At 71.0% G+C, this 49119-nt stretch carries 48 protein-coding genes and 1 tRNA gene (1 of these 49 cut by a window edge); 19 read left to right on the plus strand and 30 right to left on the minus strand.

Annotated elements, in window-relative coordinates:
- Window positions 1-276, plus strand: the final stretch of a protein-coding gene (locus AB0H21_RS17175) for an HD domain-containing protein (RefSeq protein ID WP_358517213.1). It extends 336 nt beyond the left edge of the window; 276 of the gene's 612 nt are visible here — the last part of the coding sequence; the start codon falls outside the window, past its left edge; it ends in the stop codon at window positions 274-276.
- 148 nt (window positions 277-424) lie between these two features.
- Window positions 425-1285 (plus strand): Rieske 2Fe-2S domain-containing protein, encoded by an 861-nt coding sequence (locus AB0H21_RS17180; protein ID WP_358517215.1) that lies wholly within the window; start codon window positions 425-427, stop codon window positions 1283-1285.
- Window positions 1286-1294: 9 nt separating this feature from the next.
- Here the strand turns inward: AB0H21_RS17180 and AB0H21_RS17185 are convergent, their stop codons facing one another.
- The 3 genes from AB0H21_RS17185 to AB0H21_RS17195 form a co-directional block, all read right to left on the minus strand.
- Window positions 1295-1555, minus strand: a complete 261-nt coding sequence (locus tag AB0H21_RS17185; protein ID WP_358517217.1) for a hypothetical protein — start codon at window positions 1553-1555, stop codon at window positions 1295-1297.
- 30 nt (window positions 1556-1585) lie between these two features.
- Window positions 1586-2341: a sulfite exporter TauE/SafE family protein gene (locus tag AB0H21_RS17190; RefSeq protein WP_358517219.1), complete on the minus strand. Its 756-nt coding sequence runs from the start codon at window positions 2339-2341 to the stop codon at window positions 1586-1588.
- 281 nt (window positions 2342-2622) lie between these two features.
- Entirely contained in the window at window positions 2623-3417 is a 795-nt protein-coding gene (locus AB0H21_RS17195) for an ABC transporter ATP-binding protein (protein WP_358517221.1), read from the minus strand.
- Between the two features lie 133 nt (window positions 3418-3550).
- On the opposite strand from AB0H21_RS17195, the gene AB0H21_RS17200 reads away from it, so the two are divergent.
- The gene (locus tag AB0H21_RS17200) at window positions 3551-4306 is read left to right on the plus strand and encodes a hypothetical protein (protein WP_358517223.1); all 756 of its coding nucleotides are present in this window, start codon (window positions 3551-3553) and stop codon (window positions 4304-4306) included.
- A 62-nt stretch (window positions 4307-4368) separates the two neighbouring features.
- Here the strand turns inward: AB0H21_RS17200 and AB0H21_RS17205 are convergent, their stop codons facing one another.
- On the minus strand, window positions 4369-5004 hold the full coding sequence (locus tag AB0H21_RS17205) for a response regulator transcription factor (protein WP_358517313.1): 636 nt from the start codon (window positions 5002-5004) through the stop codon (window positions 4369-4371).
- Between the two features lie 46 nt (window positions 5005-5050).
- The gene (locus tag AB0H21_RS17210) at window positions 5051-6211 is read right to left on the minus strand and encodes a GAF domain-containing sensor histidine kinase (protein WP_358517225.1); all 1161 of its coding nucleotides are present in this window, start codon (window positions 6209-6211) and stop codon (window positions 5051-5053) included.
- 77 nt (window positions 6212-6288) lie between these two features.
- Here AB0H21_RS17210 and AB0H21_RS17215 point away from each other — a divergent pair, with 77 nt between their 5' ends.
- The 3 genes from AB0H21_RS17215 (at window position 6289) to AB0H21_RS17225 (ending at window position 8283) form a co-directional block, all read left to right on the plus strand.
- Window positions 6289-6504 (plus strand): S-adenosylmethionine:tRNA ribosyltransferase-isomerase, encoded by a 216-nt coding sequence (locus AB0H21_RS17215; RefSeq protein ID WP_358517315.1) that lies wholly within the window; start codon window positions 6289-6291, stop codon window positions 6502-6504.
- Window positions 6505-6612: 108 nt separating this feature from the next.
- Entirely contained in the window at window positions 6613-7170 is a 558-nt protein-coding gene (locus AB0H21_RS17220; protein WP_358517227.1) for a hypothetical protein, read from the plus strand.
- A gap of 489 nt (window positions 7171-7659) precedes the next feature.
- Window positions 7660-8283: a hypothetical protein gene (locus AB0H21_RS17225; protein ID WP_358517229.1), complete on the plus strand. Its 624-nt coding sequence runs from the start codon at window positions 7660-7662 to the stop codon at window positions 8281-8283.
- Window positions 8284-8433: 150 nt separating this feature from the next.
- Here AB0H21_RS17225 and AB0H21_RS17230 read toward each other — a convergent pair whose 3' ends face one another.
- On the minus strand, window positions 8434-9300 hold the full coding sequence (locus AB0H21_RS17230; protein ID WP_358517231.1) for a lysophospholipid acyltransferase family protein: 867 nt from the start codon (window positions 9298-9300) through the stop codon (window positions 8434-8436).
- A complete protein-coding gene (locus AB0H21_RS17235; protein ID WP_358517233.1) occupies window positions 9297-10184 on the minus strand; it encodes a GNAT family N-acyltransferase in 888 nt (295 codons plus the stop codon). The genes AB0H21_RS17230 and AB0H21_RS17235 overlap by 4 nt, the downstream gene beginning before the upstream one ends.
- Window positions 10185-10296: 112 nt before the next feature.
- Between AB0H21_RS17235 and serB the strand changes: the two genes are divergently transcribed.
- Window positions 10297-11535 (plus strand): phosphoserine phosphatase SerB, encoded by a 1239-nt coding sequence (serB, locus tag AB0H21_RS17240; RefSeq protein WP_358517235.1) that lies wholly within the window; start codon window positions 10297-10299, stop codon window positions 11533-11535.
- 134 nt (window positions 11536-11669) lie between these two features.
- Here serB and AB0H21_RS17245 read toward each other — a convergent pair whose 3' ends face one another.
- The 4 genes from AB0H21_RS17245 to AB0H21_RS17260 form a co-directional block, all read right to left on the minus strand.
- Complete coding sequence (locus tag AB0H21_RS17245) at window positions 11670-12152, minus strand: histidine phosphatase family protein (protein ID WP_358517237.1); 483 nt, start codon at window positions 12150-12152, stop codon at window positions 11670-11672.
- A gap of 113 nt (window positions 12153-12265) precedes the next feature.
- Entirely contained in the window at window positions 12266-14602 is a 2337-nt protein-coding gene (locus AB0H21_RS17250; RefSeq protein WP_358517239.1) for a sodium-translocating pyrophosphatase, read from the minus strand.
- Window positions 14603-15820: 1218 nt separating this feature from the next.
- Entirely contained in the window at window positions 15821-16294 is a 474-nt protein-coding gene (locus AB0H21_RS17255; protein WP_358517241.1) for an ATP-binding protein, read from the minus strand.
- 2 nt (window positions 16295-16296) lie between these two features.
- Window positions 16297-16647: an STAS domain-containing protein gene (locus AB0H21_RS17260; protein ID WP_114029683.1), complete on the minus strand. Its 351-nt coding sequence runs from the start codon at window positions 16645-16647 to the stop codon at window positions 16297-16299.
- Between the two features lie 263 nt (window positions 16648-16910).
- Between AB0H21_RS17260 and AB0H21_RS17265 the strand changes: the two genes are divergently transcribed.
- A complete protein-coding gene (locus AB0H21_RS17265) occupies window positions 16911-19133 on the plus strand; it encodes a DEAD/DEAH box helicase (RefSeq protein ID WP_358517244.1) in 2223 nt (740 codons plus the stop codon).
- A 179-nt stretch (window positions 19134-19312) separates the two neighbouring features.
- Here the strand turns inward: AB0H21_RS17265 and AB0H21_RS17270 are convergent, their stop codons facing one another.
- The 9 genes from AB0H21_RS17270 to AB0H21_RS17310 form a co-directional block, all read right to left on the minus strand.
- Complete coding sequence (locus tag AB0H21_RS17270) at window positions 19313-19738, minus strand: Rv3654c family TadE-like protein (protein WP_358517246.1); 426 nt, start codon at window positions 19736-19738, stop codon at window positions 19313-19315.
- A gap of 29 nt (window positions 19739-19767) precedes the next feature.
- On the minus strand, window positions 19768-20142 hold the full coding sequence (locus AB0H21_RS17275) for a TadE family type IV pilus minor pilin (protein ID WP_358517248.1): 375 nt from the start codon (window positions 20140-20142) through the stop codon (window positions 19768-19770).
- A 316-nt stretch (window positions 20143-20458) separates the two neighbouring features.
- Window positions 20459-20755: a DUF4244 domain-containing protein gene (locus AB0H21_RS17280; protein WP_358517250.1), complete on the minus strand. Its 297-nt coding sequence runs from the start codon at window positions 20753-20755 to the stop codon at window positions 20459-20461.
- A 322-nt stretch (window positions 20756-21077) separates the two neighbouring features.
- On the minus strand, window positions 21078-21827 hold the full coding sequence (locus AB0H21_RS17285; protein ID WP_358517252.1) for a type II secretion system F family protein: 750 nt from the start codon (window positions 21825-21827) through the stop codon (window positions 21078-21080).
- Between the two features lie 378 nt (window positions 21828-22205).
- Window positions 22206-22922: a type II secretion system F family protein gene (locus AB0H21_RS17290; protein WP_358517254.1), complete on the minus strand. Its 717-nt coding sequence runs from the start codon at window positions 22920-22922 to the stop codon at window positions 22206-22208.
- A 172-nt stretch (window positions 22923-23094) separates the two neighbouring features.
- Window positions 23095-24255 (minus strand): TadA family conjugal transfer-associated ATPase, encoded by a 1161-nt coding sequence (locus AB0H21_RS17295; protein WP_358517256.1) that lies wholly within the window; start codon window positions 24253-24255, stop codon window positions 23095-23097.
- A 4-nt stretch (window positions 24256-24259) separates the two neighbouring features.
- Window positions 24260-24508 carry a hypothetical protein gene (locus AB0H21_RS17300; protein ID WP_358517258.1) on the minus strand — a complete coding sequence of 83 codons (249 nt, stop codon included), beginning with the start codon at window positions 24506-24508 and terminating at the stop codon, window positions 24260-24262.
- Window positions 24505-25545: a septum site-determining protein Ssd gene (ssd, locus tag AB0H21_RS17305; RefSeq protein ID WP_358517260.1), complete on the minus strand. Its 1041-nt coding sequence runs from the start codon at window positions 25543-25545 to the stop codon at window positions 24505-24507. Before ssd ends, AB0H21_RS17300 begins: the two co-directional genes overlap by 4 nt.
- Before the next feature lie 1241 nt (window positions 25546-26786).
- Window positions 26787-27629: an oxidoreductase gene (locus AB0H21_RS17310; protein WP_358517262.1), complete on the minus strand. Its 843-nt coding sequence runs from the start codon at window positions 27627-27629 to the stop codon at window positions 26787-26789.
- Window positions 27630-28406: 777 nt separating this feature from the next.
- On the opposite strand from AB0H21_RS17310, the gene acs reads away from it, so the two are divergent.
- The 4 genes from acs (at window position 28407) to AB0H21_RS17330 (ending at window position 32743) form a co-directional block, all read left to right on the plus strand.
- On the plus strand, window positions 28407-30383 hold the full coding sequence (gene acs, locus AB0H21_RS17315; protein WP_358517263.1) for an acetate--CoA ligase: 1977 nt from the start codon (window positions 28407-28409) through the stop codon (window positions 30381-30383).
- 415 nt (window positions 30384-30798) lie between these two features.
- Complete coding sequence (locus AB0H21_RS17320) at window positions 30799-31293, plus strand: phage holin family protein (protein ID WP_358517265.1); 495 nt, start codon at window positions 30799-30801, stop codon at window positions 31291-31293.
- Between the two features lie 5 nt (window positions 31294-31298).
- Entirely contained in the window at window positions 31299-32225 is a 927-nt protein-coding gene (locus AB0H21_RS17325) for an alpha/beta hydrolase (RefSeq protein WP_358517267.1), read from the plus strand.
- Window positions 32222-32743, plus strand: a complete 522-nt coding sequence (locus tag AB0H21_RS17330; protein WP_358517269.1) for a DUF309 domain-containing protein — start codon at window positions 32222-32224, stop codon at window positions 32741-32743. The genes AB0H21_RS17325 and AB0H21_RS17330 overlap by 4 nt, the downstream gene beginning before the upstream one ends.
- A gap of 117 nt (window positions 32744-32860) precedes the next feature.
- On the opposite strand, the gene AB0H21_RS17335 is transcribed toward AB0H21_RS17330, so the two are convergent.
- Window positions 32861-34051 (minus strand): MarP family serine protease, encoded by a 1191-nt coding sequence (locus AB0H21_RS17335; RefSeq protein ID WP_358517271.1) that lies wholly within the window; start codon window positions 34049-34051, stop codon window positions 32861-32863.
- A gap of 62 nt (window positions 34052-34113) precedes the next feature.
- On the opposite strand from AB0H21_RS17335, the gene AB0H21_RS17340 reads away from it, so the two are divergent.
- Entirely contained in the window at window positions 34114-34752 is a 639-nt protein-coding gene (locus tag AB0H21_RS17340) for a HEAT repeat domain-containing protein (protein ID WP_358517273.1), read from the plus strand.
- 65 nt (window positions 34753-34817) lie between these two features.
- Here the strand turns inward: AB0H21_RS17340 and AB0H21_RS17345 are convergent, their stop codons facing one another.
- Window positions 34818-35465 carry a CoA pyrophosphatase gene (locus tag AB0H21_RS17345; protein WP_358517275.1) on the minus strand — a complete coding sequence of 216 codons (648 nt, stop codon included), beginning with the start codon at window positions 35463-35465 and terminating at the stop codon, window positions 34818-34820.
- A 110-nt stretch (window positions 35466-35575) separates the two neighbouring features.
- A complete protein-coding gene (gene nth / locus AB0H21_RS17350) occupies window positions 35576-36232 on the minus strand; it encodes an endonuclease III (RefSeq protein WP_358517317.1) in 657 nt (218 codons plus the stop codon).
- 225 nt (window positions 36233-36457) lie between these two features.
- Between nth and AB0H21_RS17355 the strand changes: the two genes are divergently transcribed.
- Window positions 36458-37105, plus strand: a complete 648-nt coding sequence (locus AB0H21_RS17355) for a Crp/Fnr family transcriptional regulator (protein WP_358517319.1) — start codon at window positions 36458-36460, stop codon at window positions 37103-37105.
- A gap of 17 nt (window positions 37106-37122) precedes the next feature.
- Here the strand turns inward: AB0H21_RS17355 and AB0H21_RS17360 are convergent, their stop codons facing one another.
- From AB0H21_RS17360 to AB0H21_RS17375, 4 genes are all read right to left on the minus strand, one after another.
- Window positions 37123-37920, minus strand: a complete 798-nt coding sequence (locus tag AB0H21_RS17360) for an MBL fold metallo-hydrolase (RefSeq protein WP_358517277.1) — start codon at window positions 37918-37920, stop codon at window positions 37123-37125.
- A complete protein-coding gene (locus tag AB0H21_RS17365; protein ID WP_358517278.1) occupies window positions 37917-38735 on the minus strand; it encodes an NUDIX hydrolase in 819 nt (272 codons plus the stop codon). The genes AB0H21_RS17360 and AB0H21_RS17365 overlap by 4 nt, the downstream gene beginning before the upstream one ends.
- 70 nt (window positions 38736-38805) lie before the next feature.
- On the minus strand, window positions 38806-39267 hold the full coding sequence (locus tag AB0H21_RS17370) for a RidA family protein (protein WP_358517280.1): 462 nt from the start codon (window positions 39265-39267) through the stop codon (window positions 38806-38808).
- Window positions 39264-39419 (minus strand): DUF4177 domain-containing protein, encoded by a 156-nt coding sequence (locus tag AB0H21_RS17375; protein ID WP_358517282.1) that lies wholly within the window; start codon window positions 39417-39419, stop codon window positions 39264-39266. Before AB0H21_RS17375 ends, AB0H21_RS17370 begins: the two co-directional genes overlap by 4 nt.
- A 223-nt stretch (window positions 39420-39642) precedes the next feature.
- Here AB0H21_RS17375 and AB0H21_RS17380 point away from each other — a divergent pair, with 223 nt between their 5' ends.
- Together AB0H21_RS17380 and AB0H21_RS17385 are read left to right on the plus strand one after the other, a co-directional pair.
- The gene (locus AB0H21_RS17380) at window positions 39643-40647 is read left to right on the plus strand and encodes an ArsA-related P-loop ATPase (protein WP_358517284.1); all 1005 of its coding nucleotides are present in this window, start codon (window positions 39643-39645) and stop codon (window positions 40645-40647) included.
- A gap of 181 nt (window positions 40648-40828) precedes the next feature.
- Entirely contained in the window at window positions 40829-41929 is a 1101-nt protein-coding gene (locus AB0H21_RS17385; RefSeq protein WP_358517321.1) for an ArsA family ATPase, read from the plus strand.
- A gap of 154 nt (window positions 41930-42083) precedes the next feature.
- On the opposite strand, the gene AB0H21_RS17390 is transcribed toward AB0H21_RS17385, so the two are convergent.
- Window positions 42084-42380: a WhiB family transcriptional regulator gene (locus tag AB0H21_RS17390; protein WP_358517286.1), complete on the minus strand. Its 297-nt coding sequence runs from the start codon at window positions 42378-42380 to the stop codon at window positions 42084-42086.
- A 269-nt stretch (window positions 42381-42649) separates the two neighbouring features.
- On the opposite strand from AB0H21_RS17390, the gene AB0H21_RS17395 reads away from it, so the two are divergent.
- A complete protein-coding gene (locus tag AB0H21_RS17395) occupies window positions 42650-44956 on the plus strand; it encodes a transglycosylase domain-containing protein (RefSeq protein WP_358517288.1) in 2307 nt (768 codons plus the stop codon).
- Window positions 44957-45182: 226 nt separating this feature from the next.
- Here the strand turns inward: AB0H21_RS17395 and AB0H21_RS17400 are convergent, their stop codons facing one another.
- A complete protein-coding gene (locus tag AB0H21_RS17400) occupies window positions 45183-45638 on the minus strand; it encodes a GatB/YqeY domain-containing protein (protein ID WP_358517289.1) in 456 nt (151 codons plus the stop codon).
- A 265-nt stretch (window positions 45639-45903) separates the two neighbouring features.
- Between AB0H21_RS17400 and AB0H21_RS17405 the strand changes: the two genes are divergently transcribed.
- Together AB0H21_RS17405 and AB0H21_RS17410 are read left to right on the plus strand one after the other, a co-directional pair.
- Complete coding sequence (locus AB0H21_RS17405) at window positions 45904-46809, plus strand: metallophosphoesterase (protein WP_358517291.1); 906 nt, start codon at window positions 45904-45906, stop codon at window positions 46807-46809.
- A 100-nt stretch (window positions 46810-46909) separates the two neighbouring features.
- Window positions 46910-46986, plus strand: a tRNA-Pro gene (locus AB0H21_RS17410).
- Window positions 46987-47124: 138 nt separating this feature from the next.
- On the opposite strand, the gene AB0H21_RS17415 is transcribed toward AB0H21_RS17410, so the two are convergent.
- Window positions 47125-48663 (minus strand): alpha/beta fold hydrolase, encoded by a 1539-nt coding sequence (locus AB0H21_RS17415; protein WP_358517293.1) that lies wholly within the window; start codon window positions 48661-48663, stop codon window positions 47125-47127.
- Between the last annotated feature and the right edge of the window lie 456 nt (window positions 48664-49119).

The following is a 49119-nucleotide window of genomic DNA, read 5'->3' on the forward strand; positions in this document are numbered from 1 at the left end:
GCGGACCAGACGGCCACGCTGCGCGGTCTGTGGGACGAGTTCGAGGAGCGCGTGACGCCCGAGGCGAGGTTCGCCAAGGCCCTCGACCGGCTGGCGCCGATGCTGGCCAACCACTACAACGAGGGCGGGAGCTGGGCGCGTCACGGGGTAACGGTCGAACAGGTGATGGAGAAAGTGGAGATCATCCGGGAGGGATCGCCGACGTTGGGCGACTACGCGACGGAGATCGTCGAGCTTTCGGCGGCCCGTGGCCACCTGGCTCGCAGCCGCGCGTAGCAGCCTTCGCGGTGTTCCCTTCGGGCCTTAGGGGTACGTCCCCTAGGGCGAGAGGGGGGCGAAAGTGGAGGAAACTTCGAAGTCCATCAACTCGCGACGCCGCCGTACGATCCGGGAGTCTTTGGGACTTGGAACCCTATCGTTGCCGGTGAAGGCCACCGAGCGCCTGGAGCACGTCAAGGCGGGCGACCAGCTGATCGTGCGGCTGGCGAGAACCATTCGTAAACGGCTCCCCCTGGGCAGCCCGGCCAGAGACCTGCTCCACGGCGTTCCCACCGGTCACCCCCTGCATCCCCCGCTCGCGATCGTCAGCCTGGGCTGCTTCACGGCGACGGCCGTGCTGGACGCGATCGACGCCGACCCCCGCGCCTCGCAGGCCGTGCTCGCCACCGGCGTCGCCGGGGCCATCCCCGCCGCGGCGGCCGGGATCACCGACTGGTCGGTCCTGCATCTGGAACAGCAGCGCGTGGGGTTCGTCCACGCGCTGGTCAACCTGACGGCCCTCGGCCTGTACTCGGGTTCGCTCATGCTGCGGCTGGCGGGCAGGCAGCGCGCCGGGAAGGCGCTCGCGTTCGCCGGGCTCACCGCGGCCGGCGTGGGCGGGTACCTCGGCGGGCACCTCGCCTACCGGATGGCCGCCGGGCCCACGCACGCCGAGCCCACGACGCACCTCGTCCCCCTCGGCTGGCACGACCTGTGCCGCCTGTGGGACCTGCCGGACGGACGGCCGGTGCCCCGGCGGCTCGGCTACATCCAGCTCTTCGTGCTGCGGCACGGTTCCACGGTGAAGGTCCTCGCCGACCGGTGCTCGCACCTGGCGGGGCCGCTGCACCAGGGGCGGCTCAAGCTGGAGGGCGACGAGGTGTGCGTGGTGTGCCCGTGGCACGGCAGCACCTTCCGGCTGGAGGACGGCGCGGTCGTCCACGGCCCGGCGACCTCTCCGCAGCCCTCGTTCGAGGTCAACGTGCGCGGGGACGGGCTCGTCCAGGTCCGCCCGCGGCCGTTCTGAGAGCTGTGTTCATGGCCTCGCTCCGCTCGGCTCGTCCAGGGCGTCCAGTTCGGGCCGGTCGGAGGCGGGGTGCTCCACGAGGGCCAGGATGCGGCTCGCCATGAACCGCGCCGTGCGGACGGGCGTGCCGCTCCTGGTGACCTCGCTGACCTCGACGAGGCCACGGCGGGTATCGACCTCGACGCGGCGACCGGCCTTCGTCGCCACGACCTCGTACGTGCGGGGCGTACCGCCCGCGTCTATGACGATCTCAACCCGGTCACCCTTCATGTCCGGGTAGATACCCACTTGTCGGTGCGGCTATCCGTACACCAGTTTGACAATCGCGACGACTCCGACGCACACGATCACGGCCCTCAGCACCCGCGGCGGCAGCCTGCGCCCCACCCGGGCCCCGACGAAGCCGCCGACGAGCGAGCCGAGGGCGATCAGCAGGGCGGCCCACCAGTCGACGTGCGCGATGAACGAGAAGAGCACGGCCGCCGTGAAGTTGACCACCAGCGACAGCAGGTTCTTGGCGGCGTTGACGCGCTGGAGGTGGTCCTCCAGGAACGTGCCGAGCAGCCCGATCAGCACCACCCCCTGCGCCGCGCCGAAGTATCCGCCGTACACGGCCGCCGCGAACACCCCGAACCACAGCCACGGCCCGCCGTGCGGGTGCGGCCGGTCCTGGCGGGCGGACAGCCATGCCTGCAGCCTGGGCTGGAGGACCACCATCACACAGGCGAGCGCGATCAGGACCGGGACGATCACCTGGAACGCCTTGGCGGGCAGGGACAGGAGCAGGAGGCCGCCCACCAGGGAGCCGAGCAGCGAGCCCGCGCCGAGCTTCAGCAGCCGCTCCCGCTGGCCCTTCAACTCCTCGCGGTAGCCGAGCACTCCCGTCACACCGCCCGCCACCAGGCCGACGCTGTTGGACACGTTCGCGACGATCGGCTGGTATCCCAGCGCGAGCAGCGTCGGAAACGTGATCAACGATCCCGAGCCGACGACCGCGTTGATCGCTCCCGCCGCGAGCCCGGCCGCGAGGATCGCGACGACCTCCAACGGTGTCAAAGCCCCACCTTTCGTACGACTTCGCCCGATGGTAGGCGGCCACCGATGCCCGGCACGCGCGAGGGTGCCCCGAGCGGGCCTTGATCGGCGGACCGGATGCCAGGTACGGAGGCGGGGACGCGCGGGTCAGACGATGTACGCCTGCGCCCGCGGGACGATGCGGATGGTTCGGTATAAGGCGAAACCGGCAACGGCCACCACGACCATGGCCACGACGAGCTGCGTCATGAGCGCTCCTTGTCGTGCCTGTGGCGCTAGGGGGCCGGGTTGGTCAGGCCGGGTCAGCCGGGAAGGGCTCGGGCGTACCAGCGGCCGTCGGAGCTTCTCTCCAGGCTCAGGGGGACGCCGAACGTGCGACTGAGGTTGTCGGCCGTCATGACGTATTCGATCGGGCCCTGGGCCACGACGGAGCCGTGGCGCAGCAGCAGCACGTGCGTGAACCCGCTCGGAACCTCCTCGACGTGGTGGGTGACCAGCACCATCGTGGGCGCCGCGGCGTCGTACGCGAGCGCGGACAGCCGCCGCACGAGATCTTCACGACCGCCGAGGTCGAGCCCGGCGGCCGGCTCGTCGAGGAGCAGCAGCTCGGGGTCGGGCATGAGGGCGCGCGCGATCTGGACGCGCTTGCGCTCGCCCTCCGACAGCGTGCCGAACTTCCGCCGGATCAGATGCGCGCACCCGAGCTGGTCGATGAGCTCGACCGCGCGGGTCACGTCCCCCGAGTCGTACTCCTCGTTCCACCGGCCGAGGATCGCGTACGAGGCGGTGAGGACGAGGTCGATGACCTTCTCCTCGGGGGGGACCTTCTCGGCGATCGCCACGCTGGCGAGGCCGATGCGGGGCCGCAGGTCGAAGACGTCCGTCTGGCCGAGCCGCTCGCCGAGGATCTCGACCGAGCCTTCGCTGGGGTACAGGAGCGCCGCCGTCACCTGGAGCAGCGTCGTCTTCCCCGCCCCGTTGGGGCCGATGACGACCCAGCGCTCGTCCTCCTCGACGGTCCAGTCGATGCCCCGCAGCAGGGCCGCGCCATCTCTGCGGACGGCGACGTCCTGGAGCCGAAGCACCTGACCACCCATCGCCAATACCTCCTGACATGTGATCCGGACCGGTCCGGGCAACCCCGGGACGACCCGGCTTCACCGTGCGAGTAGCCCCCGCCCGATGCCTCCGGACCAAACCTATTGCAGCATCAACGCATATCGTGGATCGGTGCACCCCGATTCACCGATCTCCGCCACCTTGGTCGCATGGGGCAACGCCTGGCTTGCCGGACATGTCGGTCTTGATGAAGCCGTGGACCGGCTGGAGCGCGCCGCGGGTCCCCACGTCGTCGCCGCCGACGGTGACGAGACCCCCCTGCGCGTCTTCCTCGCCGAGCGACGCGTCGACGGCCTGACCGGTCTGCGCCTCTCGCTGCCCGCCGCGGGCGACCCGCTCGGTCTCACCGGGCCTTCCTCCTACACCATGGCCGCCGTCGACGCCGGTGAGGCCGTCACGGCCGTGCTGTCCGGCCGCTGCCTCGGCCTGGTCCCGTCCCTCGACCGCCGTGGCTCGTCCTACACCGGGATCCGCTGGACGGCCATGGACGCCTCCGCCACCCCGCCCGACGTCCCGAGCCTCGCCGAGGCCGAGAACGCGCTCACGATGGCGATGCGCTCCGCCACGGACGCGCTGCTCACGGTCGAAGGCCCCGAGATGGGCCAGCCCACGCTCGCCCACGCCGACGACGGCCTCGCCCCCGGGTACGCCGCCCGGGCCCACCGCGTCGCCGCCCTCACCGCGCGGCTCGCCTCGGTGCTGCGCGTCGCCGACGAGCGCGGGCTCACGTCCGGGCAGATCGCGGTGCGCGGCCAGGCCCTGCGCGACCTGGACCACGCGGTGCGGCGGGCGCGGGTGGCCGCGCACAACTCGATCATCGAGGGACGGCAGGCTCCGGGCGGGCTGCGGCCGGGCTCGCGTCCCTGAACCCCACCCCAGGCCCCGTGACGCACGACGCGCGGCCCCGGCCCTGGCGCGGCGGAACCGCCTCAGGCGAGCCCGTGACGCACGGCGTACAGCGCCGCCTGGGTGCGGTCCTGGACGCCGAGCTTCATCAGCACGTTCGAGACGTGGGTCTTGACGGTCTTCTCGGCGACGACGAGCTCACGGGCGATCTCGCGGTTCGACCGCCCTGACGCGATCAGCGCCAGCACCTCGCGCTCGCGCTCGGTCAGCACGGCGAGCGGCCCAGGACCGTCCTGCGCCTCCGCGTCCGGCCCGGCGAGCATGGCCTCGGCCGCCTCGGGCGCGAGCAGCACCTGGCCGCCGTGCACCGCGCGGATCGCCCGCACCAGCGCGCCCGGGTCGACGTCCTTGTAGATGAAGCCCGAGGCCCCCGAACGCATGGCCGGCGCGACGTCCCCCGGGTCGCTCACGGACGTCAGCACGATGACCCGGACGCCGAGGCCGCGCTCGGCCAGCAGCCGCAGGGCGCCCAGGCCGTCCAGCACGGGCATCTTCAGGTCGAGCAGCAGCACGTCCGGGGCGAGCGAGGCGGCCAGCTCCACGGCCTCGGCCCCGTCGCACGCCTCGCCGACGACGTCGAGGTCGTCCTGCAGGTCCAGGAACGTGCGCAGGCCCTGGCGCACCACCGGGTGGTCGTCGGCGATGAGGACGCGGACCACGGCGCTCACGCGGCACCTCCGGGAACGCGGGCGGCCTCACGAGTGGTCACGCGGGCACCTCCAGGTAGACCGTCGTGCCCGCGCCCGGCTCCGAGGCCACGCGCAGCGACCCGCCCACGCCCTCCGCCCGGCCGTGCATCGAGACCAGGCCGAGTCCCCGGGACGTCGGGCCGTCCACCTCGAAACCGCCCCCGTCGTCGCTGATTTCGAGCGTGAGGCGTGATCCGGGCAGCCGCAGGCGTACCGCTATGGACGAGGCGCGCGCGTGTCTGAGGGCGTTGTGGACGGCTTCCTGGGCCACGCGCAGCACCGTGACCTCGGTCGCGGGAGGCAGGCCGCACGCGTGCCCGTCCTCCGGGGCGTCGAAGGTGATCTTCTCCGAGTAGAGGCGGTCGAGCAGGGCGACGTGCTTGCGCAACGTCTCGACCAGCCCGTGCCGGTCCAGCGCGGCCGGGCGCAGCTCGACGATCACGGCCCTGAGCTCGGCCAGCGCCTCCCCCGCCAGCCGTTGCACGCGGTCGATCTCGGCCAGGGCCCGCTCGGGGTCGTCCCGGATCAGCGACGCCGCCGCCTGGGCCGTGAGCCGCAGCGAGAACAGCTTCTGCGTCACCGCGTCGTGGAGCTCGCGCGCCATGCGGGTGCGCTCCTCCACGACGGTCAGCTCGCGGCCCCGCTCGTACAGGCGGGCGTTGGTCAGGGCGATCGCGGCGTGCGCGGCGAAGAGCGTCAGCAGGTCCTGGTCGGCCGGGCTGAACCCGCCGGGCGTGCGCTTGTTGGACAGGAAGATGATGCCGAGCACCTGGTCGGCGTCGCGGATGGGCACGCCGATGAAGTCCTTGAGCACCGGGTGGGCGCTCGGCCACCACTCGAAGCGCGGGTCCTCGCGGATGTCGGGCAGGCGCACCGGCTCCGCGTCCCTGAGCATCGCGGCGAGCATGCCGTGCTGGCGGGGCAGCGGGCCGATCGCGTCCCACTGCTTGTCGCTGACGCCCTCGGCGACGAACTCGGCGAACGAGCCGTCGTCGTCGGGCACGCCCAGGGCGGCGTAGCGGGCCTTCAGCAGGGTGCGGGCCGAGCGGACGATGACCTGCAGCACCTCGCGGACCGACAGGTGCCGGGTCACGGCCAGCACCGCGGAGCTGACGGCGTGCAGCACGGCGTCCCGGTCGCCGCCCGTCAGGCCCCGCTCGCCGCTGTCGGATTCCACGCCCACACTGTAGGCGCGGCGGCTATGCGTACGTGGACCACGACTGGCCGCCGTCGGCGTACCAGACGGTGTTCGGGGTGCGGCCCGGGTCCGCCGAGATGCCGAGCGCCGGGCGGCCGTTCAGCCACGAGCTGGTGACCGCGCTGGTCACCCGGGGGATCCTGATCGCGCCGATCACCCTGCGCACCGGGGTCGCCTCGCCGGAGAAGGACGCGCGGGCGAGGAACTGGTCGCGCGGTCGTACGAGGAGGCGTTGCGCGAAAGATACCTTTGGCATGAATTCGGAGACCTAAACCTGATCGTGCCCGTGTAAATATCCAATAAAGTGACATACAAGGACGTTCCAAGTCTGATGTTCGATGCTTGACACGTCGTTCAGTCACTCAACGGGAGAACACTCCATGCGACGGCACCTCTCCGCTCTCGCCGCACTCACCATTGCCGGATCCCTCGCGGGCGCCTCGCTCGCCGCCCCGGCCACGGCGGCGACCACGGCCGCGTCGGCCTCCGCGAGCGCCGCCCACGTGGCCGCCGCTCCGCAGTCCCCGCTGACCACCAAGGTGGTCTGGGACAAGGCCGTCCGCGCCGGCGGCACGATCACCTACACGCTGAAGAGCACCAACAAGGGCGAGTGGGCGACCGACCTCGCCGGGCTCTTCGGCACCCTTCCCAAGGGCGCGAGCAAGGTCCGCGTCGTGAGCAAGTCGAAGGCGTACTGCGAGCTTTCCGGCCGCAGCCTGTTCTGCATCTACGACACCCTCGAGCCGGGCAAGTCCGCCGGGCTCAAGGTGAAGGTGTGGCTGAAGAAGAGCACCCGTGGCACGGCGGTCGCGGAGTTCGGCCACTTCTCCATCGACGTCCCCTCCGGCGTCGACATCACCAACGAGGAGGAGCTCAACAAGCTCGACATCCAGGACGAGATCCTCTGGAAGAACTTCAAGACCAAGATCGTGCGCTGATCACAGGGCTCACGCCCTGGACGAGCGCGTGTACGCGGCAGGCGTGCGCCCTTCATGGGGGCGGTGACGCCCGCGGGTCCTGACGAGGCGGCCACCGGACACACCGGTGGCCGCCTCGTCGTTATTCTGTTCCGTTACTCAGAGATATCTCGTCCGCTTCTGAGTAATCATTTGTGGATAAACTGTAAAAAAGTCGTACCCCATCGTGGATCATGATAAAAAAGGTGCCGCTTACCGTGGGTTTCCCCCGAGGCACCCGTTCCGGGGTCTTCGGCGACTCCCGCACCCGGGCTTCTCACGTCCCAGGCGGCCTCCCTTACCACCGCCGGGGAACGGTTCCCCTCCCGCCCGGGAACCCACGCTCCACCGCGCCGGGAACCTTCGCGTCCCCCCCGGCGTACGGGACCGCGCGGCCTCGCGTCACGGGAACGTTCCCACGACGCGCGAGCCCGTGGCCCCCGTCCGTCCCCCACAATCTGGAGATCCTGCATGCGCCACCCGATCGCCAAGATCGCGACCGCGGCCGTGGCCGTCCCGATGACGGGCGCCCTGCTCCTGGCCGCCACCCCGGCCTCAGCGGAGCCGGTCACCCGCGCGTCCCGCGCGACCAGCGCGACGCCCCACTCGTTCCTCTCGGCCGCCTCGACGGGCACCGCCACGACCACGGCGAAGACGGCCGACGACGCGTACTCGAGCTTCTCCGTCCAGGTCACCGGGCCGAAGAAGGCCAAGCGGGGCGGGGAGATCACCTACCGCATCAAGGGCCTCAACAAGGGCCCGTGGACGGCCGACGACTTCTACCTCGGCGGCACCCTCCCCAAGGGCATCCGCGGCACGGTGTACTTCGACGGGCCGAAGGGCACCAAGTGCGGCTTCTACTACGACGGCTTCTGGTGCTGGCCGCCCCACGTCCTGGAGAAGGGCGAGGACAGCTGGCTGACCATCACCGTCCGGCTCAAGAAGTCCACCAAGGGCACGGTGGCCGCGAAGCTCGGCGTCAACAGCTGGGACTGGCCGACCGGCTCGGAGAACCTCAGCCGCGAGGAACTGAAGAAGATCGGCATCAAGAGCTGGTACTTCACCAAGTCCGTGAAGACCAAGATCGCCGACTGACCGCGCCGAGGGTCGTCCGCCCGCGAACGGCCGGGCGACCCTCCGCCGCGGCGGATCCCGCGCGACCGCGCCGCGCGCCGCTCGCGCCGTGGCGCCTCCCGGGCGTCACGCCGGAGCCCCACGCTCCGGCCTTGAGCGCCGCCTGGAACCTCAGGCCGCCATGAGCGCGTCGTGCCGCCGCGGGGAGTCACCGGAGACCGTGGCGTGCGCGATGCCCGCCAGCGACCGCCGGGAGACGCCGCTGTCCGGCGCGTAGGCGATCACCGGGAACATCGTCACCTCGATCACCAGACCGCGCGCAGCGATCACCCGTCCGAGCGACGCCAGCAGCGTGTCGTCGCCCACGAACGCCGGCCCCGTCGCCGGGTTCTGGTCGCCGTCGCGGAAACGCAGCCGGATCGGCCGGATCGGCGCGCCCGCGTCGATCGCCGCCTGGAACATCGCCGGACGGAACGGGCCCATGCCCCGGCCGCACGTCGTCGTGCCCTCGGGGAAGACGGCGACGTCGTGTCCCGCGGCGAGCGCGTCCGCGACGTCCCGCACGGTGCCGGGCAGCGTCGAGAGCCGCTCCCGGTCGATGAAGATCGCGCCGCCGCCCGCGACCAGCGAGCCGATCACCGGCCACCCGGCGATGTCGCTCTTGGCCAGGGGCTTGCACGGCATGATCGCCGCCACCACCAGCGGGTCCAGCCACGAGACGTGGTTGGCCACCAGCAGCGTGCCTCCCCGCGCCGGTTCCTGCACCGGGAGCACGGCCGAACCGCCCAGCACCGAGAACCCCTGCACGACCTCCAGGCGGATGCCCAGCACCCGCAGCAGCGCCCGGGCCCAGCTCATGCTCATCTCACTGCGCCGCTTCTCGTCGAACCAGCGGGCGGCGAACGACCACGGGACGCCCGCGACCACCACCGCGAGGGCGCCCAGCACGCGGAGCACCCGCCGGACCGGGCCCACGGTCCGCGCCGGGGCCGTCACGCACGAGGCGACCGTGCACGACGCCACAGGAAGCCAGCTCATTCGGTCGCCCCGAGGAAGTGCCGCAGGTAGCGGACGTCGACATTGGCCAGCGACAGCAGGACGAAGAAATCCGCCGTACCGAACTCCGGGTCGTGGGCCGGGGCGCCGCCGATCCACGCGCCCAGCCGCAGGTAGCCGCGCAGCAGCGGCGGGATCACGAACCGGTCCGGACGCATCACGCCCTCACCGGACCACTGCCGGTGCGGCGTCACGCGGTACTCCTCCGGCCCGAGCGGGATCTTGTCCAGCACGCCCGCGGCCGCCGCCCCGCCGTCGTCCAGCGGGATCGAGCAGCAGCCGCCCAGCCAGCTGAAGCCGCCGCTGACCATGTAGTGGGCGATTCCCGCCCACATCAGGCCGATCACCGCGCCGCCGCGATGCGCGGGGTGGACGCACGTACGCCCGACCTCGACCATGCCGCCCCGGATGCCGGAAAGCGCCGACAGATCGAACTCGCCGTCGGAGTAGAGCCGGTCCGACCGCCCCGGCGCCAGCATCCGATACGTGCCGACCACCGTGTCGCCCTCGCGCACCAGCAGGTGGTCGCAATAGGCGTCGAACCTGTCCACGTCCAGCCCGGAGACCGGCGAGTCCAGCCGGGCTCCCATCTCCTCGGCGAACACCTCGTAGCGGAGCCGCTGCGCCGCGCGCAGATCGGCGGGCGTCCTGGCCAACCCCACCGTGTATCGTCCGCGCGCGTCGGTCAGACCTCGTTCCGGAAGCCTCGGGGCTCCGGCGAGTCCGTTCGGTCCGTTCAGTCCATTCAGTCTGGAGAGATCGGGAAGACCGGCGGGGGCGGCGGCTGTGGGGGGACCAGCGGGCACGGCGGCCTGAGCGACGGAGTCGCTCGCGCCGTGGACACGGTCGGTGAAGACCTGGGTCATGGCATGCCTCCTCGTGTGGCATACCCATGAAGACATGGGGAGATGACCATCTCCCGTCCGTATGGTGAACCGCTTACGCGTTCACTCTGAGCGGTCGGTAGCGTTATGCCCGATGAAGCAGCGCACGCTTTTGATCACACTCACCGGCCCCGACCGGCCCGGGGTGACGTCCCGCTTGTTCAGCACGCTGGCGTCCTTCCCGGTGAACGTCGTCGACGTCGAACAGGTCGTCATCCGCGGCCGCCTGGTCCTCGGCGTGCTCGTCATGTACGCCGGGGGCCCACCCACGGGAACCGGTGGCACCATCGGCGCCATGTGGGCGGCCATCGAGCGCGTGGCCGAAGACCTCGGCATGGAGGTCGAGCTCGCCACCGGCACCGATACCAAGGAGAAGCGCCGCAGAGGGCGCCTCCACGTCACCGTCCTCGGCAACCCGCTGCACCCCGCCGCCCTCGCCGGCATCGCGGGCCGCATCGCCGCCGCCGGGGCCAACATCGACCGCATCGAGCGGCTGGCGCACCTGCCGGTCACGTGCATCGAGCTGGAGGTCTCCGGGGCCGACCCGGCAGCCCTGCGCACCGCGCTGGCGGCCGAGGCCGTCCTCCAGCAGGTCGACGTCGCCGTCCAGCGCTCCGGGCTCCACCGTCGCACCAAACGGCTGATCGTCATGGACGTCGACTCCACGCTCATCCAGGGCGAGGTCATCGAGCTGCTCGCCAACCACGCCGGCTGCATGGACGAGGTCGAGAAGATCACCTCGGCGGCGATGCGCGGCGAGCTCGACTTCGCCGCCTCCCTGCGCGAGCGGGTGGCGCTGCTCGAAGGGCTGTCCGCCGACGTCTTCGAGCGCGTCCGCAAGGAGGTCGTCCTCACCCCCGGCGCCCGCACCCTGGTACGCACGCTCAAGCGCCTGGACTACCGCTTCGCCATCGTCAGCGGAGGCTTCACCCAGATCACCGACGCTCTGGTGGAGGACCTCGGCATCGACTACTCCGCCGCCAACACCCTGGAAGTCGTGGACGGCAAGCTCACCGGCCGCGTCGTCGGCGAGATCGTCGACCGTCCGGGCAAGGCCCGCGCCCTGGAGCGGTTCGCGCGGGAGGCCGGCATCCCGATCAACCAGACGGTCGCCATCGGCGACGGCGCCAACGACCTCGACATGATCGGCGCCGCCGGGCTCGGCATCGCCTTCAACGCCAAGCCCGTGCTGCGGCAGGCCGCCGACGCCGCGGTCAACGTCCCCTACCTGGACACGATCCTTTACCTGCTCGGCATCTCCCGCGAGGAGGTCGAGGCCGCCGACGCCGAGGACGGCCTGACGCCGCCCGCGGCGGGAAGCCCGCACCACTGACGCGTTCCCGGGCGCGCCACCGCGCCCGGACGCGTCGGCGCCCCTACCGGTCTCTGTTTCAGTCGCCCATCAGCGCCTCAGCCGCCCTGCGGCGCCTCAGCCGCCCTGCGGCGCCTCAGCCGCCCTGCGGCGCCTCAGTCGTGCTTCGGCGTCCAGCGGCTGATCACCCGCGCGTCGCCCGGGCCGAGCCCGGCCCAGCCGCCCGTCTCCAGCACCGCGAACGCCCCCGGCGGGAAGCCCTCGTCGTCGCGCGACAGGCTCAGGTTGACGACCAGCTCATGCACGCCCGGATTGTGACCGACCAGCAGCAGCGTCGAGACGTCGTCGTCGGTGCGCCCGATCAGTTCGAGCAGCTCGTCCGGATACGCCTCGTAGATCTCGCTCTCCAGGTGCAGCGGAGCGGCGGGCGCGAGGTCCGCCAGGGCCAGCTCGGCGGTCTGCCGCGTCCGCAGGGACGGCGAGCACAGCACAAGATCCGGAGACAGGCCCATCGCCTTCAAGGTCTGCCCGGCACGCGCGGCGTCGCGCTCGCCGCGATGCGTCAGCGGACGTTCCCGGTCGGCCAGCCCGGGGACGTGCGCGGCCTTGGCGTGTCTCAGGACGATCAGCGTGTTCATCCCCTCAACTATCCCATTACACGCGTACGGCTACCGCCCAGCCTCGGGCGGTAGCCGCAGGTTTCGCGTCCCCGGACCTCACCGCGCGCTCGGCGCGGCGGCCAGGAAGCGGACTAGCTGGAGACCTTCGCGGGCTCGGCCCGCGCGCTCGGGTCCTCGTTCGCCGGGGCGATGCCCGTCGAGCGCCGCTTGGAGACGACCACCGCGCCGACCACGATCACCACCGCGACCAGCGTGACGCCGACGCGCAGCACCGCGTTGTCGGCGTAGGTCACGACGGCCGGGGCGATCAGCAGGGCCACCAGGTTCATGACCTTGATCAGCGGGTTGATGGCCGGACCCGCGGTGTCCTTGAACGGGTCGCCGACGGTGTCGCCGATGACCGTGGCCGAGTGCGCCTCTGAGCCCTTGCCGCCGTGGTGGCCGTCCTCGACCAGCTTCTTGGCGTTGTCCCACGCGCCACCGGAGTTGGCCAGGAACACCGCCATCAGCGTGCCCGCGGCGATCGCGCCCGCCAGGTAGGCGCCGAGCGGCGCGTACCCGAGGGCGAAACCGACCGCGATCGGCGTCATGACGGCGAGCAGACCCGGCGTCGCCAGCTCACGCAGCGAGTCGCGGGTGCAGATGTCGACCACGCGGCCGTAGTCGGGCAATTCGGCGCCGGACATGATGCCCGGCTTGGTGCGGAACTGCTCGCGGACCTCGTACACCACGCGCCCGGCCGCCCTGCCCACCGCGCTGATCGCCAGCCCGGAGAAGAAGAACACGACCGCCGCGCCGATGACCAGGCCGACGAGCACGTTCGGCGCGTCCACGCTCAGGCTGAACGAGCTGAACGAACCGAGAGCCTCCTTCACCCCGGCGGACGCGCTCGCCAGCTTCAGCTCGACCGCCGTACGGAACGACCCGAACAGCGCCGTCGCGGCGAGCACCGCCGTCGCGATCGCGATGCCCTTGGTGATGGCCTTGGTGGTGTTGCCGACCGCGTCCAGGGAGGTGAGGATCCGCGCGCCCTCGCCCTCGACGTCGCCCGACATCTCGGCGATGCCCTGGGCGTTGTCGGAGACCGGGCCGAAGGTGTCCATCGACACGATGACGCCGACCGTGGTCAGCAGTCCCGTACCGGCCAGGGCGACGGCGAACAGCGCCACCGTCACGTTGCCGAAGCCCAGCAGGAACGCGCCGTACACGGCACCGCCGATGAGCAGCGCGGAGTAGACCGCGGACTCCAGGCCGACCGAGATGCCGGACAGGATGACGGTCGCCGGGCCGGTCAGCGAGCTCTCGCCGATCTCCTTCACGGGACGGCGGTTGGTCTCGGTGAAGTAGCCGGTGAGCACCTGGATCGCGCTCGCCAGCACCAGGCCGACCAGCACCGCGCCGATCGCGATCAGACGCGGGTCGGCGTCGAGCTGCGCCACGCCGGCGCTCACACCGCTGAGCTCGGAGAACGTCGCGGGCAGGTAGGCGTAGGCCGCCACCGCCACCAGGACCGCCGAAATGACCGCGGAGATGAAGAAACCTCGGTTGATCGCCGCCATCCCGGAGCGATCCCCGTTGCGCGGAGCCGTGGTGAAGATGCCGATGATCGCGGTCAGCACGCCGATCATGGGGACGATCAGCGGGAACACCAGGCCCTCGGTGCCGAAGGCCGCCTTGCCCAGGATGAGGCTGGCGACGAGCATGACCGCGTAGGACTCGAACAGGTCGGCCGCCATGCCGGCGCAGTCGCCGACGTTGTCGCCCACGTTGTCGGCGATCGTGGCCGCGTTGCGGGGGTCGTCCTCGGGGATGCCCTGCTCGACCTTGCCCACCAGGTCGGCGCCCACGTCGGCCGCCTTGGTGAAGATGCCGCCGCCGACTCGCATGAACATCGCGAGCAGCGCCGCGCCGAAGCCGAAGCCCTCCAGGACGCTGGGCGCGTCGCCCTTGTAGATGAAGACGACGATCGCCGCGCCCAGCAGGCCCAGGCCCACCGTGAACATGCCGGCCACGCCGCCGGTACGGAAGGCGATGCGCATCGCCGGCTTCTCGCCCGCCTCACGGGCGGCGGCGGCGACGCGGACGTTACCCCGCACCGCCAGCCACATGCCCATGAAGCCGGTCAGCGCGGAGAACACCGCGCCGACCACGAAGAAGACCGAGCGCCCGATGGCCACGCCGGTCGACTCCGACGGCAGCAACAGCAGCAGGAATGGGACGAGAATGACAAAGATGGCAAGAGTTCTGAACTGCCGCGTGAGATAGGCGGCTGCGCCTTCCTGCACCGCGCGCGCGATGTTCTGCATACGCTCGGTGCCCTGACCGGCGCCGAGCACCTCGCGGACGAGACCGCCCGCGACGGCCAGCGCGATCAGCGCCACCGCGGCCACCACGATCACGATCGTGAGGTGGGAACCGCTTAGAGATACCGCTGCGGCGTCGTCAGCGGCGAGATAGAGCCTAGACATCCGTCCTCCTCGGCCAGACGGGTAGGTCCAAGCTCAGACCGCGCTGCGGAATGAGTCGGGGGGCGGCGCGCATCCGAGCTGGATTGGCAGTGCCGCTTCCGGTAACGTCCGCAGACCTCCCGCAGGGCATCGTCGATCTGCGGGGACATAAACCTTGGCCGGTGCGGGGAGTCTACGCAGGCACGCGCCAGATATGAAGCCTCTTCGGCCAGCTAATTAGGGCTCCGTCCAGTAAGCGCCGCGCCTTTGCCCCGCAAGGACATGGTTTTCCAGGCACGATGCCGCGCAACGCCCGGATTACCGTCAGGGATTTATTGCCATAGCTTTGTGTCCATAACTCCGGAGACATACCTGCCGCCCCCGCCTCCGACACTCCGGACCGACGCCGCATACCCGTCAGAGATGATCAGCCGGCCCTCCGCCCAAACTTTTCCCCTTGCCCCATTTTCCTCCCTTCACACCGCCGTCACAAAACCGCCACAAACCTTTCCTCTTCCCGTCACCACCACCAGCCCCCACCCCGAGACCCGACCCACACGCCAAGCCCTCGCCCTGTTCAACGCCGCGGCGGCGGGAAGGGCCGGCGGCGATGTCGGCGCCGCGTACGGCGGGTGTCCCGGTTGGGTGTTCGGCTCGCAGGCAAAGTTCTGCCCTGGCTCCATGGAGCCTCGTGGCACGGGTGAGGCGGCCGGGCCCACGGACCGGCTCTGGATCATGGTGCGGTTCTGTTCATCGGGAGGTCCGGCCGTGTTCTTCTGGGGCTTACACGGGCGGCCGATGCTGCTGGGAGCCGCTTCGAAGCCGCGGCCGTTCCCGAGGGCGCACCGGTAAGGGAAAGGCTACGGCGACAGGCCGGTCGATCACGCACGGCAGCTCCAGCCGCTTGCCGACGTCGGACACCGGCAGATGCCGCATGCCCGACTGGGAGCGCTTGCCGGCCTCAGACGCAGGGCACAAGCCGCTCGTCGGCCTCGGACGCCGGTACGGGCCCGTTGTCGGCCTCGGACACCGGTAGGCGGGACACGGCACGCCGGCGGACGGCGCTCACGTCCGGCGCGGACCGTTCCACGACGCTCGCGCGCGGCCTCGCCTCCGCCGGAGCGCTCGGACACCAGGTCCGAGACGCTCGGAGGTGGTTTCGGAATCGCTTCGATCCCCGTCACGCGGTCCGGTGATGCGTCAGGGAGTCGGACTCCCGACGTGCGGCTCGGCGACGCGTCAGGGAGTCGTCGCGAAGCCGGTCGCGGCGGCGGGCCAGCTCATTCTGATCCGCAGCCCCTTGGCGCTCGGGTACACCTCGACGTCATCGGCCAGCGCGGCGATGACGGCGATGCCGAACCCGGACATCAGCGTGTCGGCGGGAAGTAGGCCGGCCAGCTCGGTTCCGTTGACGGCTACCGGCGGCCCGTCCTCGTCCTTGTACGCCTGTTCGAGATCGTCGCTCGGGGCGGAGTCGGTGACGGTGACCTCGAAGCGTCCCGACTCGTCGCACAGCTCGATGCGGATCGGCTCGCCGGGGCAGTGAATGCGATGCGCCTCCACTGCCCGTGAGCATGCCTCACCCACGGCGAGCCGTACTTCGTCCAGCAGCGCCTCCGCCACCCCGGTACGGCGGGCGATCGCGGTCGCGACCAGCCGCGCCGTGCGCACGTGGGCCGGCAGCGCGCTGAACGTCAGCTCGACGGTGGCCATGACTACTTGTCTCGGCCGTGAGCTTCCTTGGCCTCTTCGACCGAGGCGTAAATCCCGAAGACCTTCGTGAGACCGGTGATCCGGAAGATCTTGAGGATGCGCTCCTGCGTACAGACGAGCTCCAGGGAGCCGTCGTGCGCCCGAACGCGCTTGAGCCCGCCGACCAGGACACCAAGACCCGTGGAGTCGAGGAAGTCCACCTTCTCCATGTTGACGAGGAGGTGGAAGTTGCCCTTGTTGACCAGGTCGATCAGCAGCTCACGCAGCCTCGGCGCGGTATAGACGTCGATCTCACCCTCGACTTCCACGATGGTGAGTCTGTCTTCAGTGTGGTGGTCCAACTTCAGGTCCACAGATCCTCCAGCGCCTTGCCTGCTGAGTCCACGATGAGGGGTCTGACATGCTGGGACCCCGGGTCCCAGCGCGCAATACCCTGACGCGCGGCATTCAACCACGCCCCGTCTTCGTGTCTATACGAAATCACGACTCCGGGCGACTCTCCCCCAAGATGCCAAACTGGAAACCAGTGACTGCGACTACTTCACCCTCGCGGCGACCAGGCCCGATCCTCACACGCCTGCTCGCGACACCCGCACGCCGGGAGCGTGTCACCCATGTGGAGCACGTTCCCGCACGTCAGGCGGGTCATGTGCATTGGCCGGACTGGGTTGCGGAGCCCCTCGTCAGCCGCCTGAGAGATCTCGGCGTCGACGGCCTCTGGGAGCACCAGGCGATGGCCGCCGACCTGGTACATCGTGGCCAAAACGTGATCATTGCCACGGGCACGGCTTCGGGAAAATCTTTGGCTTACCTGGTGCCGGCCGTGTCGGAGATCCTTTCCGGAGGCACCGTCCTCTACCTCACGCCGACCAAGGCCCTCGCCGCCGACCAGCTGCGGTCGCTCAAGGGGCTGGAGCTCGAACAGGTGCGGGCGGCGACCTACGACGGTGACACCCCGCCCGATGAGCGCCAGTGGGTGCGGCGGCACGCCAACTACGTGCTGACCAACCCCGACATGCTCCATCGGTCGATGCTGCCCCACCACTCGGCGTGGACGTCCTTCTGGCGGCGGCTGAAGGTCGTCGTCGTGGACGAGTGCCACGGCTACCGCGGCGTCTTCGGGTCGCACGTGGCCCAGATCCTTCGCCGGCTGCGCCGGATATGCGCGAAGTACGGCTCCCGTCCGGTGTTCATCCTCGTCTCGGCCACGGTCAGCGACCCCGCGGTCGCGGCGATGCGCCTCACCGGGCTTGAGATGGCCGAGGTGACCTCGGACGCGTCTCCCCGGGGTTCCACTACCTTCGCGCTCTGGGAGCCGCCCCTGACCGATCTGCGGGGCGAGGGGGGCGCACCCGTCCGGCGCACGGTGACGGCCGAGACCGCCGACCTGCTGACCGACCTGGTGATCGACGACGTGCGGACCCTCGCCTTCGTCCGGTCGCGCCGCGCCGCCGAGACGGTCTCGCTCGTCGCGCGCGGCAACCTGGAGGAGATCTCCCCCGAGCTTCCCGCCAGGGTGGCCGCGTACCGGGCCGGGTACCTCGCCGAGGACCGGCGATCGTTGGAGAAAGCTTTACGGTCAGGGGCCGTCACGGGCCTGGCGACGACCAACGCGCTGGAACTCGGCATCGACGTCTCCGGCCTGGACGCCGTGCTGATCGCGGGCTGGCCCGGCACGAGGGCGTCGCTGTGGCAGCAGGCGGGCCGCGCCGGCCGTGACGGCCAGGACGCGCTCGCCGTGCTCATCGCCCGCGACGACCCTCTCGACACATACCTCGTCCATCACCCCGAAGCCCTCTTCGGGCGGCCGGTCGAGGCGATCGTGCTGGACCCGGACAACCCGTACGTCCTCGGCCCTCATCTGTGCGCGGCGGCGGCCGAGGTCCCGCTGACCGAGGCCGACCTGCCGGTGTTCGGCCCCTCGGCGGAGGCGGTCCTGGACGACCTCGTGGAGCGGGGGCTGCTGCGCAGGCGTGCCCAGGGGTGGTTCTGGACCCGCCGCGACCGCGCGGCCAACCTCGCCGACATCCGGGGCTCGGGCGGCCCCCCGGTGCACGTCGTGGAGTCGTCCACGGGACGGCTGCTCGGCACCGTGGACGAGCCGTCCGCCCACACCGCCGTCCACACGGGAGCGGTGTACCTCCACCAAGGGGACACCTACGTCGTCGACCTGCTCGACCTGGACGCGAGCGTCGCCCTCGTCTCGGGGGCCACGCCGGACTACTCCACCTTCGCCAGGGATGTCACCGACATCTCCGTGCTGGAGTCCCTGCGCTCGCACCCGTTCGGGCCGGGCGAACTGCACTTCGGCACCGTGGAGGTGACCCGGCAGGTCGTCTCCTTCCTCAAGCGCCGCGTGCAGAGCGGCGAGGTGCTCGGCGAGGAGCCTCTGGACCTTCCGCCGCGCACCCTGCGGACCCGGGCCGTCTGGTGGACGCTGCCGCCCGAGGCCGTGGCCCCGCTCCTGGCGGCCGGGTACGACCTCGGTGGTTCGGCGCACGCCGCCGAGCACGCCTCCATCGGCCTGCTGCCGCTCTTCGCCACCTGCGACCGCTGGGACATCGGCGGCGTCTCCACGGAGGTGCACCTCGACACCGGCCTGCTCACGGTCTTCGTGTACGACGGCCACGAAGGCGGAGCCGGCTTCGCCGAACGCGGCTACGCCCGCGCCCACGACTGGCTCACGGCCACCCGCGAGGCCATCGCGTCCTGCGAATGCGAGCGAGGCTGCCCCTCGTGCATCCAGTCCCCCAAGTGCGGCAACGGCAACGACCCCCTGGACAAACAAGGCGCCCTGACCCTCCTCGAAACCCTCCTGACCCCCTCCCACCCCGCCTGACCGCCCGCTCCCCCACCCCCGTGCCCCGAACTGTTGGGTGGGTTCGGGGGCGTTGGGTCGGTGATCAGGGACATCACAACCTCGGACCGCCGACCGCTGACCGCCGCCTCGGACCACCGGCCACCACCGCGCCGCCGACCGCATTGCAAGGGGGCGGTGCCCAGCCGAGATGCGGCAGGTCAGCGAGGGCCGGCTCGGGAGGTTGCCACGATCGAGCGGCGGCCCGCCCAGGGGATCGTCAACGGGACGACCACGCTGACGTCCACGACTCCGGCGTCAACGGCGCACCTGCTCACAGTGGCGCCATTGGCGTGCGCGATATCGCGGGCCAGGCGGCAGGCCCGTGCCGGAGCGGCGAGCGCCTGACTCGCCCCCGCCAGCGCGCTGAGGTCGGCGGCCGACTGCGCCCGATGACGCCCCACCCTCGTCACGCCCGCCATCAGCAACACCCCGGCCAGCAACCAGACCAGCGCCATGGCCCCGACCACCCAGACGGTCGCCGAACCACGATCACCGGCCACCCGCCTCAGCGAGCGGTGCCGTCCCCCGGCCCTGCGGCACGTGCCCGCACCGAAGCCCCCGCGCATCCGGCTCACCGCGACCATCACCCCCTTCCCAGTCGAACCTCAGGACTTCAATCCGCACTGCTCGCGGGAGGGTCGGCATTGCTCGGCGGCGGGTCGTCGGCACCCGGCTCTGTGGTGGACACCGCGGACGCGCTCACCGAGATCGGCGGTACCGCGATGGCCCAGCCTGGCCGTATCGAGGCCGAGACGGTGACGCGGCTCACGCTCGGCTGACGGGCCACCGAAACGGTCGCCTCGGGAGGCCCGGCCCGTGCGGCGGTGTGGCGCACGGCATCCAGCGGCTCGCCCCTCGCCGCGGCCCTCGCCCCCGCACGGGCGGCGTCGACGCATTCCAACTGGGCCGCGACGACCGTGAGCGCCCACAACGCCGCTCCGAGCACGAGCGCCAGCGACGGCAGCGCCACGGCCATCTCAGCCGTCACCGACCCCCTGTCGGACGCCCTTGCTCCACGCCCCCGTCGACCGCCCGACCCTGGTGACGAGCGACTGAAGACGTCCACCACCAGGAACCACAACCCCGCAAGTCGACCTACCACCCAGCGCAACCCCATGGACCGGAGCCGACAACGCGACAGGCTTGGCATAACGCGCTTATGACCTGCTCGGAAGAACCAATCGGTACAAATAGCACCAAACACGCCTATACCCCCATAGATCAAGTTCCTGGATGACCTGCGCCCCCAGGACGGCCCCGTCGCTGGACGGGGGCCGCCCCAGGCACGCACCCCACTTCAGCCCTCAGGTCGCCAGTTTGAGCGCGCGGCCGATGACGTCCGAGAGCATCTTCCGTACCTCCTCACTGCTGACGATCTTGTAGAGCAGGCCGGCGAACGCGCAGGCCGCGATGGTTCCGACCGCGTACTCGGCGGTCGACATGCCCGCCTCGCCCCTGGGCCGCGCCATGACGGTGAGCCGCAGCCCGGAGACGCGAAACCGCTCGCCCCACCTCCGCAGCAGACGCCCGGCCCCGAGCCCGCTCCTGATCAGCCGCACGGCCGGCATGCGCCCACCGCATGTGTGGATCAACCTGTCCATCGGACCTCCCCTTGAGTCGTCATCGGGGCCGGTGGATGACCGCCCCGGCCCCGGCGGGCGAGACGAGAATGGCCCAGACGACCAGGCGAATCCGGGGCCGAGCGCGATTCTGTGGATGAAGGAGCCACCTGCGGCAGAGCCTGTGGATAACCGTCGGCAAGGCGGGCTCCTCGGACGAACGGCAGGGCGCCTACAGGGATGTCTGGGGGCCGGTCTGTCTTCTCCGGCGGGGAGATCAGTCGCTTACTGCCGGAGGGCAGGCCGGTAAGGCTGGCGGTACTCCCAGCCCTCGCTCGCGGGTAGGTGAGGGGCGGTGGTCGGGTCAGCTGTGGAAGACCTGGGCGGCGAGGCCGGCGACGACCGGGATGATGCCCAGGAAGACGAAGGCCGGCAGGAAACACAGGCCGAGAGGCGCGACGACCTGGACGCCCACGCGGCGGGCCGCGGCGTAGGAGGCCGTTCGGGACTCGTGGCGCGCGTCGTCGGCGAGCCTCGCCAGCACGTCGGCGACCGGCGCCCCGCTCAGCGCGGCCCGCGTCATGCCCCGCGCCAGCGCGGCCAGCGGACGGTCGGATTCCAGGGCCTGCCAGGCGGATTCCGGCCTGGCACCGAGCCGTAGCTGGCCATTGACCCAGGCGAGGCTCTCGCCGAGAGGTCCCCCGATCGCCTGCGCCGTGGCCTCCACGGCGCCGCCGACGGGCTGCCCCGCCCGCAGGCAGGCGACCATGAGGTCAAGGGCGTACGGAAGATCGGCGATGACGCGCTGGTGCCGCCGACGGACGTCCCCCGGCTTGCGGCGACGGCGGATGACCACCACGACGACGCCGACCGTGATACCGGTCACCAGCCCCGCCCATCCGCCGACGAAAAGCAGGCCACCGAAGGCCGTCGCGGCCAGAGTCGACGCCTGCCGTATGGTCTCCTGCCTTCGCCTCGTCTCCTGCTCTCGGCCGCCGTTCTTGTGCCTCAGGTCGATGCCCCACAGGACGGCCAGCCGTTCGGCCGGGTCGCAGGGCGTCACCCACAGCCACACCGCGACCGCCATCACCCCGGCGGCCAGGAGAACGTTCATCGGGCATCCAATCGCCGAGCGGGACCACCCGCAGCGCAAGTAAGGGTTGTGGACGGCAAAAGTGGCTGGTCAGGGGCCGTCTCGGGACTGCCGTGGCGACTCTCAGCCGTACGGCAGGTCGCGATGCGGCGCTCGGCGAAACCAAGTCCGGCCGCAGGCGCGGCCACGGGGCGTGGACCAGCGCCGGCGGGTCGCCGCCCACGTAGACGATCTCGCAGGCCGGGCTGACACGCCGGCGGCCTCGCGGACGTTGGCGACCGCAGGCACCCCCACGCTGAGCAGGCACAGCTCGGAGAGCCAGGCAGCTCGGACCCGCGTCAAAGTGCCGGCAGTCCACGTTGTGCACGGCACAGCGATCCGGCCTGTGTGAGTCGGGTGTCAGTCCGCCTGTTGGGCGCGGGCCGCCAGCCGGTTCGTCCACCAGACGCCGGCGATGTCCAGTAGCACGCCGACGGCGAGACAGGCGAAGCCGGCGGGACTGCCGAAGAGGAACTCGAGCGGGCGCAGCCCCAGGCCCGCCGCGAGTAACAGGCCGAGAGCGGGCAGTCCCGCGAGCAGGCGTGCCGTGGAGCGTGGCCCCGCCAGTTGGGCCGAGACCTCGGCGCGGTGTGCCTCCGCTTCCCGCAGGGAGCCGCCCAATCGCTCGATCAGCGCGGCCAATCCACCGCCGACGGTGAGGCCGACCCGCCAGCAGGCCGCGAGACGGACGAGGCCTTCGCCGCCTTGGTCGGGGGCGGCGCGTTCCAGAGCCGTGGCCACGTCTCCGCCGTCGCGGGCGATCGCGACCACCGGGCGGAGCACGGCCGGATCCGGAGGATCCAGACACGAAGCGGCACGCGCCAGAGCCTCTCCGGGAGTGCGGCCGGTCGACAGCTCGGCCACGATGCCCTGGCACAGCTCGATCGATGCCCTGCGCCACTCGGCGGCCCGCCGCGCACGGTCGGTCCGCCGGACGAACTCCGCCAAGCGGACGCCGGACCACCACGCCACCTCGTCGTGCGAGCTCATCAGCGCACGCAGCCGAAGGTCCGCACGAGAGGGGCCGATCCACGTCAGCACCGCTCCCATGGCCAGGAGCACCGCCACCGTCAACATGTTCACACTCCCCTGGTGGCCTGGTCTTGGTGGTTGGTCGGGCTTGTTGGCTTGGTGGGCTTGGTGGTCGCTGTGGACCATGAAGGGGTAAGGGGCCCTGCGCCATGGCCGCTCCGGGAGCGACCGGACGGCGGTGGTTCGGCGGAAGAGGCCGACGCGGCGGGCAGCCGGGTCATGGGGCGACCGTGCCGGGGGCTCGGGTGAGTAGTGAGGGCAGGGCCGGGCCCGGGAGGGGATCGCCGCGGGCGGGGAAGGTCAGGGCGGGCACCATCTGGACAAGCCCGGATGGGGCACGCTCGACCAGGCAGATCTCGGCGACCCTGCGTTTCCCGCCGCCTGGGTCGCGGACCACATGGATGACCGCGTCCAGCGCGGCCGCGATCTGGCTGTGGACGGCCTCGCGGGTCAGCCCGGCGGCGCAGGCGAGCGCCTCCAGCCTCGCGGGCACGTCGGCGGGGTTGTTCGCGTGCAACGTGCCGCAGCCGCCGTCGTGGCCCGTGTTCAACGCACCCAGGAGATCCACTACCTCGAAACCTCGGACCTCCCCGACGACCAGCCGGTCGGGCCTCATGCGCAGGGCCTGGCGCACCAGGTCACGCAGGCTCACCTCTCCGGCGCCCTCCAGGTTGGACGGCCTGGTCTCCAGGCGGACGACGTGCGGGTGAAGCGGGCGCAACTCGGAGGAGTCCTCGACCAGGAGCAACCTCTCGCCGGGATCGGCCAGGGACAGCAAAGCGGACAAAAGTGTTGTTTTCCCCGTTCCGGTCCCTCCGGTCACGAGGAAGGCGAGCCGCGCGGCGAGGATCGCGCGGAGCGCCACGGCGCCGTGGCCGGGAACGAGTTCCTCCAGCGTGAACGACCTGCGGGGCGGCAGCCGGAGGGAGAGGCACGTGCCCTCAGGCGCGACAGGCGGGAGGACCGCGTGCAGCCGTACGCCGCCGGAAAGGCGGGCGTCGACGTACGGGCACGCGTCGTCGAGGCGCCTGCCCGCCGCCGCGGCGAGCCTCTGTGCGAGGCGCCGGACGTCGGCCTCGCTGGAGAACACCACCGAGGTGCGGCGAAGCCCCTGACCGTCGTCGACCCATACCTCGCGCGCGCCGTTGACCAGAACGTCGGTGATATCCGGCTCGGCGAGCAGGGGCTCCAACGGGCCGGCTCCGATCAGGTCGGCCCGCAGGGCACGCGCGACCGCGAGGATCTCGGCGTCGCCCAGAACCGCGCGCTCGGCGCGCAGCGCGGCGGCCACCTGCGCGGCGGACGGCTCCGTCGCCGTCCTCGCCAGCCGTACCCGGACGGCCTCGACAAGCTCCGGCGACACGCTCACCCTGCTCATGGGCTCATGGCCGTTCCAGCGGCGGGCCGGCGGGCGCAGGCCGGGAGACTCGCCGCCCGTGGGCGTCGGCGTCGGCGGGGAGCGAAGAGCCGTCCCCCCGATTGAGGAACTCGGCCAGTCCTCCCCGGCCGGCCAGTCCTCGCCGGCCGGGGAGGACGTCGGCGCACTCGCCGCACGTGTGCACGGCGCCGACGGCGTCCAGCCCTGGCGGCGCGGTCGTCAAGGGCGGCACACCGGCGAATGTGAGGCTCATCGGGGCTCCGGTTCGTCGAGAAACCCGGCGCAGAAGCGGCCGAGAGGAGTGCGGGGACCGATCGAGGGGGCGTCTCCCCGGTTGAGGGACTCGGCGAGGCCGCGCTGGTCGGGGAGGACGCCGGCGCAGGGGACGCCGAGGGACGTGGAGACGACCTCGGCGCGCAGCGCCCCGTCGCGGACCACCGCCGCCAGGGACGAGGTGTGGCGGCGGAGCTCGATCAGCACCTGGGACGCCGCCAGGACCCCTCTGACGTCGGCGTGGACGAGCAGGAGGGTTGACGCAGCGCGTGAGAGGGCTTCGGCGGCCGCCGGGCCGATGTGACGGGGAAGGTCGACGACGATCAGGTCGCAGCCGCGGTGTGCCGCCCCGAGGACGGCGCGCATCGCTTCGGGTGGGATGGGCGGAGACTCGCCGCGATCCCAGGAGAGCACCGTGAGCTCTCCGAAGGTCGGCAACGCCTCTTGGAGAGCGGCGAAGCTCACCCGGCCCTCGCGCTCGACGATGTCCGGCCAGCGGGCGCCGGTGGCCTGTTCCTGGCCGAGGACGACGTCGATGCCGCCGCCGAGCGGGTCCGCGTCCACCAACAGGCTGCGCAGGCCGCGCCGGGAGCCCCAGAGGGCCAGGGACGCGGCGAGGACGCTCGCACCGGCGCCGCCTCTGCCTCCGACGACACAGATGGTCTGCCCGGCTCTGACCAGAGGCTCCGATGCTTCGGCGAACTCGTCGACCAGCCGCCGTTCCGCGGACGGCAGTTCGAGCACGGCCTGGGCTCCGACGGCGACGCATCGGCGCCACACCTCCGGGTCTTCCGGGGCGCGCGTCACGAGGAGGACGCCGGTTCGCGGCGGAGGGCCTGTGGCGGCCAGGGCGTCGGCTGCGTCCGCCCCCACGACGACCAGCGGGGCGCGCCTCCAGTACGGACGTGCGTGAGGAGCCGCGTGCGCGACGTCGATCTCGACGCCTGCGGCCGCCGCCACACGCAGAAGATCGTCGAGCAGTTCCTGGTCTTCCGTGATCACCAAAGGGCGGTGCATGGGGCGTCTCCCTCGTTCGCTGGGAGGCCCACTGTGCGGAAATCCGCACGGCCCCCGACGCCCCGAACGAGGTTCTGTGGATAACCCGTCCGTCCCCGGACACGCACCGGGTCACCACCACAGCGAAGTCCCCGGCGAAGACCAACCCGTCTCCGTACACAGCGACGCCGCCCGCCCCCACCCGGAGCGATCTCCTTCGCCGGAGCCATCGCGCCCGGAGGCGGGGGCCGCCGCGATGGGGGCCCAGGGGCGACTTTGGGGGGAAATTAGGGCGACCCCCGCCGGGGGGGGAGAGCGGGGGTCGCCAACCGGTCCGGCTCCGGGGGGGTAGAGCCGGTCCCGTTTTCGAAGAAAGCTTTCGTCTGCGCCCGCGACGCGGCAGGCGGGTGCCAAAACTTACCCAAGCGCCTTCGCCACGGTCATGCGGACACCAACGTATGGTGCCCGATGAACTTGAGTTCCGTCGAGGAGCAATCTCTAATTTCCACTAGTTTTTTTCCGCCGTAGCGGAGCGGCTACTGGAAGTACGCGAAAATCGGCCCCTCCACGCCCATCACCGTCGGTGATCAGTAGATGTTTCACAGCTGACTGTCAGGAACCTCCGCGAACCCGCGCACACCGGGACGGGCGGCCACCTGCGGGCCCGTGCCGCAGAGGCTCCGGGCCGTCCACGAGTCAGTAAAGGTCTTGTCACTGGGGGTTCCCATCAGGTCGAATCCGACGTAGAAAGGTGACACGGACCCAGTGTCCGAGTACGGCCGCCGGGCACCCACGCGCGACCAGCCGCGGGAGGCGTGTCGAGACGGGCTTGTCCCGCTCCGACGATTAGAGGTGCACGCTTGGTAACCCGGTGTGGCGTACTGGCGACGGCGTCCCCGAGCCGGGGCGCCGTTCGCTTGTGTCCGGGGCGGGCTCGCCAGGTACCGAAGATCCTGAACTTTTCCTCCATCGCCGGTCTGGCGACGTAAATTTTCTCGCCATCGGCGACCGGTTCCGATTTTGTTGCATCGCGGCGCACGGCGCGCGCCGCCCCGACACCACATCGCCACGACCGCGTCCCTTAGTAACCGAAAACCCCGTTTCCGGGCCGATCAGGACACCGGCCCGCGACCTGCGCCCCGAGCCGGCCCGCACAGGGCCTTGCGAAGCGCGCGGCCGGCGCGACATGCCTGGAAAGATCGTTCCATCGAGAGCCGACAGGCGGGCGGATTCCGCCGTCGCCGACAGGCGGCAACGGCGGGTCAGCCGCGTTCGAGCGCCTCGCACACGGCGGTGGTCTCGCGCGCCCCCAGCCGGACGGCTTCCGCGCAGTGCCGCACCCAGCCCCCCACGCCCTCGGCGGTCCCCTTCAGGTAGCCCCGGAGGCTCTCGCCGTACGCCTCGCGCAGGTCGAGGTGGCCCGCTTCGACCGTCACGAGGGACTTCGGGTCCAGGCCGAACTCGACGAGGGTGAGCCGCTCGGCGGCCCTGGCCACCAGGCCGTCGGCCGTCCCGAAGGGCCTGAGCACGACGATCTCGGCGTGGACGATGGCGGCGACCACCAGCGCGGGGGCCTCGGACGGTGTGGTGATCAGGTCCGCCAGCGAGGCGATACGCGCGGCCGTGGCCTCCGCGCCGGGGGCGGGGCCGAGGCCGAGATCCACGTCCGGATCGAGAAGGTCGGAGGAAAAACCGGACGGACCCGAGGACGCCGGCGAGGGGGGAACGGGGTCCGTGCGCGGGCGCCCGAGAAGGTTCTCGTCCGTCACCAGGCCGGCGGCGGCCAGGACGTGCAGCCGCGCGAGCACCTGGCGCGGCGCCGTGCGCCAGACGTCACCGAGACGCCCCACTTCGGACGACACGCGCAGCGCCCCCTGGACGGCGGCCGATTCCGCCTGCCCGGACCGCAGCACGTCCAGCGGAATGTCGGCCCCTTCCAGGGCGGCCGATGCGCGGGCGCCGCGCAGCACCGACTCCGCGGTCACCTCGGGACGGCGGCGGCGCAGGACGCGGTGGCCGTACAGCCGGTCGACCGCCGTGCGGGCCTCCCGCACGGCCTCGGGGACGCCGGGCAGCTCGGCGATGACAGCCAATGGGTCGCTCACGCCACCCGACCTTACCCGCGGGTAGAACCGGCATCGATGAGGGCAGACCTCCGACGATCAGCGTGGCCGGGCCGAGGTCACGCCACGCCGGTCCCGCCAGGCCCGAAATGCCCCTTTTCCGGGTCGGACGGGGACCCAAAAGCGACTGCTCGGCCCAATGTCCCCGCCGAGCGCGCCGTTCCCACCGGTGAACGCACATCACCGCACATCACCGCACCTCGTGGCACGATGAGCGCCACACTGGTCTCATGGACAACAAACCGCTCGGGATCTATGCAAAGCCCCGACACCGGCCACTCCGGGCAGTACGCCGCGTACCAGCGCATAGTGTGACGTCCGCCACGCACCGGCCAGGCGGCGACCATGCGGGGGCCGCGCGCGATACCGGTGAGTAGATTTCGGCGCAGGTCAACAGGAGGTCAAGTACGCTCCGGCGTCACGCCCCGGAACCACCGGACGGTTCAGGACATGTCCAGGAAGTGGTCAAGAGTCGCCCAGCGTACACACGATCCGCGAATGGGCAAGACCGTTCGGCGCGCGGTTCGTACCGTTCATCGTGGGATGAGAGAAACCCTCTTGCTACTGCCGCATTTATCCTTCGATATCATTCCCGCAACGAATCCGCTGCTTTTGTGACTCCGGGTTAAGTCGTTTGTGAACTGCAGCGGGGAGGTAGCCGTCCCGGCGTCGCCCGCCCGTCCCCCTTGTCCGCACAGCCCGCAGACTGGTGAAGTTGGATCCAGCCCTATCGAGCCAGGCCATCTGAAGGAGTACGTAGTGGCCCCGGAAACCCCTGGTCGCCAGACCCAGGAGACACTGTCGAACCTGCTGCACGAGACCCGGCGCTTCGCGCCACCGGCCGACCTCGCGGCATCCGCGAACGTCTCAGCAGACGCCTACGAAGAGGCGGCGGGAGATCGTCTCGGGTTCTGGGAGCGCGCGGCCGAGCGCCTGACGTGGGGGCGCCGCTGGGACACCACCGTGGAATGGAACCCGCCGTTCGCCAAGTGGTTCCTGGGTGGCACGCTGAACGTGGCCTACAACTGCGTCGACCGCCACGTGGAGGCGGGCCGCGGCGACAAGGTCGCCTACCACTGGGAGGGCGAGCCGGACGGCGACACCCGCACCCTGACGTACTCGGACCTGCTGCGCGAGGTGAGCAGGGCCGCCAACGCCCTCACCGAACTCGGGGTGGGCAAGGGCGACCGCGTGGCGATCTACATGCCCATGATCCCCGAGCTGCCGATCGCCATGCTGGCCTGCGCACGTATCGGCGCGATCCACTCGGTGGTCTTCGGCGGGTTCTCCGCGAGCGCGCTCAGCGGCCGCATCCAGGACGCGGACGCCAAGCTCGTCATCACCGCCGACGGCGGCTACCGCCGGGGCGCGCCGAACGCGCTCAAGCCGACCGTGGACGAGGCCGTCGCCGAGTGCCCGGGCATCGAGCACGTGCTCGTCGTGCGCCGCACCGGCCAGGACGTGCAGGTCACGGACAAGGACATCTGGTGGCACGACCTGGTGGACCGGCAGAGCGACACCCACGAGGCCCCGCAGCACGACGCCGAGGACCCGCTGTACATCCTCTACACCAGCGGCACGACCGGTAAGCCGAAGGGCATCCTGCACACCACCGGCGGCTACCTCACCCAGACGGCGTGGACGCACCACGCGGTGTTCGACCTCAAGCCGGAGTCCGACGTCTACTGGTGCACCGCCGACATCGGCTGGGTGACCGGCCACTCGTACATCGTGTACGGCCCGCTCGCCAACGGCGCGACCAGCGTGATCTACGAGGGCACGCCCGACACGCCGCACAAGGGGCGCTTCTGGGAGGTCGTGCAGAAGTACGGCGTGACCATCCTCTACACCGCGCCGACGGCGATCCGGACGTTCATGAAGTGGGGCGACGACATCCCCGCGAAGTTCGACATGTCGTCGCTGCGCGTCCTCGGCTCGGTGGGCGAGCCGATCAACCCCGAGGCGTACGTCTGGTACCGCGAGCACATCGGCGGCGACCGCTGCCCGGTCGTGGACACCTGGTGGCAGACCGAGACCGGCGCGATCATGATCAGCCCGCTGCCGGGCGTCACCTCCGCCAAGCCCGGCGCCGCGATGCGCCCGCTGCCGGGCATCGTCGCGGACGTCGTGGACGACCAGGGCACGTCCGTCCCGGACGGCGGCGGCGGCTTCCTCGTCGTCCGCGAGCCGTGGCCGTCGATGCTGCGCGGCATCTGGGGCGACGAGAAGCGGTACGTCGACACCTACTGGTCGCGCTTCGACGGCATGTACTTCCCCGGCGACGGGGCGAAGCGGGACGAGGACGGCGACCTGTGGCTGCTCGGCCGCGTGGACGACGTCATGCTCGTGTCCGGCCACAACATCTCGACCACCGAGGTGGAGTCGGCGCTGGTATCGCACCCGAAGGTCGCCGAGGCGGCCGTCGTGGGCGCGACGGACCCGATCACCGGCCAGGCCATCGTGGCGTTCGTGATCCTGCGCGGCAGCGCGGAGGAGAGCGCGGACATCGCCAAGGAGCTGCGCGACCACGTGGCCAAGGCGCTCGGCCCGATCGCCAAGCCGCGGCAGATCCTGGTCGTCCCCGAACTGCCGAAGACCCGCTCGGGCAAGATCATGCGGCGCCTGCTCCGCGACGTGGCCGAGAACCGCAGCATCGGCGATGTCACCACCCTCGCGGACAGCTCGGTGATGAACCTGATCTCGGCCAAGCTCCCCTCGGCGGCCGGCGAGGACTGACCCCTGTTCGAGGCGCGGCGGTGTTCTGGAGTCCTCAGGCGCGAGGGTGAGGGACGATCCCTTGCGTCTGAGGGCGGAAGAACGCCGCCAAAAGGGGCGCCCCGAACACGCCGTGCCGAAGGCGCGGCCATAGACACAGTTCGGGGCGCGGCTGTGTTCTGGAGCCGGCACGCGCGAGGGTGAGGAACGAGCCCTCGCGTGGGACGGTGGAAGAACGCCGCCTAGAAGAGCGCCCCCCGTGCCGGAGGCGCGGCCATAGGCAGGGCGCGGATCCGGCTGCGGGTCCGCGCCCTACGCTTTTCGCACGGGACGCACGTGGCGCCTCGCGTGATGGTCGTCCGCCGGGCCGGGAAGCGCGACGATAGGCGACATCACGCAGGATGGATGTGTCCGAAGATCCGATAGGAGAGCGAACATGGCCGCACCGCCCGAGGAGGAATCTCTCGGCGCCCTCGTCGCCCAGGCGAGCAACCACATATCCACGCTGGTCCGCGCCGAGATCGAGCTGGCGAAGTCGGAGCTCAAGTTCGACGCGAAGCGCGTCGGCACGGCCGCGGGGCTCTTCGGCGTGGCGGCGTTCATGCTGCACCTGTGCCTGATCCTCGCGTCCTTCGCGATCGCCTACGGGCTGGTGCAGCTCGGCATGATGCAGTGGCTGGCGTTCACGATCGTGACGGCCTTCTACCTGATCGTGGCGCTCCTACTGGGATATGTCGGATACCGCCGTCTGAAGGGTCTCACTGGCATGAAGCGCACGACGCGCAGCCTGAAGAACCTGAAGGACGTCGTCGACCTGGAGGGCGGCGAGGCCGCCGCCGTCAACGGGCGCGCGCCGCGGCCGTCCACCGGCGACCACCACCTGCCCGTGGCCGGCGGGAACGACCCCGGGCACCCGAGCCCGCGGGTGTGACTCCCATGGTCACCCGTCCCGACGAGTCGCTGGCCCGCATCCCCGGGCCCTGGACGCACCGTTCCGTGCACGCGGGCAACGGCATGTTCCACATCGCCGAGGCGGGCGAGGGCCCGCTGGTGCTGCTGCTGCACGGTTTCCCCCAGTTCTGGTGGACCTGGCGGCGCCAGCTCGTGTCGCTCCCCGAGGCGGGGTACCGCGCGGTCGCGGTGGACCTGCGCGGGTACGGCGCCAGCGACAAGCCGCCCCGCGGGTACGACCTCCCGACGATCGCGGGCAACATCGCGGGCCTCGTCCGCGCGCTGGGCGAGACGTGCGCGATCGTGATCGGACACGACTGGGGCGGGCTGGTGGCCTGGACGATGGCGGCGATGGACCCGAAGGTCGTGCGCCGCCTGGTCACGGTGTCGGCCCCGCACCCGCTGCGGCTGCGGCAGGCCATGCTCACCGAGCCGTTCGGGCAGCTCAAGGCCAGCGGCCACCTGTTGGGGTTCCAACTTCCCCTGCTTCCCGAGCGGCGGCTGACCAAGAACGGCGCCGCCCGCGTGGGACGGATGCTGGAGGCGTGGTCGGGCCCGGAGTGGCCGCAGGAGGACGTCTCACGCACATACCAGGACGTCTTCCGCATCCCGACCGTGGCCCACTGCGCCCTTGAGTACCACCGCTGGTTCATGCGCTCGCAGATCCGCCCGGACGGCAGGCGCTACCGCAAGCTCATGCGCGCCGAGCTGGAGATGCCGACGTTGCAGGTGCACGGCGCGCTCGACACGTGCACGCTGCCCCGGACGGCGCAGGGGTCCAGCAGGTACGTCGCCGCGCCGTACCGCTGGCGGCTGATCGAGGGGGCCGGGCACTTCCCGCACGAGGAGCGGCCCGAGCAGTTCGACGAGGAGCTCCTGAACTGGCTCCGTGACCCGGAGCCGGACCGGTGAGCAGGCCGCAGAACGACCTGGGAGGGGCCGTGGACGGGCGACAGGGACGGGACAGGGATCCCCTCGGGCGACCCCGCAGCGCCCGGCCCAGGGACGCGCTGGGCCGTCCTCTGCCCAGGGGGGCGCCCGGCGTCGAGCGCGTGCCGGACGACTACGCGCCGAGCGCGGGCCAGGCTCTGGCCGACGCCGCCGGTTACCTCGACCAGGGGCGCCCGTTCCACGCGCACGAGGTGCTGGAGGCGCGGTGGAAGACCGGCCCGGCGCCTGAACGTCCGCTTTGGCAGGGGCTCGCCCAGATCTGCGTGGGCCTGACGCATCTGCAGCGGGGCAACGCCCGTGGAGCGTCCACGCTGCTCGCCCGGGGAGCCGCCAGGACCGCCGAGTACGTCGCCGGACGGCCGCCCGTGAACCTCCCCGAGGTGATCCACGTGGCCGGGGACCTGGCCGCGCACCCGCCGGCCGACCCCGCCACCGCCATCGCGCGGGTCGCGGACCTGCTCAGGGCGGGCGCGAGCTAGTCCGCGGCCCTGGACACGAGCGAGCCGGTTCGCGGTCCTGAACACGGGCGGGCCGGTTCGCGGTCCTGAACACGGGCGGGCCGGTTCGCGGCCCTGCTCAGGGGTGACGCGAGCGGGCTAGTCGCAGTCCTGGGTGTCGACCCGGGCGACGGCGCCGCTGCCCTGGTCGGCGTCGGAGCGCACCTCGTTGGCCGTGAGCGCGTACCCGGTGTCGGGCTGGTCGGTGGCCGCCGCGAAGATCACGCCGTACACCTGGCCGGTGGGCGTGAGCAGCGGCCCGCCGGAGTTGCCCTGCTGCACCAGCCCCCGGATGGCGTAGACCTGGCGGGTGACGGTCTTGCGCGAGTAGATGTCCGCGGCCGTGGCGTTCTGCGTGCCGCGCAGCCGGGCCGGCTCGGTGGTGAAGCCCTTGCCCTTGGGGAACCCGGCGATGATCGCGCTGCCCTGGTCCTCGGGCGTGTAGTCGAACTTCAGCGGGGCCACGTCCAGGTCGGGGACGTAGAGCACGGCGATGTCCCGGTCGGGGTTGTACAGCACGACCTGGGCGTCGTGCCCGGCGCGGTTGTAGTCGGTGACCCGAAGGTCCTGGGTGACCCCGGCCACGACGTGGGCGTTCGTCATGATGTGGTGCGGCGCGTAGACGAAGCCGGTGCCCTCGATGCGCTTGCGGCAGGCGGGCGCGGTGCCCTGGACCTTGACGATGCCCCGCCGGGCGCGCTGCAGCCCGGCCCCCTTGACCACGCTGGCGTCGGGCGGCGGGACGTCGATGATGCCGCCGTTGCCGATGGCGTTGAACACCTGCGGGAACTCCGAGGTGTCGACGAACTTCTTGAACGAGAGCCGCCAGTCCTTGGCCGTCTGGGGCATGGCCGAGTCGACGGTCTGCAGCAGCAGCGAGCCGTTGGTCTGCTGGCGCAGCCATGGAAAGGGGGCCACCGAGAGCAGGGAGCCGATCAGCCAGGCGATCACCAGGACCGACAGCGCGCTGGTGAACGTGCCGCCGAGCGCGTCCACCGTCCGCGCGGGCTCCCAGGTGACGTGGCTGCGGACGACGGCACCGATGGTCGAGAAGGCGAACTGACCGATGACGGCGGCGAGGAACACGATGACGATCGCGAGCAGCGCCTGGTCGGTGGGGGCGCCGACCACCGCGTGGGCGATCGGCGGCGCGATGAGCACCCCGAGGAAGCCGCCCCCGACGAAGCCCATGAAGCTGAACGCCCCGATGATGAACCCCTGCCGGTAGCCGGACACGGCAAAGGCAATCACGAGAACAATCAGGATGAAGTCGAGGAGATCGCCGCTCACGCTTCAACGGTATCCAGCGCGGCCACACGCCGTGCACGCCTTGGCTCGATATCGTTGGCGGCATGGTATCGATCGGGGGATCGAGCGAGGGCCGCACGGACGAACACCCCGGCACGGGCACCCGCGCCTCCCCGTCCCACGGGGGCGCCGGCGCGCACCGCCCGGTCGTGAACGCCGACACCCTCCACACGCTGACCTCGCGCACCGTCGCCGAGCTGATCGCCATCGCGCTCGCCGACGAGGACCCGGACGGCCCGGTCCGCTGGAAGGCCGTGGCCGTCCTGCACACCCGGGGCGACCTGGAGACCTTCACCGAGGCCAGGCGGCTCTGCGCGAGCGACTCCCGCGCCGAGAGGGTGCTCGGGGTGGACATCCTGGGCGAGCTGGGCGCGCCGCAGCGGCCGTTCATCGACAAGACCCTGTCCGTGCTGCGCTATCTCGCGGCCTGCGAGGACGATGTGCGGGTGCTGCACGCGGTCCTGATCGCGTTCGGCCACCTGCGCGACCAGCGGGCGCTGCCGTCGGTGATCGACCTGGCGACGCACCCGGATCCGACCGTGCGGTATGGCGCGGCGTACGCGCTGTCGCACGTCCTCGGGCGCCCGCCGGACCCGGCGGGGCTGGCGGCGCTGCGGCGCCTGGCCAGAGATCCGGACGACGACGTCGCCGACTGGGCGGCGCTCGGCCTGATCCTCCCGTAGGGCGGGCCGATCGTCCCCGCCGGGCCGGCTCTGGCGGGCGGTCATCCCGTAGGGCCCGGCCGGCTCTAGCGGCCGGCCAGCCGGAGAACCTCCGGCGGGAGTTCCTCCACCCTGCGCGCGTCCCAGGGCCGCTCGAAGCCGGTGAGGGCCAGCATGTCGTCCAGGATGCCGGCCGTGAAGCCCCAGACGAGCATGCCGCGCACCCGGAACGCCGGGCCGGCCCAGCCGCCGGGAAGGCGCAGGCGCAGCCGGTTCTCGGGGTCGGCCAGCTCGGAGATCGGCACGCGGGCCACGGCGTCGACCTCGTCGGGCGAGGCCGCGTGCACGGCGCAGGGCGTGTGCCACCAGCCCAGCACGGGCGTCACCCTGTTGTCGCTGCGCAGGACGTACAGCTCGGGCAGCACGCCGACGACGTGGACGCCGGTCGGGTCGAGGCCGGTCTCCTCGGCGGCCTCGCGCAGCGCCGCCCCCACCGGCCCGCCGTCGCCGGGGTCCACGCCGCCGCCGGGGAAGGCGGGCTGCCCGGCGTGGTTGCGACCCCGGGCGCTGCGCTGGATCAGCAGGACGTCGGGCCCGTCGGCCGACTCACCGAACAGCAGCAGGACGGCCGCGGCGCGCCCGCCGTCGGCGGGGGGACGTAAGGGGACGGGGACGGGGCGGTCGACGGCGGTCGACGCGAGGTCGGTCAACCAGCCGGGGACGGGAGAACTCATGCCTTACCTCCTGCGGGGAGCAACATCGGCGCCATCCGGCTACTTCCCCGAGGGCCGCCCAGCGTCCGGAATAGGCCGGAATAGGCCGGAATAGGCCGGTTTCCGAAGATCTAGGAGAACGGCCCGGGCCGGACGAGCTTGGCGGCCTGCGCCGCGTCCGTGGGGCCTTCGCCGTACGACGGGCAGAGGTTCGCGAGGGGGCACGCCCCGCAGGCGGGCCGGCGCGCGTGACAGACGCGGCGGCCGTGCCAGATCAGGTAGTGGGACATCATGGTCCACTGGCTCTTGGGGATCAGCTCCCCCACGGCGTGCTCGATCTTGACGGGGTCGGTCTCGGTCGTCCAGCCGAAGCGGCGGGTGAGGCGCTGGAAGTGGGTGTCCACGGTGATGCCGGGCACGTCGAAGGCGTTGCCGAGGACGACGTTGGCGGTCTTCCTGCCGACGCCGGGCAGCGTGACCAGGTCCTTGAGCTTGCCGGGCACCTCGCCGCCGTGGTGCTCGCAGATGGCCTGCGCCATGCCGATGATGCTGTTGGCCTTGGCCCGGAAGAAGCCGGTGGAGCGGATGATCTCTTCCAGCTCCGCGCGGTCGGCGCCGGCATAGTCAACTACCGTCCGATATTTGGCAAAAAGTATTGGAGTAACCAGATTGACCCTTTTGTCCGTACACTGCGCGGAGAGGATCGTCGCGACCAGCAGCTCTAGCGGGTTGCCGAAGTCGAGCTCACAGTGCGCGTCTGGGTACGTTTCCGCCAGGATTCGGAGCATTCGCCGAGCTCGGCGCACCAGGGCGAGCCGGGACTCCCCAGCGGAGGTCACTTTGCGTGGCACCCCGACAGCCTACGCGGATGGGCTCCCTGAGAGTTCCCTGATGCGGTACGTCACAATGTCTAGCAGCGCTGCGATCCCCAAGCGTGGCGCGCAGTCGTGTGGGCGCGACACCGGAACGAGGAGGGCACCGTGAATACCGACGACGTGCTGCATAAGGCCCCTTTGTTCTCCGCGCTCGACCGCGAGGGGGCGGCCGCGCTGCGTACGGGCATCTCGGAGGTAGAGCTCCACAAGGGCCAGACGCTGTTCAGCGAGGGGGAGACCGGCGACAGGCTGTACGTGGTCCTGGACGGCAAGATCAAGCTCATCCGCACCGCCCCTGACGGGCGCGAGAACCTGCTGAGCGTGCTCGGGCCAGGAGAGATGTTCGGCGAGTTGTCGCTGTTCGATCCCCGTCCCCGCACGGCCAGCGCCATCGCCCTGACGGACGTCCGGCTGGCCGGATTAGGACACGACGACCTGCGCCCCTGGCTCACCGGACGCCCCGAGGTCGCCCTGCACCTGCTGCGGGCCCTCGCCCAGCGGTTGCGGCGCACCAACGACGTCATGGCCGACCTGGTGTTCACCGACGTGCCCGGCCGTGTGGGCAAGGCGCTGCTCGACCTGGCCGAGCGCTTCGGCCAGCGCACCGACGAGGGGCTGCGGGTCCATCACGACCTCACCCAGGAGGAACTGGCGCAGTACGTCGGCGCCTCGCGCGAGACCGTGAACAAGGCGCTCGCCGACTTCGCCCAGCGCGGCTGGCTGCGCATCGAGGCCAAGGCGGTGGTCATCATGGACGCCGACCGCCTCTACGCCCGCTCCCGCTAGCGGCGGCCGTTCACGGGCTATAGCCCGTCGAGGTACGCGATCTGCGCGCGCACCGACATCTCGGCCGCCGGACGCAGCCCGTCCTCCAGGCCGGCGTAGACGATGTCGACGATCTCGGCCGGCGTCCGCGCGCCCTCCCGCCGTGCCCGCCTGATCTGCTCCAGACGGCCGCGCCGGTGCGCGATGTAGGAGTCCAGCGCCGCGATCGGCTCGGGCAGCACCGGGCCGTGCCCCGGCAGCAGGACCTTGGCGGACATGATCTCGGCGCCGGCCCGCAGGCGGTCCAGGCTGCGCAGGTAGTCGGCCAGGTCGCCGTCGGGGGCGATCATCGTCGTGCCCCGGCCGAGGATCGTGTCCCCGGTCAGCATCGCCTCGTCGCCCGGCAGATAGAAGCACAGCGAGTCGAACGAGTGGCCCGGCGTGCCGACGACCCGCAGCTCCACGCCGCCGCCCGACACCACGTCGCCGTCCCCCAGCCCCTCGCCGCCGAGCACGTGCGCGGGGTCAAGCGCCCGCACCGGCGCGCCCGCCATCTCGGCGAACCGCTTGGCCCCGCCGCTGTGGTCGGAATGCCCGTGGCTGAGCAGGATCGCCTTGACGCGACGGCCGTCCAGGTGGTCGGCCACGCGGCGAAGGTGCCCTTCGTCGTCGGGGCCCGGGTCCACGACCAGGACGGACGGCGCGTCCGGCTCGCCGATCACCCAGGTGTTCGTGCCGTCCAGCGTCATCGGCGAGGCGTTGGGCGCGAGCAGGTTGGTCGCACGCGTGGTACCGGAGCCGTCCGGGCCGTCGAGGGGGATTCGCAGACCGCTCATAACACCCCATCATGACCGTCGGGCATGACCAGCCACATCTCGCCCTCCACTTCGGCGACGCGGGGCTGGATGGTGACGATCTCGCGGTCGCAGGCGAGGACGGACGGAACATCCGCGAACACCGAAAACTCGGTGAGTGTGCGGATCGTCGGGAGCATGAGCCGGATCTCCCCGTCCCGCGCCCGGCGCAGCGCCCCATCGGGGCTCAGCCACGCCACCTCGTCGGCCTCGCCGCCCACGTCGCGCGTGCGCTGGCCGGGCGGCATCGCGGCCACGAAGAACCGCGTGTCGAACCGCTTGTGCTCGACGTCCGGCGTGATCCAGTGCCCCCATGGGCGGAGCAGGTCGGCCCGGAGCACCAGGCCGCGCTTGTTCAGGAACTCGGCCAGCGACAGCCGCCGCTCGATCAGGGCCTCGCGGTCGGCCTCCCAGTCGTCCCCGGTGGTGTCGGCGACGACGGTATCCGGGCTCGGCCCGGCGAGTAGCACCCCGGACTCCTCGAACGTCTCGCGCACGGCCGCGCAGACCAGGCCGCGCGCGGTGGCGGCGTCCGCCCCGAACACGCGGCCCCAGGTCTCGGGGGCCGGGCCCGCCCAGGCAACGCTCTGGTCGGCGTCGCGCGGGTCGACCGAGCCGCCCGGAAAGACGTACGCGCCGGCGGCGAAGTCCATGCTCGTCGCGCGCCTGAGCATGTAGACCTCGACGCCGGCGCGCGCGGGTCGCAGGAGCACGACGGTCGCGGCGTCCCGGACCGGCGCGGGGCTGATCTCGCCGGCCAGGACCGCCCGCGCGCGAAGGCCCGTCTCTCTGGACATCGGGACGCCTTCCATGCCACCTCCACGTGATCCAGCCGGCCGGAGCTCGACCGGACCATGGTGACACGGATCATCCGACCTCGGCGATGAGCTCCACCTCGACGGGGGCGTCCAGCGGCAGGACGGCGACGCCGACGGCGCTGCGCGCGTGGCGCCCCGCCTCCCCCAGCACCTCGCCGAGCAGCTCGCTGGCACCGTTGATGACGCCCGGCTGGCCGGTGAAATCAGGCGCGCTCGCCACGAACCCGACCACCTTGACCACGCGCACGATGTTCGACAGGCCGCCGGCCACCGACGCGACCGCCGCCAGGGCGTTCAGCGCGCAGATGCGGGCCTGCTCCTTGGCCACCTCGGGGTCGACCTCGGCGCCCACCTTGCCGGTGACGCCGAGCTTGCCGTCGACCATGGGGAGCTGGCCGGAGGTGTACACGTAGTTCCCGGTGCGCACGACGGGCACGTACGCGGCCAGCGGCGGGACGACCTGCGGCAGCGTCAGGCCGAGCTCGGCGAGCCGCTCCTCGGGCGTGCTCACTGCTTCTCCCGCTTCATGTAGGCGACGAGTTGCTCGGGGTTCGGGCCGGGAATGACGGTGACGAGCTCCCAGCCGTCCTGTCCCCAGTTGTCGAGGATCTGCTTGGTGGCATGGGTCAGCAGAGGGACCGTGGCGTATTCGAAACGCTTCATGGTGGCACTGTAGACGGACCCGGCGGGGTGGGGTGGCGGGCCCATCCGTCCCAGTCGCCACCTGCGTCTCGGCGCCGCGCTTCGCGTGACGTTCTGCGAACGATCAATGCTCCCGCCGGAGCCCGCCCGCGTCGGCGTTTCCGGCCCGCGGAAGGCGTCGAACGGGTGTCCATGAGGCGGGGAAGGGCGAATCGCCAAGTGACCGTTGGGTAGCCTTCGGAAGGTGAGTGCTCGCGACATCGACTGGGACGGCGTACGGCTTCACGTCGTGACCGGCAAGGGCGGCACCGGCAAGACCACGGTGGCCGCCGCCCTCGCCCTCGCCCTTGCCGCGGGCGGCCGTAAGGTGCTGCTCGTCGAGGTCGAGGGCCGGCAGGGCATCGCCCAGGTCTTCGACACCGCCCCCCTTCCGTACGAGGAGCGCAAGATCGCCGTGGCGCCCGGCGGCGGGGACGTCTACGCGCTCGTGATCGACCCCGAAGAGGCGATGCTCGAATACGTCGAGATGTTCTACGGCATGCGCCGCGCGGGCAAGGCGCTCAACAAGATCGGCCTGATCGACTTCGCGACCACCATCGCCCCCGGCCTGCGCGACGTTCTCGTCACCGGCAAGACCAGCGAAGCCGTACGTCGTCGCGACAAGTCCGGCAAGCGGGTGTACGACGCGGTCGTCATGGACGCGCCGCCCACGGGCAGGATCACCCGGTTCCTCAACGTGACCTCGGAGGTCGCCGGGCTGGCCCGCATCGGCCCGGTCAAGAACCACGCCGACCTGGTACGGGGTGTCGTGGCCTCGCCGGAGACCGCCGTCCACTTCGTCACGCTCCTGGAGGAGATGCCCGTCCAGGAGACGCTGGACGGCATCGAGAGCCTGCGCGCCGCCAACCTGCCGGTCGGCGGCGTCTTCATCAACATGGTGCGGCCCGAGCTGCTGCCCAAGACGGCGCTCGACGCCGCCATGAAGAACGCCTTCGACCCCGGGGAGCTCGCGCTCGGGCTCAAGGCCGCCGGCCTCGCCGACGGCACCGCGGACGCGTCGGCGATCGCCGAGTCCCTCGCCGCCGAGATCCGCGAGCACGCCCGGCGCACCTCGCTGGAGCGGCGCGAGCGGCGGTCGCTCGCCAAGGCCAAGGTCCCGCGCTACGAGCTGCCGCTGCTGGCCGACGGCTCCGACCCGGCCGGCCTCCACGAGCTGGCCCAGGCCATCCGCGCGCAGGGGGCGGCGTGAGCGGCCCGGCCACCCGGCCGCCTCTGAGGACCCCGGCGCCCCCGCGTCCGGCCGCCCGGCGGCCGTGCCCGTCGTGTGATCAGCACAGCCCCCACCGGAGGACGTCCCCGACATGACCTCGACCGCGCCCGCTCATTCCGCCGCCAGGGCCGCCGGCCGCCGGGTGTCGCCCGTGCTCGACATGGACGCCATCCTCGACGACCCCGGCACCCGCATCGTGGTGTGCTGCGGCTCGGGCGGCGTGGGGAAGACCACCACGGCCGCCGCGCTCGGGCTGCGGGCGGCCGAACGGGGACGCCGCGTCGTCGTGCTCACCGTCGACCCGGCCCGCCGTCTCGCGCAGTCCATGGGGCTGACCGAGCTGGACAACACCCCGCGCCTGGTCGCCGGCGTCAAAGGGCCGGGCGAGCTGCACGCGATGATGCTCGACATGAAGCGGACGTTCGACGAGATCATCGAGTCGCACGCCGACCCGGAGCGCGCCCGGCAGATCCTGACGAACCCGTTCTACCAGTCGCTGTCGTCCAGCTTCACCGGGACGCAGGAGTACATGGCCATGGAGAAGCTCGGCCAGCTCCGCCGCTCGGACGAATGGGACCTGATCATCGTCGACACGCCGCCGTCGCGGTCGGCGCTGGACTTCCTGGACGCCCCGGAACGGCTCGGCCGGTTCCTGGACGGGCGGCTGATCCGCATCCTGATGGCCCCGGCCAAGGCCGGAGGGCGCAGCGCGTTCAAGCTGCTCAACGCCGGATTCGGCCTGGTGGCGGGGGTGCTGACGAAGATCCTCGGCGCCCAGTTCCTCAAGGACATCCAGACGTTCGTCGCCGGGCTGGACGCCGTGTTCGGCGGTTTCCGGCAACGCGCCGAGCAGACGTACCAGCTGCTGCAGGCGCCCGGCACGGCGTTCGTGGTCGTCGCCGCCCCGGAGCGGGACGCGATGCGCGAAGCGTCGTACTTCGTGGAACGGCTCGCCGAAGAGCGCATGCCGCTGGCGGGCCTGGTGATCAATCGCGTGCATCGGTCTCCGGCTCCGGCCCTCTCGGCCGCGCGCAGTGCGGCCGCCGCCGAAGATCTCGAAGCGCGTGGCGAACACGAGCTGACCGCCGCCGTGCTGCGGCTGCACGCCGGTCGGATGCAGCTCGCGGCGCGCGAACACCGGGAACGAGAACACTTCACATCGGCCCACCCCACCGTGCCGATCTCCGAGGTACCCGCGATGCCGGAGGACGTCCACGATCTCGCCGGTCTGCGGGAGATCGGCGAACTGCTGTCCTCCTGAGCACAGGAACCCCGGACGGCCTCGACGACCGACGTGGTCGTCGGGCCGGAAGTCGGTGAAGGGACTCGGACCCGGTGACGCCATCGAGGGGCCGGCGATCGGCCCCTCCGTCATGTCGTGGAGCGCTGGGCGACGGTGCCGGGCGCTCCTGAACTCAGCCGGCGATCAGCTCGTTGGATCGCTCGTACTCCTCCTTGGCGACCTCGAGAAGGTCGCGCCAGGAGGTGACTTCCGGTCGCCGCCTGAGCAGCGCGCGGCGCTCTCGCTCGGTCATTCCGCCCCAGACACCGAACTCGATCCGGTTGTCCAGCGCGTCCGCGAGGCACTCCGTACGGACCGGGCATCCTCGGCAGATGAGCTTCGCCCTGTTCTGCGCGGCACCCTGCACGAACAACGCGTCAGGATCCGCACCTCGACAGGCGGCACGGGAGGTCCAATCCGTGATCCACATTTCGACCCCACTCCCCTATAGGTGGTCAGTCGTCACTTGGCGGCCGACGGGCGCGGGCGTCGAGCCTCCTTATTCAGTTGCCGCAGAGGAGAACGTACGCAACCAGACGTTCGGACCGACAGACCCCGGGCGGGTCAATTTCCCACATGGTCATGTCAGGCCATGTGGCCGAGAATGACTAGTCATCCCCTCCGCGGGTAGTGCGCGAGTCAATGCGAAATGGACTTTGGGTACCTATTGAGCCAGTACTTCGGCATACCCTTGGACTCGTGCAAGCGAGAGGCAAAGCCCAGGGGTCGGTGTTCGTCAACCTGCTGCGGCTCATCGGAGCCGCCGTGGCCGCGGGGGTGCTGGCCGCCGCCATCGCACTGCCCGCCGTGGGCGGCGCGGGCATGGGGGTGAAGGGCACGACTGACGCGCTCAACCTCAAGCCCGAAGATCTCAAAGAGCCTCCGCTTCCCGAGAAGACGGAGATCCTCGACTCCAAGGGCAAACGGATCGCGCAGTTCTACTATCAGAACCGCGAATCGGTGCCCCTGGACAAGGTGGCGCCGATCATGCGCACCGCGATCATCTCCATCGAGGACTATCGCTTCTACGAGCACGGCGCGCTCGACCTCGAAGGCTCCGCGCGCGCCCTGATGACGAACTTCAAATCCGGCGGCGTGGCGCAGGGCGGTTCGTCCATCACCCAGCAGTACGTCAAGCAGGTGATCTTCAACAAGGCCGAGACGGACGAGGAGAAGGCGGCCGCCATCGCCCCCACCGTCTCCCGCAAGCTGAACGAGCTGCGGTACGCGATGGCCGTCGAGGAGAAGTACACCAAGGACCAGATCCTCGAGCGCTACCTCAACATCGCCTACTTCGGCGCCAGCTCGTACGGCATCCAGGCGGCGTCCAAGCGGTTCTTCGACAAGCCCGCCGCCGAGCTGAACCTCGAAGAGGCGGCCACGCTCGCCGGCGCCGTCCAGAACCCCAACGCGACCGACCCCAACCTCGGCAGGCAGCACCGCGCCGCCCTGCTCTCCCGGCGCAACGTCGTGCTGGACCGCATGGCCGAGCTCGGGAAGATCACCAAGGAGCAGGCCGCCGAGGCCAAGGCCAAGAAGTTCACCTACAAGGACGTCGCGATCCCCGGCGGCTGCGAGCAGAGCAACTACCCGTACTTCTGCCTGTACGTCCAGCACGAGATCCTCAACGACCGCCAGTTCGGCAAGACCGAGAAGGCGCGCAGGGAGTTCCTCAACCGCGGCGGCCTGGTCATCAAGACCACGCTCGACACCAAGATGCAGAAGGCCGCGGACAAGGCGATCAAGAAGTTCGTCAACGCCTCCGACAAGCCGGTCGCCGCCGAGGCGCTCATCGAGCCCGGCACCGGCGCCATCAAGGCCATGGCCGCGAGCCGCGAGTTCGGCACCAGCAAGAAGAAGAACGAGTCCAACTACAACCTGGTGGCCGACGTCGCGCACGGCGGCGGCTCCGGCTTCCAGGCCGGGTCGACGTTCAAGGCGTTCACGCTGGCCACGGCGCTGAAGGAGGGGATGCACTACGAGGACGGCATCAACTCCGGCAGCAGCTTCCAGGCGAGCGGCTACAGCGACTTCAAGAACTGCAAGGGCGAGAACGTCGGCGACCCCAGCCACGTCGCGCACAACTCCTCCGAGGGCGGCGGCGGGTTCAAGACCCTGCAGACCGGCACCTGGGGCTCGGTCAACACCTTCTTCCTCAGTCTGGAGCAGAAGGTCGGCCTGTGCGACGTCGTCAGGACCGCCAAGGACCTCGGCATCAAGCGCGCCGACGGCGGCAAGCTGCGCGAGGTCGAGACCTTCACCCTCGGCGTGAACGAGATGGACCCGGTGACGGTGGCCGCCGCGTACGCCACGTTCGCCTCCCGGGGCAACTACTGCAAGCCGATGGCGATCACCTCGATCAGCGACCGCTACGGCAAGACGACCCCGTTCAAGCCGACCTGCAAGCAGGCGCTCGACGAGAAGGTCGCGGACGCCGTCAGCGGCATCCTGTCCGGGGTGTTCACCAAGGGCACGATGAGCGGCGTCGGCGGCATCGGCCGGGACGCGGCGGGCAAGACCGGAACGACGGACGGCTCCATGACCGCCTGGTTCGCCGGATACACCCCGGACCTCGCCGGCGCCGTCAGCCTCGGCGACCCCCGCGGCTCGTACACCCACCCGCTGCGCAACATCCGCATCGGCGGCCATTTCTACGGCGAGGTCTTCGGTGCGACGATCTCCGGGCGCATCTGGAAGGAAACGTTCATCAACGCCCTCAAGGACATCGAGGCGACGTCCTTCACGCCGCCGGACATGAGCCAGTTCGGCGGGTGCAGCGGAGGCTGCGCGCCCAAGCCGCAGAAGAAGGACCCGATCCGCGACGGCGGCAACAACGGCGACCCGTTCCAGGTGCCGGACGGCAACGGCAATGGCAACGGCAATGGCAACGGCAATGGCCACGGCAACGGCAACGGCAACGGCCGGTTCAACGGCGGCCCTCAGGACGGCGGCGCCACCGGCGTGTTCCCGGTGCCGGCCGTCATCACCCCGACCACCAGGAACTGAACCACCCGGCCACCAGGATCTGAGCCGCCCGCGGCCGCCGCTCTCCGGACGGCGGCCGCGCGGTCGTCAGTGGACGATCTCTCTCCGCGGTCGGCCATTGCCCGGGGAAGCGCGGCGCTCCCACGAGGCCGCCCCAGGAAGCGGACGGCCCTCACGTCGGCCTCAGCGCGGCTCTCAGTCCGTACTCACCTCGGCCTCGACCCGTTCGGCCTCGGCCCGTTCGATCTCAGCCTGCGAGGCGGGCGCGCACGGCCTGGGCGACCCTGCCGCCCTCGGCCCGTCCGGCGACCTTGGGGTTGAGCACCTTCATCACCTGACCCATCGCCTTCGGCCCCTCGGCGCCGCTCTCGGCGATGGCCTCCTGGACGAGCCGGTCGAGCTCCTCGTCACTGAGCTGCGCGGGCAGGTACCCCTCCAGGACGGCCTGCTCGTCCCGCTCCGCCTGGGCCTGCTCGTCGCGGCCCGCGCCGGCGAAGGCCTCGGACGCCTCGCGCCGCTTCTTGGCCTCCTTGGTCAGCACCTTGACGACCTCGTCGTCCGAGAGCTCGCGCGCCTCCGCGCCGGCGACCTCCTCGGTGCTGACGGCCGCCAGGGCCATGCGCAGCGTCCGCGTCCGCACCTCGTCCCGCGCCTTCATCGACGTCGTGAGGTCGGCCTTCAGCTTGTCCTTCAAAGCACTCATGGTCACCATCTTGCCGTGTCCACGCGGCACTCTCGCCCGCATTTCCCCGCACCACGCCGCCATGTCCCAGAGGTCCCGCGCCTGCGGCGCATCGGGGTGCCGAAGACGGTGGTGAGGGTCCGCTCGTCCACGGCCGAGCGGTCGCCGTAGTCCGCCGGGAGGTCCACGCGCGGACGTATGCCCGGCGGGGGAAGCCGGAGCTCCTGCTGGGCCTTCGCTTCGGGGGCGGGAGGCGACGAGACGTCCCCTCGGGCATGATGAAGGGGTGAGGAAAGCTGCCGCGATACCCCTGTCCCTGCTCGGTCTCGGCGCCGCCGGGCTCGGCTACGCGTCGATCATCGAGCGCAACTGGTTCCGGCTGCGCCGCTTCGACGTACCGGTGCTGGAGCCGGGGCAGCGGCCGGTCCGCATCCTGCAGATCTCCGATCTGCATCTCACACCGGGGCGCACCCGCCTGATCAACTGGGTCCGCTCCCTGGACGCGCTCGAACCCGACCTCGTGGTGAACACCGGCGACACCCTCTCCCACCCCGACGCGATCCCCGCCTACATGCGCGCGGTCGAGCCGCTCCTGTCCCGCCCGGGCCTGTTCGTCTACGGGTCCAACGACCTGTACTCGCCCCGCTTCAAGAACCCCGCCCGCTACCTGTGGCGCTCGTCCAAGAGCGACAAGCGCCGCCACATCCCCGACCTGCCGTGGACGGAGCTGGGCGCCGCCATGACGGCCGCGGGCTGGCTGGACATGAACAACACCACCGCCCGGGTCAAGGCGGGCGACCTCGACGTCTTCGTGGGCGGCATCCACGACTCGCACATCAACCGCGACCGCTACGACGAGATCGCCGGCCCGGCCCCCGCCGACGCCGATCTTCGCCTGGGCGTCATGCACTCCCCCGAGCCGAGCAACATGTCGCGTTTCGCGGCCGACGGCTACCAGCTCCTGCTCGCCGGGCACACCCACGGCGGCCAGCTCTGCATCCCCTTCTACGGGGCTCTGGTGACCAACTGCGGCATCGACCGCGCCCGCGTGAAGGGTTTGCACCGGCACGAGTCCGCGTGGCTCCACGTCTCCGCCGGCCTCGGCACCTCGCCCTTCGCCCCCGCCCGCTTCTCCTGCCCTCCGGAGGCCACCCTGCTCACCCTGGTCCCCCGGCGCCCCACCCGCCGCTGACCCCGGAACCCCACCCCGATCCGCGCTCTCGGGGGGACGCGAGCACCCCCAAAGTCCGCTAGACTCATGCGAGCACGAGCAAAGCACGACGCGAGTGCACCGGGGTGTAGCGCAGCTTGGCAGCGCGCTTCGTTCGGGACGAAGAGGCCGTGGGTTCAAATCCCGCCACCCCGACCATGTAGTTGCAGGTCAAGGGCCTGATCGCTGGAGACAGTGATCAGGCCCTTGGTCGTTCGTTAGCGTGGCGTTAGTGGTTTGAACCCCTGTGCCTGACCCGGCTTCGCGGGGAGTCCCCGCGAAGCCGGATCAGATGGTTCAGCGGGCCGTGGGTACCCAGCCGGGAAGGCCTGGCACAGGGCCGGGAAGCGGGCGGGCACGCAGGGTGCTCAGGGTGCTCAGCTCCGCAGGTGGCATGGCCGGGCACCGCGCGCCCTTACCTGGCACGGTGAGGGAGACCAGGTAGTTGTCGAACGCGGCGGTCGGGCACTCGCCACGGCCGTAGATCCCGTGCCCCCACCCCTCGTAGGTGAGCAGCCTGGCCTCGCGCCCGATCTGCCGCGCCGCGTTGACCGCCCACGGGTAGGCCGTGGCGGGGTCGTGCACCGCGTTGCCGAGGAGCAGCGTGGGCGTGCCGGAGACGTTCAGACGGTGCTGCGGGTTGGGGATCGGACCAGGCGTGCCCAGGCAGGCGGCCGCCGCTACGTGCCCCGCCGAGCTGACCAGCATGTCCGGCGCGATCGCCGCCGACCTGCGCAGCATGCGCGCATATTCGCGGTAGTCGCGGATGGGCAGCAGGTAGTCCTGGCAGAAGACCTGGCTGGCGTCTTCGACCTCTTCCTGAGCCGGCGCGGGCGTGAGGATCGCCCGCGCCGTCTGGGCGCCGCTCTCCAGCGCGACCAGGAACTCGGCCAGCTCCTTGTACGCCGGGCCGTAGAACGCGCCGAACGCCTGCCCGATCAGCCCCGACTTGGTCAGGGTGATCTCGGGCTCGTCTGGCAGGTGCAGCTCGCCCCGGTCCGCGCGGGCGAGCAGTTCCTTCCAGAGCGCCCGGATGCCCCTGCCGTGCAGCGCGCACGAGGCCGTCCTGTCACACCAGGCGACGAACTCGTCGAAGGAGTCCTGGACGGTCTGGGCCTCGGTATCCAGGAACGCCGTGGTGCCGAGGCTGTGGTCCATGTTGCTGTCGAGTGCCAGGGCGCGGACCCGGCTCGGGTAGCGCTCGGCGTACTGCTGGCCGATGAGCGTGCCGTACGAGACGCCGTAGTAGCTGAGCTTGTCGTCGCCCAGCGCGGCCCGCAGGGCGTCGAGGTCGCGGATCACGTTGCCGGTGTGCACCTGGTCGAACAGCGGGCCCGTGCGGCTCCTGCAGTCCTGCCGGTAGCGCTTGTTGAATGCCAGCAGCGCGTCGAAGTCGGCCTGGCTCTTCAGCGAGAACGGATCGGGCGCCTGGCCGGCCAGTTCGAGCGAGCACAGGATCGGGTGGCTGCGCGCCACGCCGCGCGGGTCGAACCCGACGACGTCGAAGCGGCTCGTGATCTCCGGGGTGAAGCCGAGCCAGCCGTTCAGCACGGCGTCCACGCCGGATCCGCCGGGCCCGCCGGGATTGATCACCAGCGAGCCGATCCTGGCCGCGGGATCGGTGGCCTTGCGCCGCGCGAGCGCCAGCTCGAACGTCTGCCCGCCGGGCTTGTTCCAGTCGACGGGGACGGTCAGCGTGCCGCACTCGACGGTGGCGTCCTCCTGGCATGGGGCCCACGAGATGGTGCTCTGTGCCGCGGCACTGGCCGGGACTATGGGGAGCAGGGGGAGGACGAGCGAGAGTAAAAGGGCGAACGTCAGGACAGGTCTTCGCATAACAGGTCCAATCATCGGGGAATCCCGATCTTGGATCACGTTTCCGAACAAGACCATCCGGCTCGAGTATGAGATCGAGTTCATACTTCGCCCTCAAGATCGAAGAGCCCTCATACCCAGGTGCCACCCCGGCCAGGGAATCGGGCCGCCGGACATGGTGCCGACGTATCGGCCGGGCCGATCATGCGCGCGCCTCTGCGGTCTACCTGTCGGCGAGGATTACACCCGGTCTGACGTGGCCACGATCGGTCACATGGTCGACCTGATCGCGGGCTCCCTGGGCAAGCGCGGCCGACGCCTGTGGCCTGGGCAGGTCGGCCATCGGCACAGGGCAGGAGGATCACCTGGCCTTCCTGCGGGTGCGAGGACTGCTGCGCGGGCGCAAGACCGCCATCTGAGCATGGCGGCCTCTGCCAGGGAAGGCCGGGACCTGGCGTTTCTTTGCCGGGATGTGAG

The sequence above is a fragment of the Sphaerisporangium sp. NPDC051011 genome, from assembly GCF_040653595.1.
Lineage (GTDB): Bacteria > Actinomycetota > Actinomycetes > Streptosporangiales > Streptosporangiaceae > Sphaerisporangium.

What these genes read in the sequence shown, in the direction of transcription:
- AB0H21_RS17400 (WP_358517289.1), bottom strand. Translation starts at nt 45,638, where the DNA reads ATGAGTGCTTTGAAGGACAAGCTGAAGGCCGACCTCACGACGTCGATG.
- AB0H21_RS17300 (WP_358517258.1), bottom strand. Translation starts at nt 24,508, where the DNA reads ATGAGCCTCACATTCGCCGGTGTGCCGCCCTTGACGACCGCGCCGCCA.
- AB0H21_RS17325 (WP_358517267.1), top strand. Translation starts at nt 31,299, where the DNA reads ATGGTCACCCGTCCCGACGAGTCGCTGGCCCGCATCCCCGGGCCCTGG.
- AB0H21_RS17415 (WP_358517293.1), bottom strand. Translation starts at nt 48,663, where the DNA reads ATGCGAAGACCTGTCCTGACGTTCGCCCTTTTACTCTCGCTCGTCCTC.
- nth (WP_358517317.1), bottom strand. Translation starts at nt 36,232, where the DNA reads ATGCTCCGAATCCTGGCGGAAACGTACCCAGACGCGCACTGTGAGCTC.
- AB0H21_RS17290 (WP_358517254.1), bottom strand. Translation starts at nt 22,922, where the DNA reads ATGTTGACGGTGGCGGTGCTCCTGGCCATGGGAGCGGTGCTGACGTGG.
- AB0H21_RS17390 (WP_358517286.1), bottom strand. Translation starts at nt 42,380, where the DNA reads ATGTGGATCACGGATTGGACCTCCCGTGCCGCCTGTCGAGGTGCGGAT.
- AB0H21_RS17360 (WP_358517277.1), bottom strand. Translation starts at nt 37,920, where the DNA reads ATGAGCGGTCTGCGAATCCCCCTCGACGGCCCGGACGGCTCCGGTACC.
- AB0H21_RS17185 (WP_358517217.1), bottom strand. Translation starts at nt 1,555, where the DNA reads ATGAAGGGTGACCGGGTTGAGATCGTCATAGACGCGGGCGGTACGCCC.
- AB0H21_RS17255 (WP_358517241.1), bottom strand. Translation starts at nt 16,294, where the DNA reads ATGGCCACCGTCGAGCTGACGTTCAGCGCGCTGCCGGCCCACGTGCGC.
- AB0H21_RS17375 (WP_358517282.1), bottom strand. Translation starts at nt 39,419, where the DNA reads ATGAAGCGTTTCGAATACGCCACGGTCCCTCTGCTGACCCATGCCACC.
- AB0H21_RS17320 (WP_358517265.1), top strand. Translation starts at nt 30,799, where the DNA reads ATGGCCGCACCGCCCGAGGAGGAATCTCTCGGCGCCCTCGTCGCCCAG.
- AB0H21_RS17280 (WP_358517250.1), bottom strand. Translation starts at nt 20,755, where the DNA reads ATGGACAGGTTGATCCACACATGCGGTGGGCGCATGCCGGCCGTGCGG.
- serB (WP_358517235.1), top strand. Translation starts at nt 10,297, where the DNA reads ATGAAGCAGCGCACGCTTTTGATCACACTCACCGGCCCCGACCGGCCC.
- AB0H21_RS17285 (WP_358517252.1), bottom strand. Translation starts at nt 21,827, where the DNA reads ATGAACGTTCTCCTGGCCGCCGGGGTGATGGCGGTCGCGGTGTGGCTG.
- ssd (WP_358517260.1), bottom strand. Translation starts at nt 25,545, where the DNA reads ATGCACCGCCCTTTGGTGATCACGGAAGACCAGGAACTGCTCGACGAT.
- AB0H21_RS17250 (WP_358517239.1), bottom strand. Translation starts at nt 14,602, where the DNA reads ATGTCTAGGCTCTATCTCGCCGCTGACGACGCCGCAGCGGTATCTCTA.
- AB0H21_RS17365 (WP_358517278.1), bottom strand. Translation starts at nt 38,735, where the DNA reads ATGTCCAGAGAGACGGGCCTTCGCGCGCGGGCGGTCCTGGCCGGCGAG.
- AB0H21_RS17230 (WP_358517231.1), bottom strand. Translation starts at nt 9,300, where the DNA reads ATGAGCTGGCTTCCTGTGGCGTCGTGCACGGTCGCCTCGTGCGTGACG.
- AB0H21_RS17345 (WP_358517275.1), bottom strand. Translation starts at nt 35,465, where the DNA reads ATGAGTTCTCCCGTCCCCGGCTGGTTGACCGACCTCGCGTCGACCGCC.
- AB0H21_RS17340 (WP_358517273.1), top strand. Translation starts at nt 34,114, where the DNA reads ATGGTATCGATCGGGGGATCGAGCGAGGGCCGCACGGACGAACACCCC.
- AB0H21_RS17225 (WP_358517229.1), top strand. Translation starts at nt 7,660, where the DNA reads ATGCGCCACCCGATCGCCAAGATCGCGACCGCGGCCGTGGCCGTCCCG.
- AB0H21_RS17245 (WP_358517237.1), bottom strand. Translation starts at nt 12,152, where the DNA reads ATGAACACGCTGATCGTCCTGAGACACGCCAAGGCCGCGCACGTCCCC.
- AB0H21_RS17235 (WP_358517233.1), bottom strand. Translation starts at nt 10,184, where the DNA reads ATGACCCAGGTCTTCACCGACCGTGTCCACGGCGCGAGCGACTCCGTC.
- AB0H21_RS17270 (WP_358517246.1), bottom strand. Translation starts at nt 19,738, where the DNA reads ATGGTCGCGGTGAGCCGGATGCGCGGGGGCTTCGGTGCGGGCACGTGC.
- AB0H21_RS17220 (WP_358517227.1), top strand. Translation starts at nt 6,613, where the DNA reads ATGCGACGGCACCTCTCCGCTCTCGCCGCACTCACCATTGCCGGATCC.
- AB0H21_RS17385 (WP_358517321.1), top strand. Translation starts at nt 40,829, where the DNA reads ATGGACGCCATCCTCGACGACCCCGGCACCCGCATCGTGGTGTGCTGC.
- AB0H21_RS17195 (WP_358517221.1), bottom strand. Translation starts at nt 3,417, where the DNA reads ATGGGTGGTCAGGTGCTTCGGCTCCAGGACGTCGCCGTCCGCAGAGAT.
- AB0H21_RS17295 (WP_358517256.1), bottom strand. Translation starts at nt 24,255, where the DNA reads ATGAGCAGGGTGAGCGTGTCGCCGGAGCTTGTCGAGGCCGTCCGGGTA.